This is a genomic window from Methylobacterium crusticola (genome assembly GCF_003574465.1).
Lineage (GTDB): Bacteria > Pseudomonadota > Alphaproteobacteria > Rhizobiales > Beijerinckiaceae > Methylobacterium > Methylobacterium crusticola.
The window spans coordinates 55,503-98,002 of the sequence record NZ_QOWC01000003.1 but is presented as its reverse complement, the minus strand read 5'-3'; the positions used below and the strand labels follow the sequence as shown (position 1 = coordinate 98,002).

Sequence of the window (42,500 nt, the reverse complement as noted above, 5' to 3'; positions counted from 1 at the left end):
CCGGGGCGAGGCCGGCCCCGGCGAGGGCCGCCGCGACGGGCGGCACGGCGAGCGCCGCGGTCTCCGGCAGGGTGTGCGCCGGCACGGCGGGCGACGCGGATATGGGGTCGGGCATCCGCGGGGGTGCGGCCGGGAGGCCGGGCAGCGCGGGCTCGCTGCGTCCCCCCCTGGCGCCCGCGCCGGCCGCGGCGAGCACGCGCTCGATCCGCCCGAGGCGCGCCACGACCGCCGTGAGGCCGAGCAGGACCGCCCCGCCGGACGCCGCCACGGTGCCGGCGATCACCATCGTCCACCCGATCTCGAGGCGCACGAAGGGGATGCCCTGGAGCAGGGCGGCGAGGCCGCCGAGGAGCATCGCGAGGGCGAGCACGAACAACGCAACGATCATCAGACTCTCAAGGAACGGCAACGCGGCCCCGGCAGCACCGGGAACGGGACGCGAGGAGGCCCCCACGGGGCGGGTTACGGCTCAGATTAAGGACGTGCGCCGCTTTTGCAAAATCCGGCCCGGCGGCGGCGCCCGAAACCCGCGCGCAAAAGCCCGGACGGCGCGTCCCCGGCGTTGCCGGAGCCGCACCGCCGACTTACCTAACGCGCGGGTGCCGCGGCGGCGCCACCGATGCGGCCGCGGATCTTTCCCCTTCGTGCGATCCGGAGACACGCTATGGCCTTCACGCTGCCCGAACTGCCCTACGCCTACGACGCGCTGCAGCCCTACATGTCGAAGGAGACCCTCGAGTTCCACCACGACAAGCACCACAAGGCCTACGTCGACACCGGCAACAAGCTCCTCGAGGGCTCCGAGCTCGCCGGCAAGAGCGTCGAGGAGGTGGTGAAGGCGGCCTACGGGCAGAACCAGCCCCTCTTCAACAACGCCGGCCAGCACTACAACCACATCCACTTCTGGCAGTGGATGAAGCCGAACGGCGGCGGGGCGATCCCGGGCGCCCTCGAGAAGAAGATCGCCGAGGACCTCGGCGGCACCGACAAGTTCAAGGCCGACTTCATCCAGGCCGGGATCTCGCAGTTCGGCTCCGGCTGGGCCTGGCTCGCCGTGAAGAACGGCAAGCTCGAGATCGTCAAGACGCCGAACGGCGAGAACCCGCTCGTGCACGGCGCCAAGCCGATCCTCGGCGTCGACGTCTGGGAGCACTCCTACTACATCGACTACCGCAACCGGCGCCCCGACTACCTCAAGGCATTCATCGAGAACCTGGTGAACTGGGAGCACGTCGAGGCCATGTACGGCGAGGCGACGGCCTGAGCGGCCGGGTCCGGCGGGGCTGCGAGGACCCGCGACCCTGCCGCCGCGGGAGGGACGAGGCGTCCCTCCCCACCCGTCAGGCCGGCGCCGGGACGAGGCGGAGGCCTTCCCGCTCCAGGAACGCGGCGAAGCGGTCGGAGGCGAGGTAGGCCTGCTCGAGGGGCCGGCTCGCCACCACGGGGTCGAGCGCCCGCAGGTCGTCGTCGACGAGGCCCGGGTGGCACATCACCACCGGGGCGGGACCGAGCGCCGCGAAGGCCCGCTCGAAGGACGCCGCGAACCCCTCGTCCGCCGCGGACCCGTCGTCCGCCGCGGACCCTTCGCCGGCCGCGAAGTCCGAGAACCCCGAGAAGCCGCGGTTGGTCGCGAAGCCCGCCCCCGCGGCGGCTCGCCGGAAGCCGAGGCCGAGGGCCGCCACCAGCCCGGCCTTCGCCGCGAAGGCGCGGGCGCGGATCGCGGCGGGCCTCTCGCCCGGGTCCCGCAGCCAGAGCCGTCCCCGCCATCCCCGCCCGGCGAGCGCCGCCAGGAGGGGGCCCCGCACGCCCGGCAGGACGTGGACGTGCTGGTGCCCGTCGACGAAGTCGGGCGGGCGCCCCATCGCCGCCACGAAGGCGTCGAGCTGGCGCTCGACCTCGTCCCGGACCTCGCCCCGGTCGAGGCCGCCCGCGAAGGCCGCCCGCATCAGGCGCCCGAGGGGCGGCAGCCGGCCCGCGGGCGCGAGGCGCGGCATCGGCCCGATCGCCTCGCCGGCCGTCAGGGTGAGGTGGAGGCCGGTCCCGATCCGCCCGGCGAGTTCCCGCAGGGGCGGCGCCGCGACCCGGAAGGCCGGGATGTTGGTCATGGCGCCGGTGGCGGAGACCCGTCCGGCGCGCGCCAGGGCGAGGATGCCCCGGCTGACGCCCGGGCTGAGGCCGTAATCGTCGGCGCACAGAACCAGCGGGCGCCGTTCAGGTGACATGGTCTAGAACCTGTCCTTGAGCCGCCGGTCGAAACCGGCTCTTGATGCGAGAGGCCGGCCCCGTGCCGGCAGACGTCACCGGAGGGACGGCGCCGTGGAGCTGTTCAGACACCCCGAGCCGGTCGACCTCAGCGTGGTCATACCGGTCTACAACGAGAGCGCCAACGTCGAGCCGCTCCTCGCCCGCCTGCTGCCCGTGCTGGAGCGCCTCACGCCCTCCTACGAGGTGGTGTTCGTCGACGACGGCAGCCAGGACGGCACCGCCGCGGCGATCGCGCGCCGGCACGCCGAGGAGCCCCGGGTCGGCGCGGTCTCGTTCAGCCGCAACTTCGGCAAGGAGATCGCCATCGCGGCGGGCCTTGACCACGCCCATGGCCGCGCCGTGGTGATCATGGACGCCGACCTTCAGCACCCGCCCGAGCTGATCGCGACCTTCTGGGAGCGCTGGCGCGAGGGCAACGTGATGGTCTACGCCCAGCGCACGGACCGCGCCGACGAGACCGCCCTGCGCCGGGGCTTCGCCCACCTCTACTACCGGCTGTTCGCCCGCTTCGGCGAGATGCCGCTGCCCGAGGGCGCGGGCGACTTCCGCCTCATCGACCAGAGGGGCGTCGAGGTGCTGCGCTCCCTGCCCGAGCGCGCCCGCTTCTCCAAGGGCCTCTACTCCTGGATCGGGTTCCGCTCGGTGGGCGTGCCCTACACGGTCGAGGAGCGCCGGCACGGCACCTCGAAGTGGAGCTTCCGCAAGCTCTTCCGCTTCGCCTTCGACGGCATCACCTCGTTCTCGACGGTGCCGCTGCGGGTCTGGACCTACATCGGCGGCGCGGTCGCCGCCCTCGCCCTGGTGGCCGCCCTCTACTTCATCGCCGACACCCTGATGCGCGGCCCCGACGTGCCGGGCTACGCCTCGCTCATTGTCTCGGTGATGTTCCTGTCCGGCGTGCAGCTGATGTCCCTCGGGATCATCGGCGAGTATATCGGCCGCATCTTCGCGGAGGTGAAGCGGCGCCCGCTCTACGTCGTGGCCGAGCGCATCGGGCCGGCCGCCGCCGGCCAGGCCGGCGCGATCCGCGACGACCGCCGCGGCGGGCGGCCCGAGCGCGCGAGCTTCACGGGGGCGCTCTGACCCGGTGCCGGCCCGGCGCGGCGGTCCGCGCCGTGGCCGCCTCGCGCCCCGTCCCGCGTGATTGGGCAGCCCCGCGTGATAGGCTGGCCCCGCGCGATTCGCGCGCCCGCCCGTCCTCCCGGCGGGTGGCGCCGGCGCGCCGGCAACAGAGACGAGTGACCGAGCCCACCCCTCCATGATCCGCAGCATTCTCTCGGTCGGCGGCTGGACGCTGGTGTCCCGGGGCACCGGTTTCCTGCGCGACGTCGTCATGGCGGCCGTGATGGGCGCGGGCCCGATCGCCGACGCCTTCGTGGTGGCGTTCCGCCTGCCCAACCACTTCCGGGCCATCTTCGGCGAGGGCGCCTTCAACGTCGCGTTCGTGCCGACCTACGCGGGCCTCGACGGCGCCGGGGCGCCGGGCGCCGCCAAGGCCTTCGCCGACCGGGTCTTCACCCTGATGCTGCTGGTGCAGGTCCTCGTGCTGGCCCTGGCGCTGCCGCTGATGCCGGCGGTCGTGCGGGCCCTCGCCCCGGGCTTCGCGGACGAGCCGGAGAAGTTCGCCCTCGCGGTGGCGCTCACCCGCATCACCTTCCCGTACCTGCTGTTCATCACGCTGGTGACGCTGCTCTCGGGCATCCTCAACGCCCGGCGGCGCTTCGCTGCGGCGGCGGCCGCCCCGGTCCTCCTCAACCTCTCCCTCCTCGTCGCCCTGGGGCTCGCCTTCCTGTTCCCGAACGCCGCCTACGCGGCGGCCTGGGGCGTGGCGGTGTCGGGCGTGCTGCAATTCGGGCTCGTGCTGGCGGATGCGCGCCGGGCCGGCCTCGCGCCCGCCCTGGTCCGCCCGACCCTGGCGGATGCCGGGATGCGGCGGTTCTTCCGGATGCTCGGGCCGGCCGTGGTCGGCTCGGCCGGCGTGCAGATCGCGATGTTCGCCGACACCATCATCGCGTCCTTCCTGCCGACCGGCGCCGTCTCGGCGCTCTACTACGCCGACAGGCTCTACCAGCTGCCGTTCGGGGTCATCGGCATCGCGGCCGGCACGGTGCTGCTGCCGGAGATGAGCCGGCGGCTCGCGGCCGGCGACGCCGACGCGGCCCACGCGGCCCAGAACCGGGCCACCGGCTTCTCGCTCGCCCTCTCGGCGCCCTTCGCGGTCGCCTTCCTGCTGGTGCCCGACCTGATCATGGCGGCGCTGTTCCAGCGCGGCGCCTTCGACGCGCAGGCCGCCGCCCGGGCCGGCTCCGTGCTCGCCGCCTACGGCCTCGCGCTCCCGGCGGCGGTGCTGATCCGCAGCATCGTGGCGAGCTTCTACGCGCGCCACGACACCCGCACGCCGGTGATGGCCTCCCTGACGGCGGTCGCCGTCAACGTCGCCCTCAAGGTGGTGCTCACCGAGCCCCTCGGCGTGATGGGGCTCGCCCTCGCGACGGCCGCCGGGGTCTGGGTCAACGTGCTGATCCTGTTCGCCCTCGCCCGGCGCCGCGGCTGGACCGCGCCGAGCCGCACCCTGATCGTCACCGCCTGCGGCGTGCTGGCCGCCTGCGCGGCCCTCGCGGCCTGCACGCTCGGGGGCCTGCCCCTGATCGAGCGCCTGATCCCCTCCCTGCCGCGCTTTCGCGAGCTCGCGGTCCTGTCGGTCCTCGGCCTGACCGGCCTCGTCGCCTACGCGGCGACGCTGCTCGCCGCGCTGCGGCTGTTCGGGGTGCGGCTGCGCCGGGTGTGACGGGGCGCCGGCCCTCCCCCGCGCCGGGGCGCCGCGCGGGGGCGGACGGACCCGGCCGGACCGGCGTATCGTGGCGGCCCGCGCCGCCCTCCCGCGAGGTCCCCCATGCCGCTCTCCGCCCCCTTCGCGCACGCCCGCGCCGTGGTCTTCGACGCCTACGGCACGCTGCTCGACGTCCACTCCGCCGTGCAGCGCCACGCCGCCGCGATCGGGCCCGACGCGCGCGCGCTCTCCGAGACCTGGCGCCAGAAGCAGCTCGAATATTCCTGGGTGCTCTCGCTCTGCGGCCGCTACGCGCCGTTCCGGACCCTGACCGAACGGGCCCTCGACTACGCGCTGGCCCGGCACCCGGGCGTCGCTGCCGGCCTGCGGCCCGCCCTCCTCGCCGCCTACGAGGCCCTCGACGCCTACCCGGAGGTGCCCGCGACCCTGGGCGCCCTGCGCCGGCGCGGGCTCGCGACCGCGATCCTGTCGAACGGCGACCCGGCGATGCTCGGCGCGGCGGTGGGGGCGGCCGGGCTCGGGGACCACCTCGACGCCGTGCTCTCGGTCGACCCGGCCGCGACCTTCAAGACGAGCCCGCGGGCCTACGACCTCGCGCCCGCGCGCCTCGGCATCGGCCGGGACGCGATCGTGTTCGTGTCCTCGAACCGCTGGGACGTCGCCGGCGCCGTCGCGTACGTCCTCGCGACGGTGTGGGTCAACCGGGCCGGGCTGCCGGACGAGTACCCGGACCTCGCCCCGGCCCGGGTGATCGGCAGCCTGGAGGCGCTGCTCGCCTGAGCCTCACTCCCCGGGGACCGGCCGCGGGCTGCCGGCCGGGAGGGCGGCGCCGGCGGGGGCGCCCTTGCGGTAGATGATCAGCGTGGCGACGAGCCCGGCCGCGCCCCCGAACGCCACCCAGATGCCGGGCGCGGCCTTGTTGCCGGTGGCCTCGATGAGCCAGGTCGACACGACCGGCGTGAAGCCGCCGAACACCGCGGTGGCGAGGGAGTAGGCGAGCGAGAAGCCGGCCGTGCGCACGTCGGCCGGCACGATCTCGGTCAGGGCCACCACCATGGCGCCGTTGTAGCTCCCGTACAGGAACGACAGCCACAGGAGCGTGATCAGCATATTGACGAACGAGGTGTTGGCCACGAGCCAGGCCAGCGCCGGGTAGGCCGTGAGCGCGGCGAGCGCCGAGAAGACGAGCAGGATCGGCTTGCGGCCGATCCGGTCCGAGAGCGCCCCCATCACGGGCAGCCAGAACAGGTTCGACAGGGCGACGCAGAAGGTCACGATCAGGCTGTCGGTCTCCGACAGCTTCAGCACGTTGCGCCCGAAGGTCGGGGTGTAGACCGTGATGGCGTAGAACGAGATCGTGGTCATCGAGACCAGCAGCATGCCGAGCAGCACGATGCGCCAGTTCTGCCCGAGCGAGCTGAAGACCTGGCTGAGGGAAGGCCGCTGCTTGCGCTCCAGGAACTCCCGGGTCTCCTCGAGCGAGCGCCGGATGTAGAACAGGAACGGCACGATCAGGCAGCCGATGAAGAACGGCACCCGCCAGCCCCAGTCCGACATCTCGGCCGGCATCAGGGTGCGGTTGAGGGCGTAGCCGATCACGGCCGCCACCATCACGGCGACCTGCTGGCTGCCGGACTGCCAGGAGACGTAGAAGCCCTTGTGGCCCGGGGTCGCCATCTCGGAGAGGTAGACCGACACGCCGCCGAGCTCGACGCCCGCCGAGAAGCCCTGGAGCAGGCGCCCGATCAGGACGAGGAACGGCGCCGCGAGGCCGATCGTCTGGTAGGAGGGCACGAAGGCGATCAGGATGGTGCCGGCCGCCATGATCGCCAGCGTCACGATCAGTCCCGTGCGGCGGCCGATCCGGTCGACGTAGGCGCCGAGGAAGATCGCCCCGAGGGGCCGCATCAGGAAGCCGGCCCCGAAGGTCATGAAGGTCAGCATCAGGGAGGCGAACTCGTTGCCCGCCGGGAAGAACGCCTTCGAGATGTAGCTGGCGTAGATGCCGAACAGGAAGAAGTCGAACATCTCCAGGAAGTTGCCGCTCGTGACGCGCAGCACCGTGGCGACCTTCGACGTCGACGCGTCGTGGACCGGACCCGCCATCTCCACCTCCCTGGACCCTGCTTGGCCTGAGCGATCTGTCTACCGCGATCGCCGTCACGTCCGATAGCGAAAATTAATCCCTCACAGCCGGTTGCGGCGGGGCGAGGCGGGCGTGACGCGGGGGCGGACGGCGGTGGCGCGCCGGCAGGCTCCGGGCGCGGCGCGGCGCGGCAGCGCGGGAACCAGCGGGCCGGGCCGCGCCGATAACCTCCCGTTCACGACGCCCGCAATCCCGGCCACCGGATTCACCACCCGTTGACGGCGCCGGACGCCAGATGAGGCGTCAGAAGCAGGGTTCCGCGACGGTCGATCCCGACCGGCACACGCGGGCGGGGATGGCATCATGCGGCAGGGTCGGACGCCCGGAGCGGCGGCGCGCTACCATGCGCCGCTGCTCCGGAAGGAGCGCGCGGACGCCCACGGGCGCTACCGCGCCGGCCCTGCGCACGACGCGCTCGCGCTCTCGCTCGCGACGCTCGGGCCGGTCCTCGGCGCGGCGCTCCTCGCCGTGATCGGGCTCGCGCTCGGGTCCTGAGCGGACCCGCGCCGCGGCGCGCCAGGCCCCGCCCGGGAGGGGCGCTCCCGCGCCAATTGGCCGGATTGCCGGCGGGCGGGCGACGCCCCAGTGTGGCCGGCCCATGCGGCGCCACCTCCCCATCGCCCTCGCGACGATCCTCGGGCTCCTCGCCACGTGCCTGCTGGCCTACCAGTGGGCCGGTCAGCCCACCACCCTGCGGGTCGCGGTCGGGCCCGCGGGCGGCGAGGATGCGCGGCTGATCGGGGCCATCGGCCAGGCCCTCGCCCGGGCCCACGAGGAGGTGCGCCTGCGCGTCGCGCCGACCACGGGCGTGGCCGAGAGCGCCGCCCTGGCGGAGAGCGGCGCGGCCGACCTCGCGGTGGTGCGCTCCGACGTCGGCATTCCGGCGACGACCCAGACGCTGGCGATCCTGCACCGGGACGCCGCCGTCCTGATCACCCGGGACCCGCGGCTCGCCACCGTGCCGGACCTGCGCGGCCGGCGCGTCGGCATCGTGCGCAACCCCGTCGCCAACACCCGTCTCCTCGGCACGATCCTCGAGCAGTACGAGGTGCCGGCCGACGCCGTCGCGGTGGAGCCCCTGGCGGAGGGCCGCGAGGCCGGGCCGGCCCTGCGCGACGGGCGCGTCGACGCCGTCCTGGTGGTGAGCCCGCCCACCGGCCGCAGCATGAACGACGCCGTGGCGAGCATCACCCGGGTGGGCGACAGCCCGTCCTTCATCCCGATCGGCGAATCGGCCGCGATGGCGAACCGCTCGCCGGCCCTCGAGAGCATCGAGGTGGTGCGCGGCACCTTCGGGGGCACGCCGTCGCGGCCGGCCGAGACCTTCGCCACCATCGGGGTCAGCCACCGGCTGGTGGCCCAGGCGAGCCTCGCCGACGCCACGGTCTCGGAGCTGGCGCGCCTGATCTTCGTCACCCGGCCGGGTCTCGCCGCCGAGCTGCCCCTCGCCAACCAGCTCGAGGCCCCCGACACCTCGAAGAGCGCCTCCCTGCCCGTCCACACGGGCGCGCAGGCCTACTACGACGGCGAGGTCGAGACCTTCTTCGAGCGCTACGGCGACTGGTTCTACCTGCTGGTGATGTGCGTCTCGATCGTCGGCTCGGCCGCCGCCACCCTGGTGTCGCGGGCCGCCACCCGCTCGCGGGCCCACGACATGGCGCTCCTGCGCCAGCTGCTCGCCATCGTGCGGGCGACCCGGGACGTCGAGGACGAGCTCGAGCTGTTCGACCTCGAGCGCCAGGCCGACGAGATCCTGGCCGCCGCCCTCGCCCGGGCCGGGACGGGCGCCATCGACAACGCGGGCGTGGCGGCCTTCACGCTCGGCCTCGACCAGGCCAGGCGCGCCATCGCGGAGCGGCGCATCCTGCTCCAGGAACGCCCCGACGAGCGCCCCGACGAGCGCCCGCCGCAGCCCTGGCCCGCGGCGGGGCATGACCCCGCGGCGGGGCGCGCCCCCGCCCCGCCGCTTCCGGCCGCGGCCGAGTGACCGGGCCGGCCCCGCGCCCGGCCCCCTTGCGGTCCGCCGCCGCACCTTCTATTGCAACGCAACAGATTTTCCCCGGCTCGACGTGCCCGGCTGCCGATCGGCGGCCCGCGGCGTGCCGGGCTCTTTTTGCTTCGGACATCCCATGAAGCTGCGCAACATCGCCATCATCGCCCACGTCGACCACGGCAAGACGACGCTGGTCGACAAGCTCCTCCAGCAATCCGGCTCGTTCCGCGAGAACCAGCGGGTCGAGGAGCGGGCGATGGATTCGAACGACCTCGAGAAGGAGCGCGGCATCACCATCCTGGCCAAGGCCACCTCGGTGGTCTGGAAGGACACCCGCATCAACATCGTCGACACGCCCGGCCACGCCGATTTCGGCGGCGAGGTCGAGCGCATCCTGTCGATGGTGGACGGCGTGATCGTGCTGGTGGACGCCGCCGAGGGCCCGATGCCGCAGACCAAGTTCGTGGTCTCGAAGGCGCTCAAGATCGGCCTCCGCCCGATCGTGGCCGTCAACAAGGTCGACCGGCCGGACGCCCGCATCAACGAGGTGGTGAACGAGGTCTTCGACCTGTTCGCGGCCCTCGACGCCACCGACGAGCAGCTCGACTTCCCGATCCTGTACGGGTCCGGCCGCAATGGCTGGATGGCGACCTCGCCCGAGGGCTCGCAGGACGACGGGCTCGCGCCGCTGTTCGACCTCGTGCTCGCGCACGTGCCGCCGGCCCGGACCGAGGAGGGCCCGTTCCGGATGCTCGGCACGCTCCTCGAGGCCAACCCGTTCCTCGGCCGCATCATCACCGGGCGCATCGCCGCCGGCACCGTGAAGCCGAACCAGTCGGTGAAGGTGCTCGACCGCACCGGGAAGGTGGTGGAGACGGGCCGGATCTCGAAGATCCTCGCCTTCCGGGGCCTGGAGCGGCAGCCGATCGAGACAGGCGAGGCCGGGGACATCGTGTCCATCGCCGGCCTCGTGAAGGGGACGGTGGCCGACACCTTCTGCGATCCCGCCGTCGAGATCCCGATCCAGGCCCAGCCGATCGACCCGCCGACCGTGACGATGTCGTTCATCGTCAACGACTCGCCGCTCGCCGGCACCGAGGGCGACAAGGTCACGAGCCGGATGATCCGCGACCGCCTGTTCAAGGAGGCCGAGGGCAACGTCACGCTCAAGATCGAGGAAGCGTCCGACAAGGACTCGTTCTACGTCTCGGGCCGGGGCGAGCTCCAGCTCGCGATCCTGATCGAGACGATGCGGCGCGAGGGCTTCGAGATCGCGGTCTCGCGGCCCCGCGTCGTGTTCGAGAAGGACGAGGACGGCAGCCTGCTCGAGCCGATCGAGGAGGTGGTGATCGACGTCGACGAGGAGCACTCGGGCGTCGTCGTGCAGAAGATGTCGGAGCGCAAGGCCGACATGCTGGAGATGCGTCCCTCGGGCGGCAACCGCCTGCGCCTGGTGTTCCACGCGCCCACCCGCGGCCTCATCGGCTACCAGGGCGAGCTGATGACCGACACCCGCGGCACCGCGATCATGAACCGGCTGTTCAAGGCCTACGAGCCCTACAAGGGCGAGATCGCCGGGCGCCGCAACGGCGTGCTCATCGCCAACGAGCAGGGCGAGGCGGTCGCCTACGCCCTCTGGAACCTCGAGGATCGCGGCCCGATGATGATCGAGCCCGGCTGGAAGGTCTACCAGGGCATGATCATCGGCGAGCACAACCGCGAGAACGACCTCGAGGTCAACGTGCTCAAGGGCAAGAAGCTGACGAACATCCGCACCACCTCGAAGGACGAGGCCGTGCGCCTGACCCCGCCGATCCGCATGACGCTCGAGCGCTCGCTCGCCTGGATCCAGGACGACGAGCTCGTCGAGGTCACCCCGAAGTCGATCCGCCTGCGCAAGACGGTCCTCGACCCGAACGACCGCAAGCGCGCCGAGCGGACGAAGGAAGCCCTGAGCGCCTGATCCGGCCGGACCGCGCCGGGCGCTCGGCCCGGGCTGCCGGGCGCTCAGCCCGGCCCGGTCCCGTACGCCTGCGCCATCTCGGCGATGGACGCGAGCTTCGCCCCGAAGGCCGTCCAGTCGTCCCGGTCCGTGATCGGGGCGAACAGCGCCTCGACCTCCTCGATCAGCATCGTGCAGGGCGCCGCGCGGGCGAAGTAGGGGTGGTCGAGCCGGGCCGCCGGGTCGGTCCGCAGGGCCCCGAGCGCCTGGCGCACCCGGGCGAAGCCCTCGCCGGCGTAGTGCGCCGCCGCGGGGCTGCGGGCGGCGCGGGCCTCGGCCGCGAGGCCGCCGTACCAGTCGAAGAAGACCTGCTCGAACGGCGCCCGGCTCGCCTCCAGGAAGCTCCAGAACGCCCCCGCGAGCCGGTGCATCCCCGCCTCGTCCTCCGGGACCGCGAGGCCGAGGCGGCGCAGGAGCGCGCGGGCGAACGCGTCCTGGAGGGCCGGCCCGAACGCGTCGAGCGCGGCGCCGAGCCGCTCCTCGTCGGAGAGGGGCAGCAGGCACTCGGCGAGGCGCGCGAGGTTCCAGGCCAGCGCCTCCGGCTGGCGGCCGAAGGCGTAGAGGCCGTGCTCGTCGAAGTAGGCGGCGGTGAAGCCCGGGTCGTTGACGGGGGCGAAGCGCCAGGGCCCGTAATCGAAGCTCTCGCCCGTCACGTTGATGTTGTCGGTGTTGAGCACGCCGTGCACGAAGCCCGCCGCCATCCACTGCGCGCCGACCCGCGCCACGCGGCGGCCGACATCCTCCAGGAAGGCGGCGGCCCGGTCGGCCATGGCCTCGCGCCACAATGCCGGCCGGTAGGTGCGCACGGTGTGGTCGAGGAGGCGCCGCAGGGCGTCGGCCTCGCCGAGGGCCCGGATGCGCTGGAACGTGCCGATGCGGATGTGCGAGTGGCTCAGGCGCACCAGCACGGCGGAGCGGGCGGGCGAGGGCTCGTCGTGCCGCACGAGGTCCTCGCCGGTCTCGATCAGGCTGAGGGACTTCGAGGTCTCGACGCCGAGCGCCTCCAGCATCGTGGTGGCCAGCACCTCGCGCACCCCGCCCTTGAGGGTCAGGCGGCCGTCGGCGGCGCGCGACCACGGCGTTTGCCCGCTGCCCTTGGTGCCGAGATCGAGCAGGCGCCCGTCCACGAGGTCGTGGAGCTGCGCGAACAGGAAGCCGCGGCCGTCGCCGAGCTCCGGGTTGTAGCTCCGGAACTGGTGGCCGTGGTAGCGCAGCGCCAGGGGCTCGGGGAAGCTTCCGGGCAGCGGCGCGAAGCGGCCGAAATGCGCGATCCAGGCCTCGTCGCTGAGGGCCCCGAGCCCGATGCGCGCGGCCCAGGCCTGGTTGCGGTGGCGCAGGACGTGGCGCGGGAACCGGGCCGGCGCGACCACGTCGTAGAAGTCCGGGCCGAGGTCGGCGTGGCGGCGCGAGGGGCGGAAGGCAGGGGCCGGCATCGGGGGACCTCGGGGCGGGCGCGACGGGCCTCCAACGCGCCCCGCCTCCGGGCGGGTCCCGCCCCAGGGTTTTCCGCGCCCAAACCAGCTGGAGCGGCCGGGCGCGCGCCGCCGCCGCGCCGGTGCCCAAATGACACACGCCGGGCCGCGGGACCGTGGCCGAATCGGGCTGTCAATCCGCGCTGTAACGTGAGAAAGTGGGGGTGTTGCCGCCACGCCCAGCAGATCCGCCTTGCGGTACGGTCTGAGTTGCGTCAGGAGTGTGGCGGTCATCTTGGTCACCGCTACCGGGAATGGAGATATCTCGAAGTGCGGGCTGTCTGGCACAGTTCGCTTCGGGTATAAGGGTGGTCGGCGGGTTTTACGTTTTGGCGAGCTTCTAATGGGACGTGGTCGGGATTTCAGGGAGCCGCGCCGTCGCGGCTTCGACGAGGGTGGCGCTGAGCCGCGGTGGCCGGATCAAGCACCGCAGGGCAGCGGCTACGGTGGCGGCGGCTACGGCGGTGGCGGTGGCGGCTACGGTGGTGGCGGCAGTGGCGGCGGCTTCGGCGGCGGTTTCGGGGGCGGTGGCTTCGACCGCGGCCCGGCGCGCAGCGCGGCCCCGTCGGGACCGGAGCGTGACGCGACGGTCAAGTGGTTCAACAAGGAGAAGGGCTTCGGCTTCGTCGAGCTGGGCGACGGCTCGGGCGACGCCTTCCTCCACATCCGCGCCGTCGAGGCGGCCGGGCACGCCGACCTCATGCCGGGCACCCGGCTGACGGTGCAGACGGCGCAGGGCCAGAAGGGTCCGCAGGTGACCAACATCACCAGCGTCGACACCAGCACGGCCGAGGCGCCCTCCGCACGTCGCGACCCGCGCCCGCCGCGCAGCGGCGGCTTCGGTGGCGGCGGCGGTGGCTACGGCGATCGCGGTGCCAGCCCCGGTGGCGGCGGCGGTGGTCGCTTCGCCTCCGGCCCGTCGACCGAGATGAGCGGCACCGTGAAGTGGTACGATCCCGCCAAGGGCTTCGGGTTCGTCTCGGTCAAGGATGGCGGCAAGGACGTCTTCATCCATCGCTCGGCCCTGGCGCGCGCCGGTCTCGACTCGCTGGCCGAGGGCCAGCAGGTCACCATGGGCGTGGTCGAGGGCATGAAGGGCCGCGAGGCGCAGAGCATCAGCGTCGACTGATCCCCGGCGCCCTTGCGCAGCGACACGACGATGCATTCCGCGAAGCGGTGGCCCCTGGCCGCCGCTTCGTGCGTTTGGGGCCTCGTGCTGACGCTGCCGGCGAGAGCGGCGGAGGATTTCTCGGGCTTCTACGCCGGGGTCAACGCCGGCTACGCCTTCCAGGCGGGCGGGCGCTCCGGCGATCCGGTCACCGCGCCTCCCCGGCTCAGCGGCGGCCGCGCGGAGGACCTGCCCCCGAGCGCGAGCCGGGCCGCCGGCCACAACCCGGCGATGCCGAAGGGGCGCCGCGGCCGCGCGCCGGACCGGTAAGGCGCGCGGATCCAGGGATCGGCGGAGGCGCCCGCGCGGTCAGGGCAGCGGCACGCTCCCTGCCCGCGGCAGTCCGCATCCTCGTCCGGCACGCGATGACCGCGTGATCGGGATGCGCCGGAACCGGAATGCGGCCGGCGAACTCGTCTCGGCGCGCGGCCGAACGGGCGGCACCGGGCGCGTTCACGGCCGGCGGGGGGCGTGAAGCCCCCATCCCGGGCGATCCGTCGGTGCCCGCGAGATGTCCGCCGGGCCGGCCGCGGGGCACGACCCAACGAAAAAGGCCGCCCTCGCGGGCGGCCTTCCTCGTCTGGCGGCTGCGGCGTGGGCCGGTCAGCGCGAGTAGAACTCGATCACCAGGTTCGGCTCCATGTGCACCGGGTACGGCACCTCCGACAGGGAGGGGATCCGGGTCATGCGCGCGGTCATCTTGCCGTGGTCGACCTCGATGTAGTCGGGCACGTCGCGCTCGGCGAGCTGCGAGGCCACGATCACGATCTCGAGCTGCTTCGAGCTCTCCTTGACCTCAATCACGTCGCCGGCCTTGACGAGGAAGCTCGGGATGTTGACCCGCTGGCCGTTCACCCGGACGTGGCCGTGGTTCACGAACTGGCGGGCCGCGAAGGGGGTCGCCACGAACTTGGAGCGGTAGACCACCGCGTCGAGCCGGCGCTCCAGCAGGCCGATCAGGTTCTCGCTCGAATCGCCGCGCAGGCGGATCGCCTCGGCGTAGTAGCGGCGGAACTGCTTCTCGGTGATGTTGGCGTAGTAGCCCTTGAGCTTCTGCTTGGCGCGCAGCTGCGTGCCGAAGTCCGACATCTTGCCTTTGCGGCGCTGGCCGTGCTGGCCGGGGCCGTACTCGCGGCGATTGACGGGGCTCTTCGGGCGGCCCCAGATGTTCTGGCCCATGCGGCGATCGAGCTTGTGCTTCGCCTGAACGCGTTTCGACATCGCGTGTCCTCAAAACCTTCTTGTGACGTGCGAGGAACGCGCCCTCCTCTCCCCTCTCGGGGCGACAGACCGGCCGCGGAAGCCGTTCACGGGTGCGCAAAATGACCGCGGGGCCCGAAAACGAGCCCCGCGAACCCGGCGTCCTTAGGCGCAAAGGGGTGGCGCGTCAAGGACGCCGGTGCGCCCCGCGCGCCTCCACGCCGTCACAAGCGGCCCGCCCCGCCCGGCGGCGCGCCGGCGGCGGAGAACAGCGCCTCGGCCTCGGCGTCGCGCGCGCCCAGGATCGAGACGTGGTCCCCCGGCACGACGAGGAACCGGCTGCCCGCGGGGGCGGCTAGGGCAAGCCGCGCGCCGAACTTCGTCGGGACGACCGGGTCGGCATCGCCGTGCACGATGAGGATCGGGCCCGGCACGGCGCCGATGATCCGGTCCGACCGGTAGGTGTCCGCCAGGAGGCAGGCGGGCAGGAAGCGGGCGTGGTGGCGCGCCATGGCGGTCATCGAGTCGAACGGCGCCTCGAGGTAGAGGCCGCCGCGCAGGCCGGCCCGGGCCGCCACCGCCACCGCGACGGCGGCGCCGAGGGAGTGGCCGTGCAGCAGCACCGGTGCGCCGGGCGCGCGGCGGCGCAGCTCCGCCAGCGCCGCGAGGCCGTCGGCGATCAGCCCGGCCTCGGTCGGCCGGCCGGTCGAGCCCGCGTAGCCGCGATAGGCCGGGGCGAGGAGGCCCCAGCCCCGGCGCGCCCAGGGTCCGTCCGCGAAGCGCAGGGCGTGCGCCTCCGGGAACGAGGCGTTGCCATGGAAGCTCAGCACGACGCCGCCGCCGGGCCGCGGCGCCCGCCAGAGCGCGTGCAGCGTCTCGCCGTCCGGCGTCGCGATCCGGATCGCCGCGACGTCCCCCGGGAGCCCGGGCCACGCCGCCGGCGCGGGGACGCCCGCGCCCGGGTAGAGCAGGGCGCGCTGGTTCCACCAGAACGCCGCCGCGACCGCGCCGTAGAGGAGGCCGGCCGCCACCAGGATCCCGACCGCGAGCACGGCGCCCCGCCGCGCCCTCACTGGAGGACGAGCGGCATCGCCTCGATGGTGATCTCGCCGATGCCGTGGTCCGCGAGCGCCGTGCGCAGGGCCGGGGTGATCCGGTCCCCGCCCGTGAAGGCGGCCAGGACCGCGCCGTCGCGGGTGCCCGCGCAGGGCGCCGGGCCGATCAGCTGCGTCATGCGGCGGGCGATGGCCGGGGCGGGATCGATCCAGGTCACCGGCCAGGGCGCGAGCTGCCGGAAGCGGTCGAGAAGCAGCGGGTAGTGGGTGCAGGCGAGCACCACGACGTCGGTGCGTCGCTCGCCCTGCGCGACGAAGCAGGGCGCGATCTCGGCCCGGAGCTCCGCGTCGGCCACCGGCAGCCCGGCGAGCTCGGCCTCCGCCTGGCCGGCGAGCCGCGTCGCCCCGACGAGGGTCACGGCGCAGCGCGCCGCGTAGGCCTCGATCAGGTCGCGGGTGTAGTCCCGCCGCACCGTGCCGGGGGTCGCTAGCACGCTCACGAGGCCCGAGGCCGTCGCGGCCGCGGCGGGCTTGATCGGCGGCACGGTGCCGACGAAGGGCAGGCCGAAGCGCCGCCGCAGGGCCGGCAGCACCAGCGTCGAGGCGGTGTTGCAGGCCACCACCACGAGGTCGGGCGCGTGCCGGGCGACGAGGCGCTCCATGACGGCGAGCACGCGCTCCACCAGGGCCGCCTCGCCGAGGCCGCCGTACGGGAAGGCGGCGTCGTCGGCCGCGTAGACGACCCGGGCATCCGGCCGGGCGCGCCGCACCTCGCGCAGAACCGTCAGGCCGCCGAGGCCCGAATCGAACACCAGCACCACGGGCGCGCGCGGGACCGGCGCCAGGGGCGCCGAGACGGTGCCGGCCATCAGATCGAACCGCATCGTGGGAGAACCGGAGAGGGAGGGAACCGTTGCCGGAAGAGTCCGGTGCGAGTGTTAAGGCTTGGTCACTGGGGCGGGAAAAAGGCCCGGATGCTCCCGGTGCGCACCGGCCTGGCGCGCGGCCGCCCGACGCCGCGGCCCCGCCTCCGCAGCGCCGCCGCCGCGGCCGACCGCCGCTGTCCCGCCCCTGGAAGCTGCGCGGTAACGCCGCGCCGAAGAAACGTTCCGCTGCAAAGCCGCGTTATGCGTAGGCGATCCTTCTACTCACAAGGGAAGCCACGATGGCAGCCACCGCGACCGCGCCGGCTCCGGACGCGCAGCTCCGCTTTCCCCCGCCCGCTCTCGGCGCCAGGCCGATCGACCGGGCGGCCTGGGAGGCGGCGTTCCGGCACGTCCGGGACGAGACCGAGCGCCGCGCAGCCCCGCTCTCGCCCGAGGACCAGCAGATCCAGTCGATGGCCGACGCGAGCCCGACCAAGTGGCACCGCGCCCACACGACCTGGTTCTTCGAGCAGTTCCTGCTGAAGGCGCACGTGCCGCACTACCGCGTCTTCGACGAGCGGTTCTTCTACCTGTTCAACTCCTACTACGTGCAGGCCGGGCCGCGGGCGCCCCGGATCAGCCGCGGCCTCGTCACCCGGCCGACCTGCGACGAGGTCACGGCCTACCGGGCCCACGTCGACCGCGAGGTCGGCGCGCTGATCGCCTCGGCCGACGCCGCGACCCTCGCGGCGGTGATCGCGGTGCTGGAGATCGGCCTCCACCACGAGCAGCAGCATCAGGAGCTGCTGCTCACCGACATCCTGCACGCCTTCGCGCAGAACCCCCTGGCGCCCGTCTACGATCCGGGCTGGCGCTGGCCGCGGCCCGGGCAGGCCGCCCGGGACCGGCCGGCGCCGCCGCGCGGGCCGTCGGCCCCGGAGGCCGGGCCGGTGGCGCTCGCGCCCGGCATCGTGCAGGTCGGCCACGCCGGCGAGGGGTTCAGCTTCGACAACGAGTCGCCCCGCCACGACGTGCTCCTCGCCCCCGTCGCGGTCGACCGCGCCCTCGTCACCAACGGCGACTGGCTCGAGTTCATGCAGGACGGCGGCTACGCCAAGCCGGAGCTGTGGCTCTCCGACGGCTTCCTGGCGGCGCAGGCCGAGGGCTGGGAGGCGCCCGGCTACTGGCGCCGGCGGGACGGCGTCTGGTCGAGCATGACGCTCGCCGGGGTGACGGCGGTCGATCCGGCCCTGCCGGTCACGCATGTCAGCTACTACGAGGCCGACGCCTTCGCCCGCTGGGCCGGGCGCGACCTGCCGACCGAGGTCGAGTGGGAGGCCGCCTGCCCGCAGCTGGGGGACGCCTTCGGGCACGTCTGGCAGTGGACCCGCAGCGCCTACGCCGCCTATCCGGGCTACCGTCCCCTGCCCGGCGCGCTCGGGGAGTACAACGGCAAGTTCATGGTGAGCCAGTTCGTGCTGCGCGGCTCGTCCGTGGCGACGCCCCTGGGTCACAGCCGGCCGACCTACCGGAACTTCTTCTATCCCCACCAGCGCTGGCAGTTCACGGGCCTGCGGCTATCTCAGTACCGGGCGTGAGCGCCGGACCGGCCTCGCGACCCCGACGCGGGACCTCCCCCGTGCCTGCCCGACCCCGGAGTGTGTCAGTGAACGCCCCTTTTCCCCACCTTGCCCCGGCCGCCGCGCCGGGGGAGCCGAGCGACCGCAGCTTCGCGCAGGACGTGCTCGCGGGCCTGAGCGCGCCCCGCAAGCACCTCGCCGCCAAGTACTTCTACGACCAGCGCGGCTCGGCGCTGTTCGAGGCGATCACCCGCCAGCCCGAGTACTACCCGACCCGCACGGAGCTCGCGATCCTCGACCGGGAGGGGCCGGCCATCGCCGCCGCCCTGCCGGCGAACGCCGCGCTCGTGGAGTTCGGCAGCGGCTCGACCGCCAAGGTGCGGCGCCTGCTGCCGCACCTGCGCGGTCTCGCCGCCTACGTGCCGGTCGACGTCTCGGAGGAATTCCTGCGCAGCGAGGCCGAGGCCCTGGTGCGCGACCGCGCGGACCTGCGCGTCGAGCCGGTGGCGGCGGACTTCACCAGGCCCTTCGCCCTGCCGGGCGACCTCGCTGACGCCCCCAGGGCCGGGTTCTTCCCGGGCTCCACCATCGGCAACTTCGAGCCGGAGGCGGCCTCCACCCTGCTGCGGGGCTTCGCCCGCACCCTCGGGCCGGGCGCCGTCCTGATCGTCGGCGTCGACCTCGTGAAGGACAAGGCGGTCCTCGACGCCGCCTACAACGACGCGGCCGGGGTCACGGCCGCCTTCAACCTCAACCTGCTGGCGCGCATCAACCGGGAGGTCGGGGCGGATTTCGACCTCGACGCCTTCTCGCACGCCGCCTTCTTCGACGAGAACCTCGGCCGGATCGAGATGCACCTCGTCAGCCGCCGCAGCCAGCTCGTCACGGTGGCGGGCGTGCCGTTCGGCTTTTCGCCGGGCGAGACGATCCACACCGAGAACAGCTACAAGTACACGCTGCCGGGGTTCCGGGCGCTCGCCCGCGGCGCCGGCTGGGAGAGCAAGGCGGCCTGGACCGACGCGGCCGGGCTTTTCTCGGTCCACGCCCTGTCCGCCAGCACCATCCGGCGGCACTGACCCGGGGAGCGACGATGCGCGACGGACGCTCCGTCGGTCCGTCCGCGGCGGCGGTCTCGGCCTTCCTCGAGGCGGCGCGGCGGGTTCCCGCCCCCGCCCCGGCGGCGACGCCGCGGCTGGTCTTCGCCCTCGACGCCACCCTGAGCCGGCAGCCGACCTGGGACCTCGCCTGCGGGGTCCAGGCTGGGATGTTCGAGGCCGCCGCCGCCCTCGGCGGGCTCGCGGTGCAGCTCGTCTACTTCCGGGGCTTCTCGGAATGCCGGGCCTCGCGCTTCGTCGGCGACGCCCGGGCCCTGACCGGGCTGATGCGGGCCGTCGCCTGCCAGGGCGGCCGGACCCAGATCGGGCGCGTGCTGCGCCACGCCCGCGGCGAGGCCGGGCGCGGGCCCGTGAAGGCCCTGGTGCTCGTGGGGGACGCCGTCGAGGAGCCCCTCGACGACCTGTGCGGGGTCGCGGGCGAGCTCGGCCTCCTCGGCGTCCCGGCCTTCTGCTTCCACGAGGGCCACGACCCGGCGGCGGCGGGCGGGTTCGCCGAGATCGCGCGCCTCTCGGGCGGCGCGCACGCGCGCTTCGACGCCGCGGCGCCCGACGTGCTCGCCGGTCTCCTGCGCGCCGCCGCGCTCTACGCCACGCGGGGTCTCGACGGATTGCGCCTCGCCGCGCATGAGGACGGGGCGGCGCGCCGGCTCCTCGGCAGCATGACCGCACGGTGACGCGGATCGGATGATCGCCCTCGGCCTCGGTGTCCTGGTTCTGTTCGGCTTCTGGTGGCTCGGGCGGCACGCCACGCAGGCGAGCCCCGCCGCCATCGCCGGGCTCGTGCGGCAGGCCGGGGGCTGGCTCGCCCTCGCGGCCGCGGCCCTGCTGGCGCTGCGCGGGCGCCTCGACATGGCCTCGATGCTCGGCCTCGGCGGCGCCTGGCTCCTCGGCTGGCGCCAGATGCCGCCCCTGCCCTTCGGCCTCGGCGGCACCCGGGCGCGCCGGGGCGGCGCCACCTCGCGGGTGCGCTCGGCCGCCGTCGAGATGGAGCTCGACCACGACACCGGCGCCATGCGCGGCACCGTCCTGACCGGTCCCCTGGCGGGGCGCGCCCTGGACGCGCTGCCGCTCGAGGCGCTGACGGCCCTGCTCGCCACCTGCCGCGGCGCCGATCCGGAGGGCGGGCTGCTCCTAGAGGCTTACCTCGACCGCCGGTTTGCCGGATGGCGCGTAGACGCTCAGGGCGATCGAGACCCGGGGCCGGGCGCTGCGGCGCAGCCAGGGCCGATGTCGGAGGAGGAGGCCTATCAGATCCTGGGGCTTGAGCGCGGGGCGTCCCTCGAGGACGTGCGCCGGGCGCACCGCAGCCTGATGAAACGGCTTCATCCGGACCAGGGCGGGTCGGACTACCTCGCGGCCCGCGTCAACGCGGCCAAGGACCGTCTTCTGAACCGACATCGCTGATACTCCACGCGCGAGTCGACGGGACCGCGGCAGGAACGCGCCGCGGCGGCGATAAACACTCTCGAGGATGGACGGGGCCGGACCCACCCGGGGACGGCGCCCGGTCCCCCGGCCGGGGGCGGGGCGCCCGCGGGACGCCCCGGCGCGGGCGCCCGGGGGGGCGTGCGGGTGACCGGACCCCCGCTCAGCTCCGGGTGGCGAAGCAGGTGAAGCCGCTGCGCTTGAGCGCCCGGCAGGCGTCCTGGGCGCTCTCGGCCTCCGTGAAGCCCGAGAACCGCGCCCGGAACAGGGTGGTGCCGCCGTGGGTGACGCGCTCGGTGAAGGGGGCGGCCTTCGCCAGGGAGCCGCCGCCGCGCTGGCGCGCGTCGGCCAGCATCGACTTCGCCTTGGCCTCGTCGTCCATGGCGCCGAGCTGGATCACCCAGGGCGTGACGCTGACCGCCTTCGCGGCAGGCGCGGGCTCGGCCCGGGGCGCCGGCGCCCGCATCTCGCCGGGCTCGGCCGTGGGCAGGCGCGAGGCGAACTTCGTCCCCGGCGCCGGGAAGGCGGCGTCGCCCGCCGCCGGCGCGTAGGCCTGGGCGGCGCCCGGCACCGGGCCGCCGGCCGGTCCGGCGCGCCACTTCAGCCCGCCCCGCGGCGTCGCGGTCGAGGAGGCCGCGCCCGCGCGCGGCACGATGTCGAGGGGCTGGCCGGTGGAGTTGGTGGTCTCGACGGCGTCGTCGTCCTCCGCCGAGGCGACCATCGTGCGGGTCGCGACCGGCCGCTCGGCGACGACCGCCGGGCGGGCGCGCTCCGCCACCTCGACCACCGGCGGCACGGTGCGGGCGCCCGCGTAGGCCCGGGGCAGGTTGGTCTGGACGAGCCTGGCCATGATGGCGTCCCGGCTGCCGCCCGACTTGCCGCCGAGCACCACGGCGACGATGTGCCGGTCGCCCGTCCGCGCCGAGGTCATCAGGTTGAAGCCGGAATCGCGGGTGTAGCCGGTCTTGATGCCGTCGACGCCCTCGACCCGCCCGAGCAGGTGGTTGTGGTTGCCGATGACTCGGCCCCGGAACGCGAAGGAGCGGGTCTGGAAGTAGCGGTAGTAGCGCGGGAAGCGGTCCTGGATGGCGCGGGCCAGCACGGTCAGGTCCCGGGCCGTGGTGATCTGGTCGGAATCCGGCAGGCCCGAGGCGTTGGCGTAGTGGGTCCGGCTCATGCCGAGGGCGTGCGCCTTGCGGGTCATCATCTCGGCGAAGGCGGCCTCGGAGCCGGCGATGTTCTCGCCGATGGCGCAGGCCACGTCGTTGGCCGACTTCGTCACCAGCGCCTTGATGGCGTCCTCGGCCGAGATGGTCGAGCCGGGCCGCAGGCCCAGCTTCGAGGGTGCCTGGCGGGCCGCGTTCGCGGAGATCTCGAGCGGGGTCTCGAGGGACATCCTCCCCCGCTCGATCTGCTCGAACAGCAGGTAGAGGGTCATCACCTTGGTGATCGAGGCCGGGTGCCGCAGCGCGTCCTCGTTGACCGCGTGCAGGACGTGGCCCGACTTGGCGTCGACCACCATCGCGGCGTAGGGCGGGTTGTAGCCGCCGCCCCCGCCGTGGTGCGACCGGCGGCGCGCATCGGCCGGCGTCGCCGAGAGGGCGCTCAGCACCGCCGCGGCCGCGATCGCGGCCGGAATCGCACGTCCAGACTTGCCGCGAACGCAACGCATCACGCATACACCCCGTTCGACTGACCGCGGGCCGCCACCGCCTGGCGGGCGGGGCCCTTGACCGCCAGCGCCCCGCGACGGACCCCGTGGCGCAGCGGCATCACTGTCAAACAGGCTAGGCCGGTGCGGTTACGCTCAAGTTAATGGGTGCGGCCCGGCCGATTGTGCAGTGCACAATTTTTCCTTGACGGATTTTTGTGCGGTGCACATATAGGTCGTGGGGAGGCGCGCCGCGCGGGCGCTTCCGCGCCGATGCAGAGCCGCGCGACAGGAGGGGGCGCCTCGGGGCGCCGCGCCAGACATGAACCAGCAGTTCGACACCGCCCAGAAGTACGGCAAGGAGAGCATGGACGCGATGCTCCGCAGCTTCGGCACGCTCTCGAAGAGCAGCCAGGCCATCGCCGTCGAGGCGACCGACTTCGCCAAGCAGTCCTTCGAGCAGAGCGCCGCCGTCATGGAGAAGCTCGCCGGCGTGCGCTCCCTCGACAAGGCGCTCGAGATCCAGACCGAGTACCTGAAGACCTCCTACGAGCGCTTCATCGCGCAGTCGACCAAGATGGGCGAGCTCTACTCGAACCTCGCCAAGGAGATGCTGAAGCCGTTCGAGGGCCTCGCCCCGAAGGTCCCGGCGGCGGCGTAGGGCGGCCGCGCTCCGGCGGCTCACGCCGCCGGGGAGGCCGGTCCGGCGCGCGGGAGCGCGCCACGGCACGGACCGGGACCGGCACCCGCCCGCGACGCGACCGGGTGCCGCTCCTGACGTGAGACGCGCCGCGCCGGCGCGGACCCCCGCGGTCCGCGCCGGCGTTTTCGTGTGCGCTGCAGCGGCGCGGCGGGGCCCGCATGACAAGAGCGCGCAGCCGACTGGCGGAGTGCAGCCTCGGCCTATAGATTAGGCTCGGCACCAGCGACCGACGTGGTAGGCTGGCGGCCACGACGCCGCGCTAGGGTGAGGTCGGTACGATCACGATGTCTGAGGTCCCGAGGCAGGGTAATCCGACCACCCGTCCGGTCGCGGCGACACCGCGCGCGCCGGGCAACGGCGACGGGCGATCGGGAACCGCCGTCATCACGCGCACGAAGCCGCGCACCAAGCGGCCGAACCTGTACCGCGTGCTCCTGCTCAACGACGACTACACGCCGATGGAGTTCGTGGTCCACGTCGTCGAGCGGTTCTTCAACAAGTCGCGCGAGGACGCGACCCGGATCATGCTCCACGTCCACCAGAACGGCGTCGGGGAGTGCGGCATCTTCACCTACGAGGTGGCCGAGACCAAGGTGACGCAGGTGATGGACTTTGCCCGCAAACACCAACATCCTCTCCAATGCGTCATGGAAAAGAAATAGGCACCAGCACAGAGGCCCGCTTTGCCCAGCTTCTCACGCAGCCTTGAACAAGCACTCCACCGCGCCCTGGCGCTCGCTGGCGAGCGCCGCCATGAATACGCCACGCTCGAGCATCTTCTGCTGGCCCTGGTCGACGACCAGGACGCGGCCGCGGTCATGCGGGCCTGCAACGTCGACGTCGACCTGCTGAAGCGCAATCTCGTCGAGTACATCGACACCGAGCTCGCCAACCTGACGGGCGACGGCCGCCAGGACGCGAAGCCCACGGCCGGGTTCCAGCGCGTGATCCAGCGCGCGGTGATCCACGTGCAATCCTCCGGCCGGGAGGAGGTGACCGGGGCGAACGTGCTGGTGGCGATCTTCGCCGAGCGCGAGAGCCACGCCGCCTACTTCCTGCAGGAGCAGGACATGACCCGCTACGACGCGGTCAACTACATCAGCCACGGCATCGCCAAGCGGCCCGGCCTGTCCGAGGGCAAGCCCGTGCGCGGCGCCGACGAGGACGGCCCGGCCGAGCGGCCGAGCGGGCCCGAGGAGGAGCGCGGCAGCGCCAGCAAGAAGAAGGGCGACGCTCTCGACGCCTACTGCGTCAACCTCAACAAGAAGGCCCGCGAGGGCAAGATCGACCCGCTGATCGGGCGCGAGACCGAGGTGCAGCGCACCATCCAGGTGCTCTGCCGGCGGCAGAAGAACAACCCGCTGCTCGTCGGCGACCCCGGCGTCGGCAAGACCGCGATCGCGGAGGGCCTGGCCCGCAAGATCATCCAGCACGAGGTGCCGGAGGTGCTGGCCGACGCGACGGTGTTCTCCCTCGACATGGGCACGCTCCTCGCCGGCACCCGCTACCGCGGCGACTTCGAGGAGCGCCTCAAGCAGGTGATGAAGGAGATCGAGGCGCATCCCAACGCCATCATGTTCATCGACGAGATCCACACGGTGATCGGCGCCGGTGCGACCTCGGGCGGCGCCATGGACGCCTCGAACCTGCTCAAGCCGGCGCTCGCGTCCGGCACCCTGCGCTGCATCGGCTCGACCACCTACAAGGAGTACCGGCAGTACTTCGAGAAGGACCGGGCCCTCGTCCGCCGCTTCCAGAAGATCGACGTCAACGAGCCCTCGATCCCGGACGCGATCGAGATCCTCAAGGGCCTGCGCCCCTACTTCGAGGAGTTCCACAAGCTCAAGTACACGACCGACGCCGTGAAGGCGGCGGTGGAGCTGTCGGCGCGCTACATCAACGACCGCAAGCTGCCCGACAAGGCGATCGACGTGATCGACGAGACGGGCGCCTCGCAGATGCTGGTGCCCGAGGGCCGGCGCAAGCGCACCATCGGGGTCAAGGAGGTCGAGGCGACCATCGCCACGATGGCCCGGATCCCCCCGAAGACCGTCTCGAAGGACGACGCGGTGGTGCTCGCGCACCTGACCGAGAACCTCAAGCGGGTGGTCTACGGCCAGGACAACGCCATCGAGGCGCTGACGGCCTCGATCAAGCTCGCCCGGGCGGGCCTGCGCGATCCCGACAAGCCGATCGGCTCCTACCTGTTCGCCGGCCCGACCGGCGTCGGCAAGACCGAGGCCGCCAAGCAGCTTGCCGCGAGCCTCGGGGTCGAGATGCTGCGCTTCGACATGTCGGAGTACATGGAGCGCCACACGGTGTCGCGCCTGATCGGCGCGCCCCCGGGCTACGTCGGCTTCGACCAGGGCGGCCTGCTCACGGACGGCATCGACCAGCACCCGCACTGCGTGCTGCTCCTCGACGAGATCGAGAAGGCGCATCCGGATCTGTTCAACATCCTGCTGCAGGTGATGGACCACGGCAAGCTGACCGACCACAACGGCAAGCAGGTGGATTTCCGCAACGTCATCATCATCATGACGTCGAACGCGGGCGCCGCCGACCTCGCCAAGGCGGCCTTCGGCTTCACCCAGAGCCGGCGGACCGGGGACGACCACGAGGCGATCAACCGCCTGTTCGCGCCCGAATTCCGCAACCGCCTCGACGCGATCGTCTCCTTCGGCCACCTGCCGAAGGAAGTGGTGGCGAAGGTCGTCGACAAGTTCGTGCTCCAGCTCGAGGCGCAGCTCGCCGACCGCAACGTCACCATCGAGCTGTCCGACGAGGCCCGGGAATGGCTGGTCGAGCACGGCTACGACGAGACCATGGGGGCGCGTCCGATGGCCCGCCTGATCCAGTCGACCATCAAGACGCCGCTCGCCGACGAGGTGCTGTTCGGCAAGCTCAAGGACGGCGGCGCCGTCAAGGTCGTGGTGAAGCGGCCGGACGACGCCAAGCCCAGCCTCGGCTTCGAGTTCCCGGCCGGCCCGGTGACCCCGAAGCCCGAGAAGGACGTCACCATCGCGGCCAAGAAGCACAAGCGCTCGCGGCCCCGCACGCCCCCGAAGAAGCCGAAGGACGGCGGATCGGGCAACGGCGGCGGCGGCGTGCGCACCGTGCCGAAGGTTCCCCTGGTCCGGGCCTGATCGGCCCCTCGCTCCCGGCGGTCCTCCGGTGTATGACCGTCACCAGGCAAGCGCATCCCGGCGGGTCCTCCCGCCGGGATGCGTGTTGTGAGGAAGGCTTCCGGCCGTGCCTGCCCCGCGCGGGCGGGCGGACCGGGCGATCGACGAGACGACCAGAATGACCGGCGACCTCAACGAGGGCCCCCTCGCCCCGGCCGCGACGGTGACGCCGCCCTCCCCCAAGCTGACCCGCCGCGAGAAGCGGCGCCAGCGCCGGCGCAGGCGCGTCGTCGGGGAGGAGATCCTGGCCTGGATCCTGGTGCCGCTGATCCTGCTCGGCGGCTACTGGGCGGTGAACGCGGGCTTCTCGGTCCTGGGCACCACGCCGAGCGCGGTGCTCGACCAGCTCAAGCAGGCCAAGCAGGCCCTGGAGAAGAAGGGCTCGCTCTAGGCCCCGGACAGGCGCGGGCCGCGGGGGCGGGTCCTCACCCCATGCCGGCGAGCACCTGCTCCTGGATGTCGCGGGGCGTCGCCACGAGCTCGCCGTGGATCGGCTCGCGCTGATTGTAGGTCGGGACCCGGCCGGCGAGGTCGACGAGGGCGCCGCCGGCCTCGCGCAGGATCAGGTCGGCCCCGGCCAGGTCCCAGTCCCGGGCATCCGACGAGACCAGCCCGACATCCACCAGGCCCTCCGCCACCCGCACGAGGCGCAGCGCCAGCGACGGGATCCGCTTGAGGTGGACGAGCGCCCCCGGGGTGCCGCCGAGGCCGAGGCGCCGCTCCAGGTGGTCCACCATCGTCTTGGGCCCGGCGATGCGTGCGCCGGCGAGCCCGGAGCGGGCCGCGACCCGGATCGGCTGGCCGTCCTTGCGCGCGCCCTCCCCGGCCAGAGCCTCGTACAGGGTGCCGGTGACCGGGGCCGCCACGATGCCGAGGACCGGCTCACCCCGGGCGAGCAGTGCCACGGCGATCGACCAATCGGGGTCGCCCGACAGGAAGGCCCGGGTGCCGTCGATCGGGTCGACGATCCAGACGAGGTCGTGGTGCAGGCGCACCGGGTCGTCCCTCGTCTCCTCCGAGAGCCAGGCCGCGCCCGGCGCCAGCTCGCTCAGGCGGACCTTCAGGAAGGTGTCCACCGTGACGTCGGCCTCCGTCACCGGGGAGCCGCCGGCCTTGTTCCAGACCCGGGCGCTGGTGCGCTCGCCGGACCGGAAGAACGGCAGCGCCAGGAGCGCGGCCTCGCGCACGATCGCCCGAACCTGGGGCAGGAGCGCACACACGTCGTCGGGAATTGGCATGGTCGGCCGGATCTCGCGGTGGGAGGGCGCTGCGTCGGCCCCGCGGCGGCCGGCCCGTGCGGACCCGGAACGAGGAGCATGGCATCTCCCGTTCGTTGTAGGCCCGGCCACCCGGGGCCACAAGGACGCGCACGCGACCCCGGGGCGTTCCGGGATGATCCTGATGCCGCATGGTTTTCGCGCCCGCACCGGCGCGTCTCGTGAGCCGCGATGCTTCCGGTGAACGACAAATGAATCCCGCCCGCACAAGGATCCATTGAGCATTCGGCACATCTGTGGTCAGCGAACCATCGCTTAACGCTGCCTTTTAAGGCGTTCTGGGGCGGGGCCGGTCAATTCTCGCGTCAACAGCGGACGACCCGGAGAGGTCGCCGCCTCACGCGGACAGGGCGTCGAGCAGAACCATGGTCACGAGCTTCCACTCCACGAACCGGCAGGCCACCTCGCGCAGCCGCGACGTCCTGCTTCCCACCCTCCACCGCGGCCCGGTTCAGGCCGAGCCGTCGCCGCTGCCGGTGGTCGGCCGGCTGCCCGGCGCCGCCGCCGCCGCCAGCCTGGCGCTCTGCCTCGACGGGGACGCCAGCGACGCGGCCGGCGAGGACCGCTTCGCCATCCTGGTCCTCGACCGCTCGGGCGATCCGCTGATGCCGCTCGGCGTCCACGGCGACGACGAGGTGGTGGCGATCTGGCGCCGGCTCGGCGCCGAATCGGGCCTGCCCCTGGTGGTGATCCAGGAGGACGGCGCCGTGACGGCCATGGGCCAGCAGATCGGCCGCGTGAAGCTCGGCGCCGTGCGCATCCGGCGCCGGCACGGGCTCCTCAGCGGCCGCCGGCCGCGCTTCCTCACGCGGCGCAAGACCGCGCGCCTGCCGCTGCGCCCGGCCGTGTACCGCGGCGAGAACCTGCTGACCGACGGCGGCGGCCTCTGAGGCGCGGCGCGAACCGCCTGAGGGTCGGGCCGTCCGCCCGGCTCAGGCGAGGCCCTGCCAGATCGCGTCGAGGGTGAGCCCGGCGAACAGGATCAGCCCGGCGTCGCGGTTGGCGCGAAACAGCCGCAGGGCACCCGCCCCGTCCCGGGGCTCGAGCCGCCAGACCTGCCAGGCGAGGTGGCCGGCGAACAGGGCGAGGCCGAGGAGCCCGACCGGGCCGGCGCCCGCGCCCCGCAGCGCCAGGCCGAGGCAGAGCACCGTGACGAGGAAGCAGGCCGCCACCGCCTCGCGCACGCGGGTGCCGAAGAAGCGCGCCGAGGACTTGATGCCGGCGATCTCGTCGTCCTCGATGTCCTGCACCGCGTAGATGGTGTCGTAGCCGATCACCCACGCGATGGCGCCCGCGTAGAGCCACAGGGCCGGCGCGTCGAGGCGGCCGAGGAGGCAGGCCCACCCCATCAGGGCCCCCCACGCGAAGGCGAGCCCGAGCACCAGCTGCGGCACCGGCATCACCCGCTTCATGAAAGGGTAGATCGCCACCGGGGCGAGGGAGGCGATGCCGACCAGGATCGCGAAGCGGTTGAATTGCAGCAGCACCGCGAGCCCGACCAGCGCCTGGACCGCCAGGAACGCGAGGGCGTGGCGCACGCGCAGGCGCCCGGAGGGCAGCGGGCGCAGGCGGGTGCGCTCGACCCGGGCGTCGAGGTCGCGGTCGGCGATGTCGTTGTAGGTCGAGCCGGCCCCGCGCATGGCGACGGCGCCGACCAGGAACAGCACGAGGTGCCAGGCGTCCGGCCCGATCCGTCCCGCCGCGATCGCCGCCAGGGAGGCCGACCACCAGCACGGCAGCAGCAGGAGCCACCAGCCGATCGGCCGCTCGATGCGGGCGAGGCGCAGGTAGGGGCGGACGGCCGCCGGCGCGTGCCGGTCGACCCAGTGCCCGCGCACGGCATCGGCGACGGGGCGGTCGTTCGCCGCCATCATGCCGGCCGGGCCGGTGCGCCGCGCGAAGCGTCCGCGCGGCGCACCTGCCCGGCGGCGGGCCTCCCGGTCGGTCCGACCGGGAGGGGGATCACAGCGCCCCCTGCGGCACCCGGAAGCTGCCGGTCAGGCCCGGGCCGCCGAGGAGGCCGCCGCCCCCGCCGCCGCCGGCGTTCTGCGCCGCCTGGGCGCGGGCCTTCTTCTCCATCACGGCCTGCTGCTGGGCCGCGTTGCAGACCTTGCCGCGCAGGGTCGTGACCTTGCTGTGGTCGGCCTTGAAGCCCTCCACGAAGGAATCCGGGATCGAGCACCAATCCTTGTTGGCGGTGATCCACTTCAGGCCCTCGGTGCCGTTCGCCTGAAGCTTGCCGAAGAGCGCGCAGGCCTGGGCGGCCGTGAGCTTGGCCTTCTTCGTCTGCGAGGCCGCGTTGACCTTCGCGACGATGTCCTTGCGCTCGGTGAGCGTCGTCTGGATCCCGGCGCAATCGACGCCCTGCGCCAGGGCGGCCCCGCTCAGGAGCACCCCGCCGACCAGGCTTCCGGCCAGCGCCGCCACGGTGACACGGAACATGCGAATCATCCTTCTCCCCCAAGCCCGAATCAGCCCCGGGCCGGCACCACCACGGCGGCCCCGGGTGGTGCGGCGCGCCCGTCGGCGGCGCATCCGGCATCCCCGAGGAAATCCTTGCCGCTCCCGGCGAAGCCCGCGTTTCCGCACAGGATTGTGGCGGCTTTGGCGCGCCCCGGCGCGGCGGCGCCGCGATGCCCGCGCGAGCCGGCCGGCCTGTGTCGCCCGCGCCACACGGGACCCCGCCCGGTTGACAGGCCCGGCCGACCTCGGCGAGCAGGGATCCATGGCGGCATACGATTTCAGCGCTCCCCGGCTCTTCCTCGACGTCCCCCTGAGCGAGGGCCTGCGGCACTCCCTCGACCGGGCGCAGGCCAACTACCTGCTCACGGTGCTGCGCCGGACCGAGGGCGAGCCCGTGCTGGTCTTCAACGGGCGCGACGGCGAGTGGCGGGCCGAGATCGTGCCCACCGGCCGCAAGGCCGCCGACCTCGTGCTGCGGGAGCGCACCCGGCCGCAGACCCCGCCGGGCGACCTGCACTACCTCTTCGCCCCCCTGAAGGCGGCCCGCCTCGACTACGTGGCCCAGAAGGCGGTGGAGATGGGCGCGAGCGTGATCCGGCCCGTCCTCACCCGCCGCACGCAGGGCGACCGGATCAAGCCGGAGCGCCTGCGCGCCAACGCCATCGAGGCCGCCGAGCAGTGCGGCATCCTGGCCCTGCCGGAGATCCGCGAGGCCGCGACCCTGGCGGCGGCCCTGGCCGAGACTGAGCCGGAGCGGCTCGTCGTGTTCTGCGACGAGGACGCCCCGGTCGCCGACCCGATCGAGGCGCTGCGCCGCGCCGGGGCCACGGGAGGCGGGCCGGGGCGGAACGCGCGCCCGCGGCTCGCCGTCGTGATCGGACCCGAGGGCGGGTTCACCCCGGAGGAGCGCGGCCTCATCCTCGAGCGGCCCGGCACCGTGCGCCTCTCGCTCGGTCCGCGCATCCTGCGGGCCGACACCGCCGCCGTGGCGGTGCTGGCCCTGGTGCAGGCGGTGCTCGGCGACGGGCGCCCCGCGGCCTGACGCCCCCTCGCCACGCCGGCCGCGCCTTGATATCGGGGCGCCCCGGCGGGCGGCGGGCGAGCCCCCGCCGATTCGCCGCGCCGCGTCCCCGCCGGAGCGCGCGCCCGCGGCGGGATCGGCCCCGACCCGACGTGCCCTCCCGGAGGTTCTCGCATGCGTGCCGAGTTCGACGTCTGCATCGAGGAGGAGGTCTTCATCACCGACGCGGTGAAGCGCGACGCGGCCCGTGCCCGCGCCCGGGAATTCCTCGCCGCCACCCGGGCGGCCTTCCCGGGGGCGCGCACCGAATTGATGGAGCCGCAGCTCATCTGGTCGACCCCGCCGCTCGGCGATTTCGCGGACCTGCGCCGGGCCCTGACGGCCCTGCGCTCCGGCATCGGCGCCCTCGCGGCGGCGCGGGGCCTCGGCCTCCTGGCGGCGGGCACCCACCCGCTCGCGCTCTGGAGCCGCGTGCGCCCCCGCGACCAGGCCGCCCGCGGCCGGGTGCTGCGCGACCTCCAGATGGTGGGCAGCCGCGCGGTGGTCTGCGGCCTCAGCGTGCAGGTCCGCGTGCCGGACGACGTCTCGCGCGTCGACCTGATGAACCGGATCCAGCCCTTCCTGCCCCTGTTGCTCGCCCTCTCGACCTCCTCGCCGTTCTGGCAGGCGCAGCGCACCGGGCTGCTCGGCTACCGGCTCGCGGCGGCGCGCGAGCTGCCCCGCAGCGGCCTGCCGCCCCTGTTCGCCGGGGAGGCGGACCTCGCCCGCTACCGCGACACCCTGGTGACGGCGGGCGCCATCGACGATCCGCGCCACATCTGGTGGGTGATCTGCCCCTCGCCCGGGGGGCAGACCCTCGACCTGCGCATCGCCGACAGCTGCACGCGCCTCGACGACGCCCTCGCGATCGCGGCCCTGTACCGCTGCCTCGTGCGGCGGCTCGCGGCGGAGCCGGACCTCAACCGCGGGCTCACCGGGGCCTCGCAGGCGATCGCGGCGGAGAATTGCTGGCGCGCGCAGCGCTACGGCATCCACGGCGGCCTCGTGTGCGAGGCGTCCCGCACCGTCCGGCCCGTCCGGGCAGTGCTCGCCGAGACCCTCGGCCTGCTGGCGCAGGACGCCGAGGCGCTGGGCTGCGCGGCCGAGCTCGACCTCGCCCGCTGGATCGTCGCCCGCGGCACCAGCGCGGACCGCCAGCTCGCGCTCTTCACGGAGGCGCAAGGCCGCGGCCTGCCGCCGCGCGAGGCCCTCGTCGGGGTGGTGGACTGGCTCACCGCCGAGACCATCGGGGCGAACCCGACCCGGCACTGAGGGCCGGCCGGCGCCCCGGGCGCCGGGCGACGCCCGTGCAAGGATCCTCAGGCGGTGCAGCTCAGCCCCAGGCCGGCCAGGCCCTCCTCCAGCAGGTCGCCGACGTTCGGGATCCCCAGGAGGTAATCGGCCGGGCGGCTGCCGGCGGCCTCGCGCTCGCGGGCGAGGCGGACGGCGTCCGCCCATTCCTCGGGCTCCATGTCGCCGCGGCCGATGTAGAGGATCGCCACCAGCTCGGCCCGCTCGTCGTCGTTGAGCCCCTCCACCACGGCGCGCAGCTCCTCCTCCGTGGCGTCGTCGGTCCCGTCCACGAGGACGTCCCGGGCGCCGTCGTCGATGGGGTTCGAGCCGGAATCCGGGTCGCTGTCGCCGTCCTTCACGTCGAGGGCGCGGGCCCGCAGGATGAAGTCACAGACCGTCTCCACGGCGATGTCCATGTCTCGTCTCTCCTCAGGCTCGCGTCCCGGCCGCGCCGCGACGATGCCTCAACCCGCGAAGCGGGTGCGGGTTCGGGCCCTGCCCTCTGGACGCCCGCGTCGTCCCGCAGCAAGACGGCGCACGCGCTCGCTCCCGGGGATCCCCATGCTGATCAAAGCCGCCCTCGCGGCCATCCGACAGGTATTCTCGCCCCCCCTGCGGCAGATCCTGTGGAAGTCGCTCGCCCTCACGATCGGGCTGCTGGTCCTGGTCTGGTTCGCGCTCACGCGCCTGATCGGCGCCCTGATCGCGGCCCACCCGCTCTCGACCGACTACGCCTTCGTCAACGCCGTGGCGTCGTTCCTGGCCGGCGCCGGGCTGTTCCTCGGGCTCGCCTACATCCTGCCGCCGGTCTCGATCCTGGTCGCCGGCTACTTCCTCGACGACGCGGCCGCGATCGTCGAGGGGACCGATTTTCCGGACGAGGTCCCGGGCCGGGCGATGGCGCTCGGCCCGGCCCTGCTCTACACCCTGCGCTTCGCCGGGCTGGCGCTCCTCGTCAACGTCGTGGCGCTGGCGCTGTTCTTCGTGCCGGGCGTCAACCTGCTGGCCTTCTTCGGCGCCAACACCTACCTGCTCGGCCGGGAATACTTCGAGCTCGCCGCCGCGCGCTTCCGCCCGCTGCGGGAGGCGGGCGAGATGCGCCGCCACCACGCGGCGACCGTGATGCTGGCGGGTGCCGTGCTGGCGGGCCTGATGGTGGTGCCGATCCTCAACCTCGTCACGCCGCTCTTCGGCATCGCCCTGATGGTCCACGTCCACAAGGGCCTCAGCCGGGAGCGCCTGCTGCTGCCGCCCGAGGCGCGCCGCCAGCTGCGCTGACGCCCGTCGCGCTGACGCCCGTTGCGGGCCCGGGCGGGCCGGCGCGCCAGGATTGCCGACACCCGCGAGGTCCTCGACCGGAGCCCGCCCCTCGCCGACGCGAACCTCGTCGCGCGCGACGCGCCGCTGCGCGGGGCGCTCGCGGCCGACGGGTCCGCGGCCGACCTGCTGCCGGAGCGGGCGCTGCCCTGAACGCGGCCGCGCCGCGGGGCGCCCCCGGGCGGGTTCTACCCGCCGAACCGCCGCGCCCGGTCGTGCGGCGCCCCGTAATCCAGCACCGGCCCGAGGGGCACGATCCCGGTCGGGTTGATGCTCGGGTGGCTCTCGTAATAGTGGCGCTTGATGTGGGTGAGGTCGACCGTCGGGGCGATGCCGGGGGTCTGGTAGAGGTCGCGCAGGTAGGGCGCGAGATTCGCGTAGTCGGCGATGCGGCGCAGGTTGCACTTGAAGTGGCCGACGTAGACGGGATCGAAGCGCACCAGCGTGGTGAACAGCCGGATGTCGGCCTCGGTCAGGCGCTCGCCGAGGAGGTAGCGGCCGCGGGCAAGGCGCGCGTCGAGGGCGTCGAGTTCCTGGAACAGCGCCGCGACGGCCTCCGCGTAGGCCTCCTGCGCGGTGGCGAAGCCGGCCTTGTAGACGCCGTTGTTGACCCGGTCGTAGACCCGGGCGTTGAGGGCGTCGATCTCCGGCCGCAGGTCGTCCGGGCAGAGGTCCGGGCCGGTGGCGCCGAGGGCCGCGAAGGCGGTGTTCAGCATCCGGACGATCTCGGCCGACTCGTTCGACACGATGGTCCGGCGCGCCCGGTCCCAGAGCACCGGCACGGTGACGCGGCCCGTATGGGCGGGGTCGGCCATCCGGTAGATCTCGTAGAGGCGCCGGGCGCCGTTCTCCGCGTCGGGGCCGGCGCCCGGCGTGTCGCCGAACACCCAGCCTTCCGCCCCCATGTGCGGATCGACCACGCCGACCGAGACCAGGTCCTCGAGGCCCTTGAGGGCCCGCACGATCAGGGTGCGGTGGGCCCACGGGCAGGCCAGCGAGACGTAGAGGTGGTAGCGCCCGGCCTCGGCCGGGAACCCGCCCTCCCCGGAGGGCCCGGGCGCGCCGTCGGGCGTGACCCAGTTGCGGAAGGCGGAATCCTTGCGCACGAAGCGCCCGCCGGTCTCCTTGGTGTCGTACCAGCGGTCCTGCCAGACGCCCTCGACGAGCAGCCCCATCGCATCCTCCCTCGCCCGCCCGGAGCACCGCCGGCGCCGCGGCCGGGCGCCGCCCTGAACGCCCCGCGCCGACGCGCTCCCCGGCGCCGCACCGGTCTCCATTCCCGGGGACAGCGCTCTAGGTGGGGCGCGCCGCGCGCGCCGACAGGGGCAGTCAGATCGCCACCGCGGCCGCCGCGTCCATCCGGGCGAGGCGGGCGGCGCCCGCGGCCTCGATGTCGAACCGGTCGGCCGGGAGGCGGGTCATGAAGCGCTCCGCCATCTCGACGAGGAGCAGGTGCGGGCGCACCCGGGCGACGTAGCCCCAGTCGAGGCTCGACGACCAGACGAAGTGGACCTCGCGAAAACTCTCGGCCAGGAGGCCGGTGAGGAAGATCGGCGTGAAGTGGGCGCAGGAATCCCCGAACAGCATCAGGGTGCGCGGGTCGGCCCCGGGGCTCTCGTTGCGGAACACCACGTGGGCGCCGACGTGCAGGTCGGCGGCCCGGCCCTGCGCCTCGTAGGCGGCCACCAGGGGGCTCGCGTAGGTGCGCACCGCGTCGCGCTGGACGAGGGGGATCCGCATGGTCTCGCGCGGCGGCGGATCGAGCTTGGCGCCGAGGTCGCGCACCGCCTCGCTGTCGTGGGACGGCCGCTCGGCGAGGTCGGCCGGCGGCGTCGCCCCGACCGCCCGCATGATCGCCGCGAAGGCGAGCCGGCAGCCCTCGGGGCTCCAGTGGGTGTCGGTGCGCAGGTAGAGCGGCGGGCCGTCGTCCCGCGCCGCCCGCATGGGCCCGACGAGGTCGATCCAGGCCCCGGCCGCCGGGGAGCGGGCGAGGCCCGCGCCGAGCCGCCGGGCCGGCGACAGGGCGGGATCGAGCGCCAGACCGTCGAGGCGGTCGTCGTAGACGCTGAGCTTCTCCGGCACGACGACGTGGAAGCAGCGGATGCCGAGGCCCGCCGCCCGGGCGGTGCGCCGCGCGACCAGGCGCCGCCAGCGCCAGAGCCGCCAGGCGACGGGCAGGGAGGCCCGGTACTGATGGCGCACCCGGTTGGTGCCGCCGACGAGGAAGAGCCAGCCGTCCCGGCCGATATGGACCATGTCGCCGCTGCGCATCAGGCCGTGTAGCCGCGGCGGCGGCGCCTGAACAGCGGCGCGGCGGCGGCGCCTGAACAGCGGCGCGGCCGCGGCGCGCTCCATGCCCTCGGACGGAAGGCCTTGGACTTGTGCGGATCGCGCGCCATCTCGCAGCGACGATGCCGCACGATCCCCTGATCCTGACCCTGGACCTCGACGAGGCCGCCTTCGCGTCCTTCGACGCGCAGCGCCGCCGGTACTTCCCGGCGGCGCTCAACCGCATCCCGGCCCACGTCACGCTCTTCCACCACCTGCCCGGCGAGGAGGAGGCCGGCATCGCCGCGACGCTGCTCGCCGAGGCCCGGCGCGAGTCCGGCGCGCCCGAGGTCGCCGTCACGGGCGTGCGCTTCACCGGGCGGGGCGTCGCCTACGCGCTCGCGTCCGACGCGGTCTCGCGCCTGCGCGGGCGCCTCGCGGCCTCCTTCGCGCCGTGGCTGACCGCCCAGGACCGCCAGGGCTTCCGGCCGCACCTCACGGTGCAGAACAAGGTCGCGCCCGAGGTCGCCCGGACCCTGCACCGGGAGCTCGCGGCGGCCTTCGTGCCGACGGCGTTCCCGGCCCGGGGCCTGCTGCTGTGGCGCTACCTCGGCGGTCCCTGGGAGCCGCGGGGCCGCTTCCCGTTCGGGGAGGCCTGATGCGCGCGCTCCCGATCCCCTTCCGGCGCCACGCCACCGCGGTCTGGCTGCGCCTGCGCCTCAACGAGATCGGCCCCCTCGCGTCGCTCCTGGCCGTCAGCCTGTTCGGGTTCGGCTTCGTCAAGCTCGCCGGCGAGGTCCGGGAGGGCGACACGGAGAGCGTCGACAAGCTCCTGCTCCTGTCCCTGCGCCGGCCGGGCGACCTCGCCCAGCCGATCGGGCCGCACTGGCTGCCGGAGACGATGCGGGACATCACCGCCTTCGGCAGCGTGTTCGGGATCGTCTACGTCACGGCCTGCGTGGTGCTCTACCTCGCCGTCACGGCGCGCCGGCGCGCGGCCGTGTTCGTGCTGGCGGCGGTCGGCGGCGGCGAGATCCTCTCGACGGGGCTGAAGATGCTCTACCACCGGCCGCGGCCGGAACTGGTGCCGCACGGCATGGAGACCTTCACGGCGAGCTTCCCGAGCGGGCACGCCATGCTCTCGGCGATCGCCTACCTGACGCTCGCGATCCTGCTCGCCCGCGTCGAGCGCGGACGCCGGGTCAAGACCTTCGTGATGAGCCTCGGGGTGATCACGACCCTGCTCGTGGGCGTGAGCCGGGTCTATCTCGGGGTCCACTGGCCGAGCGACGTCCTGGCCGGCTGGTGCGTCGGCGCGGCCTGGGCCGCCCTGTGCTGGTTCGTGGCGCTCCAGCTCCAGCGCCAGGACGTGGTGGAAGCGCCGGACCCGCCGCCGGCATGAGGGCGGCGCCCGCGGCCGCGGGTGCCTGCCTGTGCCCGGCGCCCGCTCCCGCGGGTGTCTGCCTGTGCCCGGCGCCCGCTCCCGCGGGCATGCGCCCGGCGCCGGCGCAGCGCGCCCGCGGGCGTCTTGCGGTCCGGCCCGCGCTCCCCTAGCCAGGGACGGGCAGGAGATCGGGAGGAGCACCGTGGCCTACGAGAACATCCGGGTGGAGACGCGGGGCCGGGTGGCGTTGATCACCCTGCACCGCCCCGCACAGCTCAACGCGCTGTGCAACGCGCTGATCGCCGAGCTGAACGCGGCCCTCGACGGGTTCGAGGGCGACGAGGGCATCGGCTGCATCGTGCTGACCGGCTCGGACAAGGCCTTCGCGGCCGGGGCCGACATCCGCGAGATGCAGAACCGCACCCATCCGGAATTCTACATGGCCGACCCGTTCGGCGAGTGGGACAAGGTCGGCCGGCGCCGCAAGCCGATCATCGCCGCGGTCGCCGGCTACGCCCTCGGGGGCGGCTGCGAGCTCGCCATGATGTGCGACTTCATCCTGGCCGCCGACACCGCGAAGTTCGGCCAGCCCGAGATCAAGCTCGGGGTGATCCCGGGGGCCGGCGGCACGCAGCGCCTGACCCGGGCGGTGGGCAAGGCCAAGGCGATGGAGCTCTGCTTGACCGGCCGCCTGATGGACGCGGCGGAGGCCGAGCGCGCGGGCCTCGTCGCCCGGGTGGTGCCGGCGGCCGACCTCCTCGACGAGACCATGCGGGCGGCCGAGACCATCGCGTCCCTGTCGCTGCCGGCCGTGATGGTGGCCAAGGAGAGCATCGACCGGGCCTTCGAGACGACCCTGACCGAGGGCGTGCGCTTCGAGCGCCGCGTGTTCTACGGGCTGTTCGCCACCGCCGACCAGAAGGAGGGCATGGCCGCCTTCGTGGAGAAGCGCAAACCGAACTTCGAGCACCGCTGATGAGCGTCGCCTTCGCGGACGTGCGCGCCGCCGCCGAGCGGATCGCCGGCATCGCCCACCGCACGCCGGTGCTCACCTCCCGCACCGCCGATGCGCGCACGGGCGCGCGCCTGTTCTTCAAGGCCGAGCCCCTGCAGCGGGCCGGCGCCTTCAAGTTCCGGGGCGCCTGCAACGCCATCGCGGCCCTCGACCCCGCGCGGCGCCGGCGCGGCGTGATCGCGTTCTCGTCGGGCAACCACGCCCAGGCCATCGCGTATGCGGGGGCGCTCCAGGGCGTGCCGACCGTGATCGTGATGCCGCACGACGCCCCCGCCATGAAGGTCGCGGCGACCCGGGGCTACGGCGCCGAGATCGTCCCGTACGACCGCTACCGGGAGGACCGCGAGGCCCTGACCCGGCAACTCGCGCAGGAGCGCGGCCTGACCCTGATCCCGCCCTACGACCATCCGGACGTGATCGCCGGCCAGGGCACGGCGGTGATGGAGCTCCTGGAGGAGACCGGTGCCCTCGACATGGTGCTGGTCTGCCTCGGCGGCGGCGGGCTGCTCGCCGGCTCGGCCCTCGCCGCCCGGGCCCTCGCGCCGGATTGCGAGATCTGGGGCGTCGAGCCCGAGGCCGGCAACGACGGGCAGCAATCCCTGGCCAAGGGCGAGATCGTGCGCATCCCGGTGCCGGTCTCCATCGCCGACGGGGCGCTGACCACGCATCTGGGGCAGCACACCTTCCCGATCATCCAGCGGGAGGTCGCCGGCATCGCCACGGTGTCGGACGCCCAGCTCGCCGCGGCGATGCGCTTCTTCGTCGAGCGCATGAAGCTCGTGGTCGAGCCGACTGGGTGCCTGGCGGCGGCCGCCGCCTTCGAGGGCGTGGTGCCGGTCGCGGACAAGCGGGTCGGCATCGTCCTGTCGGGCGGCAACGTGGATCCGGCCGCCCTCGCCCGCCACCTCGCCGCGTGAGCCCGGCATGAGCCCGGCGACCCCGGAGGCGCTGCTCGGGTTCCTCGAGGAACTCGGCATCGCGGTCCGCACCACCCTGCACCCGCCGGTCCACACGGTCGCGGAATCGCGCGACCTGAAGGCCGGGCTGCCCGGCGGGCATTCGAAGAACCTGTTCCTCAAGGACAAGCGCGGGCGGCTCTTCCTCGTCGTGGCCGAGGCCGAGGCGCGGATCGACCTCAAGCGCCTGCACACAGCCGTCGGAGCCACCGGCCGGCTCTCCTTCGGCTCGGCCGAGCAGCTCCTCGCGGTGCTCGGCGTGCGGCCGGGCTCGGTGACGCCCTTCGGGCTGATCAACGACCGCGAGCGCCTCGTCACGGTGATCCTCGACGCGGGCCTGATGGCGCACGATCCCGTGAACTTCCACCCGCTGCACAACGCCGCGACCCTCGCGCTCGCGCCCGGGGACCTGCTGCGCTTCCTCGCGGCGACCGGGCACGCGCCGCGGATCCAGGCGCTGCCGGAGCCCGCGGGCGCGGAGGAGGCCGAGGCGGCACCCTGAGGCCCCGCCCGCCGCCCTCAGGCCGCGGCCAGGACGTGCACCCCGCCGGCGACGGTCGCGATCAGTCCGAAGCAGGCGAGCGTCACCAGGGCCGCAGCGGGGCCGGACAGGCCGAGCGTCGCGCGCGCGGCGAGCCCGTGCAGCCACAGGACGACGATGCCGAAGGCGCCCGCGTACAGCGCCGCCAGGGCCGGCGTCGCGAGCCCGGCGAGGAGGAGCAGGCCCGGCAGCGCCAGCGTCGCGAGGCCCGTCGCCAGCGTCCAGTTCGTCACGATGACGAAGGGCACGTAGGCGGCCGTGAGGCGCAGGCGCCGCACCACCGCGATCATCGCGACCGGCACGACGAGGAAGCAGGCGACCGCCCCGGCGAGCACCGCCGCGGTGGTGTGGTCGAGGCGGTAGAGCACCGCGTCGCCCGCCGCGGGGCCGCTCCGCTCGAGCGCCAGCGCCACGGTGACGGCCGGCGCCGTCAGCCAGATCGCCCCGAAGGAACGCCAGAACCCGCGCTCGCTCACGTCGAAGCGCCGGAGGGCGTCGGGGCGGCGGTTGAGCAGGTCGGCGGTGCCGCGCAGGGAGCGGCCGACCTCGTCCGCGCTGACGAGCATGGGGCCTCCGGCAGTGTTCAGGCGGCGCGGGCGCCGCGTCTCCGATCCCGCCAGACTCAACTTTCGTCTAATGCCGGTCAAGCGCGTTTTTGCGGCGCAGCATCGGCCGGAAAATAGGCATCGAGGACCCGGCCGTAGATGGCGGCGAGGCGGTCGAGGTCGGACACCGCCACCCGCTCGTCGACCTGGTGCATGGTCCGGCCGACGAGCCCGAACTCGATCACCGGGCAGGCCTCCTTGATGAAGCGCGCGTCCGAGGTCCCGCCCGTGGTCGAGAGCGCCGGCCTGAGGCCGGTCTCGGCCTCGACCGCGTCGGCGACCCGGTGCACGAAGGCGTCGGGCTCGGTCAGGAACGCCACGGCGTTCGTCGGCCGCACGTCGAGGGTGTAGCGCACGGCGTTCCCGGCGCCGGCCGCGAGGCGCCGGTGCAGCTCCTCCGCCAGGGTCCCGGGCGACCAGCGGTCGTTGAACCGGATGTTGAAGGTGGCGCGGGCCTCCGCCGGGATCACGTTGGAGGCCGGGTTGCCGACGTCCATGGTGGTGAATTCGAGGTTCGAGGCGTCGAAATGCGCCGTCCCGGCGTCGAGGGGCTCGGCGAGGAGCGCCTGCGCGAGCCGCAGCAGCCCGGGGATCGGGTTCTCGGCCCGGTGCGGATAGGCGACGTGGCCTTGCGTGCCGTGCACCGTCAGGGTGGCGGTGAGGGAGCCCCGCCGCCCGATCTTGATCGTCTCGCCGAGCCGGTCGGGGTTGGTGGGCTCGCCGAGCAGGGCGTGGTCGAAGCGCTCGCCCCGGGCCCGCGCCCAGGCGAGCACCTTCACGGTGCCGTTGAGGGCCGGCCCCTCCTCGTCCCCGGTGATCAGGAACGCGACCGAACCGCCGAAATCCGGTCCCCGCCGGCGCAGGAAGCCGAGCACCGCCGCGACCATGCAGGCGATGCCGCCCTTCATGTCGACGGCCCCGCGCCCGTGGAGCTCGGCCCCCTCGAGCGTCCCCCCGAAGGGATCGTGGCGCCAGGCCGCCGCGTCGCCCGGCGGCACCACGTCGGTGTGGCCGGCAAGGAGAAGGCAGGGACCGGCGCCGCCGATGCGGGCGTAGAGGTTCTCGACGTCGGGGGTGCCGGCCTCGGAGAAGACCGGGCGCTCGACCGCGAAGCCGGCCAGCCCCAGGATGCCGGCGAGGTAGGCCAGGGCGCCCCCCTCGTCGGGCGTCACGGACGGGCAGCGGATCAGCCCCTGCGCCAGGGCGAGGGGGGACGGGATGTCGGTCACGGTCGGGCCACGCGCGTTCAGCCGCAGGGGAGCGCGCGAGGGGTAGCGCCGAACGGGGCGCTTGAGAACCGCCGGGGCTTCCGGCCGGCCCCGCGGGCACCTAATTACCCTGCATGAGCGCCCTCAGCCCCGACGAGATCGAACGCTACGCCCGCCACATCGTGCTGCGGGAGGTCGGCGGCCCGGGGCAGGTCCGGCTCAAGGCCGCGCGGGTGCTGGTGATCGGAGCCGGCGGGCTCGGCGCCCCGCTGGTCCAGTACCTGGCGGCGGCCGGCATCGGCACGGTCGGCCTCGTCGACGACGACACCGTCTCGCTCTCGAACCTCCAGCGCCAGGTGATCCACGGCACGCCGGACATCGGGCGGCCCAAGGTGGAGAGCGCCGCCGACGCGGTGGCGCGCCTCAACCCGCACGTCCGGGTCGAGGCGCACGCGGTCCGCCTCGGCCCGGACAACGCCGAGGCCCTGGTCTCCGG

The 42,500-nt window shown here is 73.8% G+C and carries 43 protein-coding genes and 1 pseudogene (1 of these 44 only partly in view); 28 read left to right on the top strand and 16 right to left on the bottom strand.

Going from position 1 to position 42,500, the window contains the following annotated elements; genetic code table 11:
• Window positions 1–388 (bottom strand): annotated as a pseudogene (locus tag DT057_RS36065) (hypothetical protein); the annotation flags it as partial.
• Window positions 389–664: 276 nt separating this feature from the next.
• Here DT057_RS36065 and DT057_RS07550 point away from each other — a divergent pair.
• Window positions 665–1,264, top strand: coding sequence for a superoxide dismutase (locus DT057_RS07550; protein ID WP_128561462.1), 600 nt, complete (start codon window positions 665–667; stop codon window positions 1,262–1,264).
• Window positions 1,265–1,340: 76 nt separating this feature from the next.
• On the opposite strand, the gene DT057_RS07545 is transcribed toward DT057_RS07550, so the two are convergent.
• Window positions 1,341–2,222 carry a ChbG/HpnK family deacetylase gene (locus DT057_RS07545; RefSeq protein ID WP_128561461.1) on the bottom strand — a complete coding sequence of 294 codons (882 nt, stop codon included), beginning with the start codon at window positions 2,220–2,222 and terminating at the stop codon, window positions 1,341–1,343.
• A 94-nt stretch (window positions 2,223–2,316) separates the two neighbouring features.
• On the opposite strand from DT057_RS07545, the gene DT057_RS07540 reads away from it, so the two are divergent.
• From DT057_RS07540 to DT057_RS07530, 3 genes are all read left to right on the top strand, one after another.
• Complete coding sequence (locus DT057_RS07540; protein WP_128561460.1) at window positions 2,317–3,348, top strand: glycosyltransferase family 2 protein; 1,032 nt, start codon at window positions 2,317–2,319, stop codon at window positions 3,346–3,348.
• 175 nt (window positions 3,349–3,523) lie between these two features.
• Window positions 3,524–5,053, top strand: a complete 1,530-nt coding sequence (gene murJ, locus DT057_RS07535) for a murein biosynthesis integral membrane protein MurJ (protein WP_128561459.1) — start codon at window positions 3,524–3,526, stop codon at window positions 5,051–5,053.
• A 105-nt stretch (window positions 5,054–5,158) separates the two neighbouring features.
• On the top strand, window positions 5,159–5,836 hold the full coding sequence (locus DT057_RS07530; protein WP_128561458.1) for a haloacid dehalogenase type II: 678 nt from the start codon (window positions 5,159–5,161) through the stop codon (window positions 5,834–5,836).
• Window positions 5,837–5,839: 3 nt separating this feature from the next.
• On the opposite strand, the gene tcuC is transcribed toward DT057_RS07530, so the two are convergent.
• A complete protein-coding gene (tcuC, locus tag DT057_RS07525; protein ID WP_128561457.1) occupies window positions 5,840–7,162 on the bottom strand; it encodes an MFS transporter in 1,323 nt (440 codons plus the stop codon).
• Between the two features lie 343 nt (window positions 7,163–7,505).
• Between tcuC and DT057_RS07520 the strand changes: the two genes are divergently transcribed.
• From DT057_RS07520 to typA, 3 genes are all read left to right on the top strand, one after another.
• On the top strand, window positions 7,506–7,697 hold the full coding sequence (locus DT057_RS07520; protein WP_128561456.1) for a hypothetical protein: 192 nt from the start codon (window positions 7,506–7,508) through the stop codon (window positions 7,695–7,697).
• 103 nt (window positions 7,698–7,800) lie between these two features.
• Entirely contained in the window at window positions 7,801–9,189 is a 1,389-nt protein-coding gene (locus DT057_RS07515) for a TAXI family TRAP transporter solute-binding subunit (protein WP_128561455.1), read from the top strand.
• Window positions 9,190–9,331: 142 nt separating this feature from the next.
• Window positions 9,332–11,158 (top strand): translational GTPase TypA, encoded by a 1,827-nt coding sequence (gene typA, locus DT057_RS07510; RefSeq protein WP_128561454.1) that lies wholly within the window; start codon window positions 9,332–9,334, stop codon window positions 11,156–11,158.
• 44 nt (window positions 11,159–11,202) lie between these two features.
• On the opposite strand, the gene DT057_RS07505 is transcribed toward typA, so the two are convergent.
• Window positions 11,203–12,630 carry a protein adenylyltransferase SelO gene (locus DT057_RS07505; RefSeq protein WP_128561453.1) on the bottom strand — a complete coding sequence of 476 codons (1,428 nt, stop codon included), beginning with the start codon at window positions 12,628–12,630 and terminating at the stop codon, window positions 11,203–11,205.
• Window positions 12,631–13,012: 382 nt separating this feature from the next.
• On the opposite strand from DT057_RS07505, the gene DT057_RS37200 reads away from it, so the two are divergent.
• A complete protein-coding gene (locus DT057_RS37200; protein WP_128561452.1) occupies window positions 13,013–13,798 on the top strand; it encodes a cold-shock protein in 786 nt (261 codons plus the stop codon).
• Window positions 13,799–13,828: 30 nt separating this feature from the next.
• Window positions 13,829–14,107 carry a hypothetical protein gene (locus DT057_RS07495; protein WP_128561451.1) on the top strand — a complete coding sequence of 93 codons (279 nt, stop codon included), beginning with the start codon at window positions 13,829–13,831 and terminating at the stop codon, window positions 14,105–14,107.
• Window positions 14,108–14,440: 333 nt separating this feature from the next.
• On the opposite strand, the gene rpsD is transcribed toward DT057_RS07495, so the two are convergent.
• The 3 genes from rpsD to murI all read right to left on the bottom strand — a co-directional run bounded on the left by rpsD (window position 14,441) and on the right by murI (window position 16,976).
• Window positions 14,441–15,058 (bottom strand): 30S ribosomal protein S4, encoded by a 618-nt coding sequence (rpsD, locus tag DT057_RS07490; protein ID WP_128561450.1) that lies wholly within the window; start codon window positions 15,056–15,058, stop codon window positions 14,441–14,443.
• Between the two features lie 203 nt (window positions 15,059–15,261).
• The gene (locus tag DT057_RS07485) at window positions 15,262–16,089 is read right to left on the bottom strand and encodes an alpha/beta hydrolase (protein WP_128561449.1); all 828 of its coding nucleotides are present in this window, start codon (window positions 16,087–16,089) and stop codon (window positions 15,262–15,264) included.
• A 17-nt stretch (window positions 16,090–16,106) separates the two neighbouring features.
• Window positions 16,107–16,976, bottom strand: a complete 870-nt coding sequence (gene murI, locus DT057_RS07480) for a glutamate racemase (RefSeq protein ID WP_128561448.1) — start codon at window positions 16,974–16,976, stop codon at window positions 16,107–16,109.
• Window positions 16,977–17,257: 281 nt separating this feature from the next.
• Between murI and egtB the strand changes: the two genes are divergently transcribed.
• The 4 genes from egtB to DT057_RS07460 all read left to right on the top strand — a co-directional run bounded on the left by egtB (window position 17,258) and on the right by DT057_RS07460 (window position 21,057).
• The gene (gene egtB / locus DT057_RS07475; RefSeq protein ID WP_128561447.1) at window positions 17,258–18,556 is read left to right on the top strand and encodes an ergothioneine biosynthesis protein EgtB; all 1,299 of its coding nucleotides are present in this window, start codon (window positions 17,258–17,260) and stop codon (window positions 18,554–18,556) included.
• Between the two features lie 68 nt (window positions 18,557–18,624).
• On the top strand, window positions 18,625–19,614 hold the full coding sequence (gene egtD, locus DT057_RS07470) for an L-histidine N(alpha)-methyltransferase (RefSeq protein ID WP_128561446.1): 990 nt from the start codon (window positions 18,625–18,627) through the stop codon (window positions 19,612–19,614).
• 14 nt (window positions 19,615–19,628) lie between these two features.
• Window positions 19,629–20,327, top strand: a complete 699-nt coding sequence (locus DT057_RS07465) for a VWA domain-containing protein (RefSeq protein ID WP_128561445.1) — start codon at window positions 19,629–19,631, stop codon at window positions 20,325–20,327.
• A 10-nt stretch (window positions 20,328–20,337) separates the two neighbouring features.
• Entirely contained in the window at window positions 20,338–21,057 is a 720-nt protein-coding gene (locus DT057_RS07460; protein ID WP_203236214.1) for a DnaJ domain-containing protein, read from the top strand.
• 184 nt (window positions 21,058–21,241) lie between these two features.
• Here the strand turns inward: DT057_RS07460 and DT057_RS07455 are convergent, their stop codons facing one another.
• Entirely contained in the window at window positions 21,242–22,750 is a 1,509-nt protein-coding gene (locus DT057_RS07455; RefSeq protein WP_128561470.1) for a D-alanyl-D-alanine carboxypeptidase, read from the bottom strand.
• A 301-nt stretch (window positions 22,751–23,051) separates the two neighbouring features.
• Between DT057_RS07455 and DT057_RS07450 the strand changes: the two genes are divergently transcribed.
• The 4 genes from DT057_RS07450 (at window position 23,052) to DT057_RS07435 (ending at window position 27,008) form a co-directional block, all read left to right on the top strand.
• On the top strand, window positions 23,052–23,390 hold the full coding sequence (locus DT057_RS07450; RefSeq protein WP_128561444.1) for a phasin family protein: 339 nt from the start codon (window positions 23,052–23,054) through the stop codon (window positions 23,388–23,390).
• Between the two features lie 326 nt (window positions 23,391–23,716).
• Window positions 23,717–24,094, top strand: coding sequence for an ATP-dependent Clp protease adapter ClpS (gene clpS, locus DT057_RS07445; RefSeq protein ID WP_128561443.1), 378 nt, complete (start codon window positions 23,717–23,719; stop codon window positions 24,092–24,094).
• A gap of 21 nt (window positions 24,095–24,115) precedes the next feature.
• Window positions 24,116–26,578 (top strand): ATP-dependent Clp protease ATP-binding subunit ClpA, encoded by a 2,463-nt coding sequence (gene clpA, locus DT057_RS07440; RefSeq protein WP_128561442.1) that lies wholly within the window; start codon window positions 24,116–24,118, stop codon window positions 26,576–26,578.
• Window positions 26,579–26,735: 157 nt separating this feature from the next.
• A complete protein-coding gene (locus DT057_RS07435; RefSeq protein ID WP_128561441.1) occupies window positions 26,736–27,008 on the top strand; it encodes a hypothetical protein in 273 nt (90 codons plus the stop codon).
• Between the two features lie 34 nt (window positions 27,009–27,042).
• Here DT057_RS07435 and DT057_RS07430 read toward each other — a convergent pair whose 3' ends face one another.
• The gene (locus tag DT057_RS07430) at window positions 27,043–27,855 is read right to left on the bottom strand and encodes a 3'(2'),5'-bisphosphate nucleotidase CysQ (RefSeq protein ID WP_128561440.1); all 813 of its coding nucleotides are present in this window, start codon (window positions 27,853–27,855) and stop codon (window positions 27,043–27,045) included.
• A gap of 404 nt (window positions 27,856–28,259) precedes the next feature.
• Here DT057_RS07430 and DT057_RS07425 point away from each other — a divergent pair, with 404 nt between their 5' ends.
• Window positions 28,260–28,784, top strand: a complete 525-nt coding sequence (locus DT057_RS07425) for a DUF6101 family protein (RefSeq protein ID WP_128561439.1) — start codon at window positions 28,260–28,262, stop codon at window positions 28,782–28,784.
• A 42-nt stretch (window positions 28,785–28,826) separates the two neighbouring features.
• Here DT057_RS07425 and ubiA read toward each other — a convergent pair whose 3' ends face one another.
• Both ubiA and DT057_RS07415 read right to left on the bottom strand, forming a co-directional pair.
• On the bottom strand, window positions 28,827–29,768 hold the full coding sequence (ubiA, locus tag DT057_RS07420; RefSeq protein WP_128561438.1) for a 4-hydroxybenzoate octaprenyltransferase: 942 nt from the start codon (window positions 29,766–29,768) through the stop codon (window positions 28,827–28,829).
• A gap of 88 nt (window positions 29,769–29,856) precedes the next feature.
• Window positions 29,857–30,336, bottom strand: coding sequence for a hypothetical protein (locus DT057_RS07415; protein WP_128561437.1), 480 nt, complete (start codon window positions 30,334–30,336; stop codon window positions 29,857–29,859).
• Between the two features lie 283 nt (window positions 30,337–30,619).
• Here DT057_RS07415 and DT057_RS07410 point away from each other — a divergent pair, with 283 nt between their 5' ends.
• Window positions 30,620–31,399 (top strand): 16S rRNA (uracil(1498)-N(3))-methyltransferase, encoded by a 780-nt coding sequence (locus tag DT057_RS07410; protein ID WP_128561436.1) that lies wholly within the window; start codon window positions 30,620–30,622, stop codon window positions 31,397–31,399.
• A 153-nt stretch (window positions 31,400–31,552) separates the two neighbouring features.
• Window positions 31,553–32,689 (top strand): carboxylate-amine ligase, encoded by a 1,137-nt coding sequence (locus DT057_RS07405; protein WP_128561435.1) that lies wholly within the window; start codon window positions 31,553–31,555, stop codon window positions 32,687–32,689.
• 47 nt (window positions 32,690–32,736) lie between these two features.
• On the opposite strand, the gene DT057_RS07400 is transcribed toward DT057_RS07405, so the two are convergent.
• Window positions 32,737–33,126 carry a DUF3775 domain-containing protein gene (locus DT057_RS07400; protein WP_128561434.1) on the bottom strand — a complete coding sequence of 130 codons (390 nt, stop codon included), beginning with the start codon at window positions 33,124–33,126 and terminating at the stop codon, window positions 32,737–32,739.
• Window positions 33,127–33,271: 145 nt separating this feature from the next.
• On the opposite strand from DT057_RS07400, the gene DT057_RS07395 reads away from it, so the two are divergent.
• Window positions 33,272–33,988 carry a sulfate transporter family protein gene (locus DT057_RS07395; protein WP_128561433.1) on the top strand — a complete coding sequence of 239 codons (717 nt, stop codon included), beginning with the start codon at window positions 33,272–33,274 and terminating at the stop codon, window positions 33,986–33,988.
• Window positions 33,989–34,009: 21 nt separating this feature from the next.
• Window positions 34,010–34,180 carry a hypothetical protein gene (locus DT057_RS35425; protein ID WP_162501347.1) on the top strand — a complete coding sequence of 57 codons (171 nt, stop codon included), beginning with the start codon at window positions 34,010–34,012 and terminating at the stop codon, window positions 34,178–34,180.
• Between the two features lie 35 nt (window positions 34,181–34,215).
• Here the strand turns inward: DT057_RS35425 and DT057_RS07390 are convergent, their stop codons facing one another.
• Together DT057_RS07390 and DT057_RS07385 are read right to left on the bottom strand one after the other, a co-directional pair.
• Window positions 34,216–35,202, bottom strand: coding sequence for a glutathione S-transferase family protein (locus tag DT057_RS07390; protein WP_128561432.1), 987 nt, complete (start codon window positions 35,200–35,202; stop codon window positions 34,216–34,218).
• A gap of 154 nt (window positions 35,203–35,356) precedes the next feature.
• A complete protein-coding gene (locus DT057_RS07385) occupies window positions 35,357–36,298 on the bottom strand; it encodes an alginate O-acetyltransferase AlgX-related protein (RefSeq protein ID WP_203236213.1) in 942 nt (313 codons plus the stop codon).
• A 140-nt stretch (window positions 36,299–36,438) separates the two neighbouring features.
• On the opposite strand from DT057_RS07385, the gene DT057_RS07380 reads away from it, so the two are divergent.
• The 5 genes from DT057_RS07380 to DT057_RS07360 all read left to right on the top strand — a co-directional run bounded on the left by DT057_RS07380 (window position 36,439) and on the right by DT057_RS07360 (window position 40,152).
• Window positions 36,439–36,954, top strand: coding sequence for a 2'-5' RNA ligase family protein (locus tag DT057_RS07380; protein ID WP_128561431.1), 516 nt, complete (start codon window positions 36,439–36,441; stop codon window positions 36,952–36,954).
• The gene (locus tag DT057_RS07375) at window positions 36,954–37,697 is read left to right on the top strand and encodes a phosphatase PAP2 family protein (protein ID WP_128561430.1); all 744 of its coding nucleotides are present in this window, start codon (window positions 36,954–36,956) and stop codon (window positions 37,695–37,697) included. Before DT057_RS07380 ends, DT057_RS07375 begins: the two co-directional genes overlap by 1 nt.
• 184 nt (window positions 37,698–37,881) lie before the next feature.
• Window positions 37,882–38,655, top strand: a complete 774-nt coding sequence (locus tag DT057_RS07370) for an enoyl-CoA hydratase (protein WP_128561429.1) — start codon at window positions 37,882–37,884, stop codon at window positions 38,653–38,655.
• Entirely contained in the window at window positions 38,655–39,611 is a 957-nt protein-coding gene (locus tag DT057_RS07365; RefSeq protein WP_128561428.1) for a threo-3-hydroxy-L-aspartate ammonia-lyase, read from the top strand. Before DT057_RS07370 ends, DT057_RS07365 begins: the two co-directional genes overlap by 1 nt.
• A 7-nt stretch (window positions 39,612–39,618) precedes the next feature.
• Window positions 39,619–40,152, top strand: coding sequence for a prolyl-tRNA synthetase associated domain-containing protein (locus DT057_RS07360; RefSeq protein ID WP_128561427.1), 534 nt, complete (start codon window positions 39,619–39,621; stop codon window positions 40,150–40,152).
• 17 nt (window positions 40,153–40,169) lie between these two features.
• Here the strand turns inward: DT057_RS07360 and DT057_RS07355 are convergent, their stop codons facing one another.
• Together DT057_RS07355 and dapE are read right to left on the bottom strand one after the other, a co-directional pair.
• A complete protein-coding gene (locus DT057_RS07355; protein ID WP_128561426.1) occupies window positions 40,170–40,757 on the bottom strand; it encodes a hypothetical protein in 588 nt (195 codons plus the stop codon).
• Window positions 40,758–40,834: 77 nt separating this feature from the next.
• A complete protein-coding gene (gene dapE / locus DT057_RS07350) occupies window positions 40,835–42,025 on the bottom strand; it encodes a succinyl-diaminopimelate desuccinylase (protein WP_128561425.1) in 1,191 nt (396 codons plus the stop codon).
• 113 nt (window positions 42,026–42,138) lie between these two features.
• Between dapE and DT057_RS07345 the strand changes: the two genes are divergently transcribed.
• Window positions 42,139–42,500: the start of a HesA/MoeB/ThiF family protein gene (locus DT057_RS07345; protein WP_128561424.1), read on the top strand. Its footprint extends 424 nt past the window's final position; only the first 362 of its 786 coding nucleotides appear in the window; its start codon is at window positions 42,139–42,141; its stop codon lies off the right edge, out of view.

What these genes read in the sequence shown, in the direction of transcription:
- DT057_RS07550 (WP_128561462.1), top strand. Translation starts at nt 665, where the DNA reads ATGGCCTTCACGCTGCCCGAACTGCCCTACGCCTACGACGCGCTGCAG.
- DT057_RS07545 (WP_128561461.1), bottom strand. Translation starts at nt 2,222, where the DNA reads ATGTCACCTGAACGGCGCCCGCTGGTTCTGTGCGCCGACGATTACGGC.
- murJ (WP_128561459.1), top strand. Translation starts at nt 3,524, where the DNA reads ATGATCCGCAGCATTCTCTCGGTCGGCGGCTGGACGCTGGTGTCCCGG.
- DT057_RS07530 (WP_128561458.1), top strand. Translation starts at nt 5,159, where the DNA reads ATGCCGCTCTCCGCCCCCTTCGCGCACGCCCGCGCCGTGGTCTTCGAC.
- tcuC (WP_128561457.1), bottom strand. Translation starts at nt 7,162, where the DNA reads ATGGCGGGTCCGGTCCACGACGCGTCGACGTCGAAGGTCGCCACGGTG.
- DT057_RS07520 (WP_128561456.1), top strand. Translation starts at nt 7,506, where the DNA reads ATGCGGCAGGGTCGGACGCCCGGAGCGGCGGCGCGCTACCATGCGCCG.
- DT057_RS07515 (WP_128561455.1), top strand. Translation starts at nt 7,801, where the DNA reads ATGCGGCGCCACCTCCCCATCGCCCTCGCGACGATCCTCGGGCTCCTC.
- typA (WP_128561454.1), top strand. Translation starts at nt 9,332, where the DNA reads ATGAAGCTGCGCAACATCGCCATCATCGCCCACGTCGACCACGGCAAG.
- DT057_RS07505 (WP_128561453.1), bottom strand. Translation starts at nt 12,630, where the DNA reads ATGCCGGCCCCTGCCTTCCGCCCCTCGCGCCGCCACGCCGACCTCGGC.
- DT057_RS37200 (WP_128561452.1), top strand. Translation starts at nt 13,013, where the DNA reads ATGGGACGTGGTCGGGATTTCAGGGAGCCGCGCCGTCGCGGCTTCGAC.
- DT057_RS07495 (WP_128561451.1), top strand. Translation starts at nt 13,829, where the DNA reads ATGCATTCCGCGAAGCGGTGGCCCCTGGCCGCCGCTTCGTGCGTTTGG.
- rpsD (WP_128561450.1), bottom strand. Translation starts at nt 15,058, where the DNA reads ATGTCGAAACGCGTTCAGGCGAAGCACAAGCTCGATCGCCGCATGGGC.
- murI (WP_128561448.1), bottom strand. Translation starts at nt 16,976, where the DNA reads ATGCGGTTCGATCTGATGGCCGGCACCGTCTCGGCGCCCCTGGCGCCG.
- egtB (WP_128561447.1), top strand. Translation starts at nt 17,258, where the DNA reads ATGGCAGCCACCGCGACCGCGCCGGCTCCGGACGCGCAGCTCCGCTTT.
- DT057_RS07465 (WP_128561445.1), top strand. Translation starts at nt 19,629, where the DNA reads ATGCGCGACGGACGCTCCGTCGGTCCGTCCGCGGCGGCGGTCTCGGCC.
- DT057_RS07460 (WP_203236214.1), top strand. Translation starts at nt 20,338, where the DNA reads ATGATCGCCCTCGGCCTCGGTGTCCTGGTTCTGTTCGGCTTCTGGTGG.
- DT057_RS07455 (WP_128561470.1), bottom strand. Translation starts at nt 22,750, where the DNA reads ATGCGTTGCGTTCGCGGCAAGTCTGGACGTGCGATTCCGGCCGCGATC.
- DT057_RS07450 (WP_128561444.1), top strand. Translation starts at nt 23,052, where the DNA reads ATGAACCAGCAGTTCGACACCGCCCAGAAGTACGGCAAGGAGAGCATG.
- clpS (WP_128561443.1), top strand. Translation starts at nt 23,717, where the DNA reads ATGTCTGAGGTCCCGAGGCAGGGTAATCCGACCACCCGTCCGGTCGCG.
- DT057_RS07435 (WP_128561441.1), top strand. Translation starts at nt 26,736, where the DNA reads ATGACCGGCGACCTCAACGAGGGCCCCCTCGCCCCGGCCGCGACGGTG.
- DT057_RS07430 (WP_128561440.1), bottom strand. Translation starts at nt 27,855, where the DNA reads ATGCCAATTCCCGACGACGTGTGTGCGCTCCTGCCCCAGGTTCGGGCG.
- DT057_RS07425 (WP_128561439.1), top strand. Translation starts at nt 28,260, where the DNA reads ATGGTCACGAGCTTCCACTCCACGAACCGGCAGGCCACCTCGCGCAGC.
- ubiA (WP_128561438.1), bottom strand. Translation starts at nt 29,768, where the DNA reads ATGATGGCGGCGAACGACCGCCCCGTCGCCGATGCCGTGCGCGGGCAC.
- DT057_RS07415 (WP_128561437.1), bottom strand. Translation starts at nt 30,336, where the DNA reads ATGTTCCGTGTCACCGTGGCGGCGCTGGCCGGAAGCCTGGTCGGCGGG.
- DT057_RS07410 (WP_128561436.1), top strand. Translation starts at nt 30,620, where the DNA reads ATGGCGGCATACGATTTCAGCGCTCCCCGGCTCTTCCTCGACGTCCCC.
- DT057_RS07405 (WP_128561435.1), top strand. Translation starts at nt 31,553, where the DNA reads ATGCGTGCCGAGTTCGACGTCTGCATCGAGGAGGAGGTCTTCATCACC.
- DT057_RS07400 (WP_128561434.1), bottom strand. Translation starts at nt 33,126, where the DNA reads ATGGACATCGCCGTGGAGACGGTCTGTGACTTCATCCTGCGGGCCCGC.
- DT057_RS07395 (WP_128561433.1), top strand. Translation starts at nt 33,272, where the DNA reads ATGCTGATCAAAGCCGCCCTCGCGGCCATCCGACAGGTATTCTCGCCC.
- DT057_RS07390 (WP_128561432.1), bottom strand. Translation starts at nt 35,202, where the DNA reads ATGGGGCTGCTCGTCGAGGGCGTCTGGCAGGACCGCTGGTACGACACC.
- DT057_RS07385 (WP_203236213.1), bottom strand. Translation starts at nt 36,298, where the DNA reads ATGCGCAGCGGCGACATGGTCCATATCGGCCGGGACGGCTGGCTCTTC.
- DT057_RS07380 (WP_128561431.1), top strand. Translation starts at nt 36,439, where the DNA reads ATGCCGCACGATCCCCTGATCCTGACCCTGGACCTCGACGAGGCCGCC.
- DT057_RS07375 (WP_128561430.1), top strand. Translation starts at nt 36,954, where the DNA reads ATGCGCGCGCTCCCGATCCCCTTCCGGCGCCACGCCACCGCGGTCTGG.
- DT057_RS07365 (WP_128561428.1), top strand. Translation starts at nt 38,655, where the DNA reads ATGAGCGTCGCCTTCGCGGACGTGCGCGCCGCCGCCGAGCGGATCGCC.
- DT057_RS07360 (WP_128561427.1), top strand. Translation starts at nt 39,619, where the DNA reads ATGAGCCCGGCGACCCCGGAGGCGCTGCTCGGGTTCCTCGAGGAACTC.
- DT057_RS07355 (WP_128561426.1), bottom strand. Translation starts at nt 40,757, where the DNA reads ATGCTCGTCAGCGCGGACGAGGTCGGCCGCTCCCTGCGCGGCACCGCC.